Source organism: Pseudoalteromonas sp. PS5, from assembly GCF_004103255.1.
Lineage (GTDB): Bacteria > Pseudomonadota > Gammaproteobacteria > Enterobacterales > Alteromonadaceae > Pseudoalteromonas > Pseudoalteromonas peptidolytica.
Map to the genome: position 1 here is coordinate 1 of NZ_RCSQ01000056.1, position 57,671 is coordinate 57,671.

Consider the following 57,671-nt stretch of genomic DNA (forward strand, 5'->3'; position numbering starts at 1 on the left):
AATTAAGCAAATTGGTATTAAAACAAATTTCACCCTAAGGGATAACAGCGGCTAGAGAACAAGTTATCACCTACTTATACAATGCTCTCCATGCACAGGTGCGGTAACCGTTTTTCTCAAAGTAGAAGCGGCTGCAATTATCGTCATAGTTGTAGTTACCAACGTCTATGCGATAGCCACTGATGTACCAATTATGAAGTGAAATATGCCCGCCATTATAGAGTAAAGAGAAGTGCACATGAGGGCCTGTTGATTGACCTCCTTGGCATAATGCTGTTGATTTGTCGTCGGCATAGCGGCCGAGCCACGCGCCTGCGGATACCACATCACCAGTATTATATTGGAGGCTTTCCATATGGTAGTACTGAGTTGAGTAGCCACTTGAGTGTGTTACTCGAATATTACATTGTGAGTAGCGCGTGACGGTACCGCCGTGTGCGGCTTGTACCCAAGGTGTATTACTACCCCAACCACCAGACCCATTATTAAAGTCCAATGAAGAGTATGGGTATCCAGATCCGGTATTCGAGTGTGCGCCACCACTATACCAAGCGTAACCTGAAGGCCAAGGAAAGTTGAGAGTGAAACTGGCGAGTGTGCCTACTTGTGAGTCTTTTGAGGCCGTAAAGTGTGAAGCGCTATCTTCCTTGAGTGCCAAAGATTCACCATTAAATAATGTCTGATAAACATTAAATAGTTGATTGACTGGCATACTAGTCAGATCAGCAAGGGCAACGGTGGCTTCATTTACTGCTGGAAAGGCTTGTAAGCCCATTTCAGTTTGAAGTTTTTGGAACGCGTAGTATCGACCACTTAAATTTAGCGCGATATCTTTAAGCTGCGCATCGAAGCCTGTTTCATGCGAGAGTTTTCCAAACGGTGCTAAATATGCCTCTGGCGTTGGCGTGCTAATGATGCCAGATGACATTTCCATTAAAGCGAGCAATAGCTTTGGATTGATACTGGCATAGCCTGCGTAATGCAAGATGACCTCAAGTTTATCGTTGAGATGGGGCGCAGTTGTATCAAGAGTTTGTTGCCAGTCAACATACTGCAGCGCGTTACTAAATAGAAATAGATCTGGGTTCACGGCCATCAGGCTGGTGATTGGTAAGCTACGAACATGCTCTGCAGTAAAATCAGGTAGCGAGATTGAGTCGTGTTGACCTGCTGCTGTAGCTTGGTGCGAAAGCAATGCGAGTATACATGCTGATAGGTAGTGGTGTTTCATGTTGTATCCTTTTTGTTTGTTTTTTGTTCAAGCTAAGTTATAACCAAGTGTAATTATTTTGTAAAATAAAAGTTTTTGACTGGGGTTTAACAAAGGGGGGGGGTTTGGCTCGAAGTGTTCGGACGAAACAAAAAGAATACATATATAACCGCTGGGGTTTGGGGTACCCAGTAGCGAGCGGATAGTCGTTTTATTACTGCCGTTAGTATCAGGCTCTTGCCGTCATTTCATGCGAGTATAGAGACCCAGGGTGTTTTTGAGGCGCGCACTGGTTGAAAAGAGAAAGTGAAGCCTTTAGGCTTCACGGATTTGGTTCAGTAAGGCGAAGATACTTTTCAGCCAGTTGATCTAGGCTTTCCTTATAATTTGGATCCGGCTTGATACAGTCTATTGGGCATACACTCACACAAGTTGGTGTATCGTAATGCCCCACGCATTCTGTGCACTTATCTGGGTCAATTTGATAAATTTTATCGCCCATATAAATGGCTTGATTTGGACATTCAGGGTCACACATATCACAGTTGATACATTTATCATTGATCAAAAGTGCCATGACTAAGCCTTTTTAAATGGGTTTCGTGTGTCCTCATCCTGACCTAAATTACGCATTAAAATCGCATGGTCTAAGTCAATATCTTCCGGCAATGGGATCTTTACAACATGGCCTGAGCCTTTAGCGTCATCAATGGTCTCACCTTTTTTATTTTCCATGTGTTCAAGGTTAAAGTGAATATTCCCTTTTGGTGTCATCAACTCAAGGCTGTGTCCTGTGCAGAACTTGTTCTTTACGTCGATTTCAACTAAGCCATTGTTTGTGCGACCTAGCACTTCACCGACAAATTGTTGTTTATCTGAGATAGAGTGGCCGTAGTCGTAGTTTTGGTAGTCCTGATGTACATGACGCTTTAAGAAGCCTTCGGTGTAGCCTCGGTGAGCAAGATTCTCTAGAGTTTTCATTAAGCTGGGATCAAATGGCTTACCCGCCACTGCATCATCTATGGCTTTACGATAAACTTGAGCGGTACGTGCAACGTAATAGAAAGATTTGGTACGACCTTCAATTTTAAGGCTATGTACGCCCATACGAGTCAGCTGGTCAACATACTGTACAGCACGTAAGTCTTTGGAGTTCATGATGTATGTGCCGTGTTCATCCTCAAACGCTGGCATATATTCACCTGGACGGCCTTGCTCTTCGAGCATAAAGACTTGGTCGGTTGGCTGGCCTTCACCCAAAGTAGGAATAATGGCCTTTGGATCCACTTTATGCACTACGTCACCGGTTTCGTCTTCTTGACCTGGCTTTACGTCGTAACTCCAGCGACAGGCATTGGTACACGTTCCTTGGTTTGGATCGCGCTTATTGATGTAACCAGATAACAAACAGCGCCCAGAGTATGCCATGCACAGTGCCCCATGGACAAACACCTCAAGTTCTGTTTCTGGGCAAAGCGCACGGATCTCTTCTATTTCTTGTAGTGATAGTTCACGAGAAAGAATTACGCGCTCAATTCCTTGTTTGGCCCAAAATTGTACCGCAGCATAGTTGACTGCATTAGCCTGTACAGAAAGGTGAATAGGCATATCAGGCCACTTGTCACGTACGAGCATAATTAGCCCAGGATCGGACATGATAAGCGCATCTGGTTTCATCGCGATGACGGGTTCAATATCACGTAAGTAGGTCTTTACTTTGCCATTATGCGGCGCAATATTTGACACCACATAAAGCTTTTTATTCTGCTGGTGGGCTTCATTGATACCTATCTCAAGGTTCTCAAGGTCAAATTCGTTATTACGCACTCGCAAACTATATCTAGGTTGTCCGGCGTAGACGGCGTCGGCACCGTACGCAAAAGCGTAACGCATATTCTTTAAACTGCCGGCTGGAGAGAGAAGTTCTGGTACAAACATGGTTTACCTCATACATTGAACTGATTACGGGTCAGCTGTTGAGTGATTTCGTGCGCTGATTCTAAAAAGCGGCGCAGTATAGAAGAAAGCCTGTAAAATAATTTTGATGTAGATCAGGTTTTTCGATGTTGTCTGTGAAGCAAATAGATTTCCCTGTCAGCTGGGCTGTAGCGGTGAATTATGGACGTTTATTGATATTAAATTGACTAAACTTCTTTATCTTCTCAAAGAAAGCGGTGTGAGATAGTAGGTTTTTTCTACCAAACAACGTATAATTCGCGCCCGTTAATATTCACAACAATATTTTGGAGCAAAAGATGGCTTTAGAGCGTACTTTTTCAATCATCAAGCCTGATGCGGTAGCTAAAAACCACATCGGTGCTATCTACAACCGTTTTGAGTCTGCTGGTCTTAAAATCGTTGCATCAAAAATGGTTCACCTTTCTCAAGAGAAAGCTGAAGGTTTCTACGCAGAGCACAAAGAGCGTCCTTTCTTTGGTGCACTAGTTTCTTTCATGACTTCAGGCCCTGTAATGGTTCAGGTTCTTGAAGGTGAAGATGCAGTTCGTAAAAACCGTGAAATCATGGGTGCTACTAACCCTGCAGAAGCGTTAGCTGGTACACTACGTGCTGACTACGCAGACAGCATCGACGAGAACGCTGTACACGGTTCTGACGCACCAGAGTCTGCTGCTCGCGAAATCGCTTACTTCTTCGCTGAAGAAGAAATCTGCCCACGTACTCGTTAATTCGAGACTTGGTGCCAAAAAAGGGCTTTCGAGCCCTTTTTTTGTCCCGCAGCTAAGCTGCGGAATAAGCGTGCTTTGTAAAGTAATCACACTACTTCACAAAACACGTTTCATTATTTGTGATGTTTGCTGCTTTTTTGTACAATGCTCAGTTGGCAATTAAGCTGTTTTTACCGTCTATAACCGAGGTTGTTCATGACCACTATTGAGAAAAAAATTAACTTACTTGATTTAAATCGCGAGGGGATGCGCGAGTTATTTGCATCATATGGCGAAAAGCCGTTTCGCGCGGATCAGGTGATGAAATGGATTTATCATTTTGGTATCGATAATTTCGATGAGATGAGTAACTTAAATAAAAAGCTTCGTGCACGTTTGCAGGCTGAGTGTGAGATTAAAGCGCCTGAAATATCAGTAAAGCAAGAGGCTTCAGATGGCACCATCAAATATGCACTGTTACTCGAAGGCGGCCAAGAAGTTGAAACCGTGTGGATCCCAGAAAAAGATAGAGCCACACTGTGTGTATCTTCTCAGGTTGGCTGTGCGTTGGAATGTACTTTTTGCTCAACGGCGCAGCAGGGCTTTAACCGTAACTTAAAAGTGTCTGAGATCATAGGCCAAGTTTGGCGCGTGGCAACCGACATTGGTCTACATAAAGGTGATAGCACTAAGCGCCCAATTACTAACATCGTGATGATGGGTATGGGTGAGCCTCTGTTAAACCTCAATAACGTTGTACCAGCGATGGAGCTGATGATGGACGATTGGGCGTTTGGCCTATCCAAGCGCCGCGTCACGCTCAGTACATCAGGCGTGGTACCTGCGCTTGACATCTTGAAAGAAAAAATAGATGTGGCACTTGCAATTTCACTACATGCACCAAATAACCCACTTCGCGATGTGCTTGTACCAATCAATAAAAAGTATCCAATTGAAGAGTTCTTAGCGGCATGTCGCCGTTATATTGATGGCTCAAAGGCGAATAAAGATGTCACCATTGAGTATGTAATGCTGCAAGATGTTAATGACAGCACGGATCATGCCCATGAGTTAGTAAAAGTGCTTAAAGGCACGCCATCAAAGATTAACTTGATCCCGTTCAACCCGTTCCCTGGTAACGAATATGGCCGCTCTAGTAATAGCCGTATCGATAGATTCTCGAAAGTGTTACAAGCGGCTGGACTGACTTGTATTGTGCGTCGTACTCGTGGCGATGATATTGATGCTGCATGTGGTCAGTTGGTTGGTGATGTTGTGGATAGAACCAAGCGTCTAGCCAAGAAAAAGCAACGTGATGACAACGCCATTACTGTCAATGTGAGTGCACAATAACAAATAATGAGCTGGCTTGGGTCAGCTCATTTCATCTGAGTCTCAGATAAGTTCTGGTTATCTTACAAAAAATGGGTGAATCTCGTAGCCTTTTGGGTAATATAGTGCAGATATAAAACCCAGTGGCATTCAAAGGTGAGTGATGCAATCGCGAAATTATCGCAAAACAGGATTGGCTGCATCCATTCTCGCAGGTGCGAGTTTAGTTTTGTCAGGTTGTGTGACGGAGCGCAGCTATCGTGCTGATGGCCGTCCAGTAGCCGAGCAGCAAGTCAATAACACCAATGCTGCTAGAACTCGTATCGCGCTTGCACTTCAATATCTCAATTCAGGTAATACTACATCAGCGAAGTTTAATCTTGAGCGCGCGTTGCAACTCGCGCCAAAGCTGGCAGAAGCACATTATACACTGGCCTATTACTATGAGCAGGTGGGAGAGCAACAGCGTGCCGACAATGCGTACCAAGCGGCATTGGATATTGAACCTGATAATCCCGATACGCTAAATAACTATGGCACGTTTTTGTGCCGAGTAGGGCAGTACGATAAAGCTAATGCGTACTTTTTTAAGGCAATTGAAGTGCCAAGTTATCTTAGAGTAGCAGCCAGTTACGAAAACTTAGCATTATGTGCTTTGAAGCAAAATGAATATTTACTTGCTGAGGACTATTTGCAAAGCGCTATTAAGCATAATGCGCAGCAGATCTCTTCACAGCTGGCTTTAGCCGGTCTGTATTATGCGCGCAGTGACTTTTTGCGAGTCGAAGATATTCTAGAAAGTATTGAAAAGCGCGGTTTTGTTTCTCCCAGAAGCCTGATGCTTGGCCACCTTGTTCACATGCAAATGGGACATTTACAAAAAGCGCAGGACTTAGCAACCACGTTAGTGCAAAGCTATCCAAAGTCAGCGCAGGCGGCCTTGATATTAACTGACAATACTGTGGCGAGTGAGTTTGAACGACTGAGGAATCGATACCGAGAAGCGCAGCTTAACAAGTTGGCTGGTGCGTCACCCAGTCATATCGTTGCAAATCCAAAGATAAAAATTAAACGTAAAAAAACGCAACGCAAATCAACGCCTATATTCACTGCTGATTCACCTGTAGAGACTAATAATTTTGCGCCAGTAGCAAAACCTGAGGTAGTTAAAAATTCTCCAGCGATAACTACGTCATTGCGCTCTGATGAGCAAGTTGAGTTTTACCAACCAAATCCTGCAGATGTCACCTTTAGTGAAATGCCAAAGGAACGTCATGTAACGACAGCAGCGGCAACTAACATTTCCATACCGCTGCTAAACAGTGAAATAACACCACCAAAGGTAGCGTTTCACACGGTTATAGCAGGTGAAAACCTATTTAGTATTTCTGTAAAATACGACATTAAAATGGTCGATTTGATGCAGTATAATCAAGTGCGTGAATCTGCAAGGTTAGTTGCGGGTCAAAAGGTGTATCTAAATAATCCCAATGTGATCCATAAAATCGCTGTGGGAGATACTTTGCTCAGCGTAGCCGATCGATATGGTGTGTTGATCGATGAAATTATGCGATGGAATAAGCTAACTCCTGACGTGGCGCTGCAAGCAGGCCACGGATTATTAATAGTAGACCCAACAAATTACGTTTTATGAACCAAAATATGAAAGAGCAAGAAGCACCTGAACAAGAGCAGCCTTCAATCGGGCAAACTTTGGCGACTGCAAGACAAAACGCTGGGATCAGTTTTGCTGAGATTGAATCACGTCTAAAGATGACTCATGCCCAACTCACCAAGCTCGAGCAGGACGATTATCAAGATTTAGGGCCTGAAACATTTGTGCGTGGTTATATTAAAAACTATGCCGCATTGCTCGGACTAAATCCGGTAGAGGTACTGGCTATGTACCAATCCCCAGTGGTACCGCCGCAGAAAAAACGAATGCAAAGCTTTTCGCGTCGTACGCACAAAGAGGCACACGATAGCCGTTTAATGATGGTGAGTTATATCGTGCTTGCTATTGTGTTGGGATCCTCAGCGTTGTGGTTTTGGCAGACCAATACTTCGGAGCCTGAAAGCGCTCAAGAAAGCGCGATCACCACAATTGAAGCACCAGAGCTTGAAGTAACAAGCGATCAAGAAGAGATACAAAACGACGAGCCAGAACAGTCTGAGAGTACAGGTGCGCTAGAAGAGCAGCCAACAAGTACGCTTGAGGTGGCGACATCAACGCCTGCCCAGAGCAACCCGAAAGAGCAGACTAAACGCGCGCCAGGGATCAGCACGGTGGTGATGTACTTTAATGAAGAAAGTTGGGTTGAAATGTTTGATGCAACCCAAGAGCGCGTGGCATTTGGGGTTAAAAAAGCAGGATATACCATGACAGTTGAAGGGAAAGCCCCTTTTTCTGTTATACTCGGCAAGCATCGGGCCGTAGAGGTCACACTTGATGGTAAACCTGTGACCTTGCCAGAGTTCACTAAAAACCGTCTAGCCAAATTTAATTTACCGTTAGCAGAGTAGTCAGCATGTTTTCAGAACCACCTATTAAGCGTAGAAAGTCAACGAGGATCTATGTCGGTAATGTGCCTATTGGTGATGGCGCACCGATAGCGGTGCAATCGATGACGAATACTAACACCCTAGATGTCGATGCAACGGTGGCGCAGATAAGAGCTATCCAAGATGCGGGCGCTGATATCGTTCGCGTTTCTGTGCCGACCATGGATGCCGCTGAAGCATTCAAAAGCATTAAAGCACAAGTAGACATTCCACTGGTGACAGACATTCATTTCGACTACCGCATCGCTTTACAAGTTGCCAAGTATGGCGCGGACTGTCTGCGGATCAACCCTGGCAATATCGGTAGTGAAGACAGGATCCGCGCTGTGATTGACGCCGCTGGTGAACACAATATTCCTATTCGAATTGGGGTCAATGGCGGGTCACTTGAGCGAGACTTGCAAGAGAAGTACGGTGAGCCAACACCTGAGGCTTTACTTGAGTCCGCGATGCGTCACGTTGAGATTCTTCAGCGTCATAACTTCGATCAGTTTAAGGTATCGGTAAAAGCGTCAGATGTGTTTCTGGCGGTGGGCGCTTATCGTCTACTCGCTAAAGAAATCGATCAGCCACTACATTTAGGGATCACAGAAGCTGGTGGCTTTAGAGCCGGTTCAGTGAAGTCGGCAGTGGGTCTTGGCATGTTGTTGGCTGAGGGGATAGGTGACACCCTGCGCGTTTCTCTTGCTGCTGATCCAGTACAAGAGATAAAAGTTGGCTTCGATATCCTTAAATCGCTGCGTATCCGTTCGCGTGGTATTAACTTTATCGCTTGCCCAAGCTGTTCAAGACAAGAGTTTGATGTGGTCAACACCATGAATCAACTTGAAGAACGTCTAGAAGATATCACTACGCCAATTTCGGTGTCGGTGATAGGGTGTGTGGTAAATGGCCCTGGTGAAGCATTAGTGAGTGATTTAGGTCTTGCAGGTGCAAATCGCCGCTCAGGGCTTTACATTAATGGTGAACGTCAAAAAACACGTATTGATAATGATGATATTGTTGCTCAGCTTGAATCTCAAATTAGAGAGTATGTAGAGAAAAAAGAGAGCGAAGAAAAAATCGATGTAAAAATCATCGACTGATACGGATGTAATCGTTAAGATAAGCGAATTTTCAAGCTTTATACAGGTACGCAAACAATGCTACCTGAGCATGTGTTTAAGCAATAGCATCAACCAACACATATTGGCTGATGGCAAAGAATAATTAGGGTTTTCAGTGACAAAACAACTTCAGGCAATCCGTGGAATGAATGATTGTCTGCCAGGCGATACACAAATCTGGCAGAAAGTAGAATCGGTATTAAAAGAAACTGTGGCTGCGTTTGGCTACCAAGAGATCCGTTTTCCAATCGTTGAATCGACTGATCTATTCAAACGCTCTATTGGTGAAGTGACCGATATTGTTGAAAAAGAAATGTATACCTTTGATGATCGTAACGGCGACAGCTTAACGCTACGTCCTGAAGGGACGGCTGTGTGCGTACGTGCTGGTAATCAACATGGTTTACTGTATAACCAAGAGCAGCGTCTTTGGTATATGGGGCCAATGTTCCGCCATGAGCGGCCGCAGAAAGGTCGTTATCGTCAATTTCACCAATTTGGTGTTGAAACTTATGGGGTCGCAACGCCTGATATTGATGCTGAAGTGATCTTAATGACGGCGCGCCTATGGCAGCAATTTGGTATTCAAGAGCACGTCAAGCTTGAGCTTAATTCATTGGGCTCTAACGAAGCCCGAGCTGAATATCGAGATGCTTTGATAGCTTATTTAGAACAGCATAAAGCGGTACTTGATGAAGACAGTTTGCGTCGTATGTACACTAACCCGCTTCGAGTACTTGATAGCAAAAACCCAGACATTCAGGCAGTTTTAGTCGATGCGCCAAAGCTCTCTGAGTATTTAGACCAAGAGTCGCGTGAACATTTTGCGAATTTATGTGAACGTTTAGACGCAGCTGGCGTCGAATACCAGGTTAATGAAAAGCTGGTACGTGGCCTAGACTACTACAACCGTACTGTATTTGAGTGGGTAACAACCAGTCTTGGTGCTCAAGGTACTGTGTGTGCCGGTGGACGTTACGATGGCTTGGTTGAACAGCTAGGTGGAAAAGCGACACCGGCTGTCGGTTTTGCGATGGGTATCGAGCGTCTTGTGTTAATGTTACAAACATTAGAGTGTGTTGGTGAAATCCGCCGTAATGCTGATGTTTATGTAGTTGCTATGGGTGACAAAGCGGCAATCCAAGCTCCAGTAGTAGCGCAGCAGCTACGAGATGAGGTTGCAGGACTTCGCGTGATGGTACATTGCGGTGGGGGCAACTTCAAAAAGCAATTTAAACGTGCAGACAAAAGTGATGCAGTCGTGGCATTAGTGCTAGGCGAAGATGAACTGGCGCAAGGCAAAGTGACTGTAAAATATTTGCGTGAAGAGAAAGAACAAATCACCTTACCGCTTGCAGAAGTAAAAGCACTGCTTGCAGAGTTGGTAAGCTAAGAGGTTAGAATGGAAATTTATTCAACAGAAGAGCAACAAGAAGAAGCAATAAAGCGATTTTTCCGCGAGAATGGTACAACCCTAGTGATAGGGGCTGTATTGGGGTTAGGCGGATTATACGGTTGGAAAGCCTATAATCAGAGTCAGATTGACACCGCAGAAGCGACATCTGAAGCCTACAGCCAAATCGTGGAAAGTGATGACATACTTGCAAAAAGCGAAGCATTTGTTGCAGATAATGCTGATTCTAACTATGCCGTATTAGCCGCATTTGTTGCTGCAAAAGAGGCAATTGAAAAGAATGACTTAACATTAGCCGCAGACAAATTAACTTGGGCTGCTGAAAATGTAAATAATGCTGAGCTCAAAGCAACGGCATTACTTCGATTAGCACGTGTTCAGGCTTCTCAAAAGCAGTACGAGCAGGCGCTAGCAACGTTAGCAAAACCGATGCCTGAGGCATTCAAAGCACAGCAATCAGAAATCCAAGGCGATATTTACCTAGCGCAAGGTGAGCAAGATAAGGCACGTGACGCTTATCAGTCAGCACTAGAAGCGGCAACAGGTAATAATAACCCCATGCTGCAAATTAAACTGGATGATTTAGCACAAAAGACAACGGTTTAAGGAGTTGCCATGAAGAAGTTAACTATGGCCTCTTTGGCTCTATGTGTGGCAGCACTTACGGCTGGGTGCTCATCAAATGATGACGAAGAAGAACTGATACTGCCTGAAATCAATAACCAGTTTGAAGCGAATATTGTGTGGCAAGAGGGCGTTGGTGACGGTGTAGAGCATTATTTCTCTCATCTTGCCCCTGTGAGCTACCAAACAACGGTCTTTGCTGCTGCTCGAGAGGGTATAGTCACCGCGTTTGACGTCGAGACAGGTAAAGAAAAATGGCAAGTTGATGTGCGTAAAAATACCAGCTTTTGGCCATGGGAAGACAGTGACAGTGCTAAGTTGTCAGGCGGTATTACCCAAGCATATGGTAAGCTGTACATCGGCTCTGAGCATGGACAGGTTTTTGCCTTAGACCGTGAAACCGGTGAAGTGGTGTGGCGTAAATCAGTACCTGGCGAAGCGCTTTCTGCCCCTTCTGCTGGGGATGGCCTGCTATATGTTAACTTAGGTTCAGGTAAACTCGTTGCTTTACACCCTGATACAGGTGAAGAACGTTGGCACTACGAACAAGAAGTGCCAGCACTGACCTTGCGTGGTTTAAGTTCGCCAACCAGCGCCAATGGCGGTGTACTTGTTGGTGAAGAAAGTGGCAAACTGACGGCATTAATCGCCGAGAATGGCTTTACGGCTTGGAGTGCTGATGTTGCGATAGCAAAAGGTGCTTCAGAGTTTGAGCGTTTGGTTGATGTAGACACTAAGCCTGTCGTGAGTGGCGCATATGTGTATTCTATCGCCTATAATGGTAAACTAGTGGCTATTGATGTTCGCAGCGGTAACGTAGTATGGGATCGTGAGTACAGTAGTTATCGCGACTTAACGCTAGACCTAGATGTTATTTATTTGGTTGACAGTGACGGGGTGTTATACGCCCTAGACAAAAACTCAGGTATTGAACGTTGGACACAAGCTGCTTTGCGTGGCTGGTATCTTACTGCCCCAACAGTTGCAGGCAATTATATCGTGGTCGGTGACCAAGAAGGTAATTTACATTGGTTGGATAAAAACTCAGGAGAGCTAGTATCTCGTACTGAGTTTGATGATTCTGGGTTTTATATTGAGCCAATCGTCGTTGATGACAAGGTATTTGTATATACGCGAGATGGTGAACTTAGCGCAGTTCAAATTCCAAAATAACCTTCTGAATTTTGAATATTTTATGGGGCTTCGCTTTCGCGAAGCCTTTTGTTGTTTATAAAAGAGGTAGTCTATGCTTCCTGTGATCGCTCTGGTTGGGCGACCTAATGTGGGTAAATCCACACTATTTAATCGTTTAACACGTACTCGAGACGCGTTAGTTGCTGATTTCCCAGGCCTCACTCGTGACCGCAAGTATGGCCAAGCAAATTACGAAGGCTATGAGTTTATCGTGGTGGACACGGGTGGTATTGATGGCTCAGAAGAAGGCATTGAAACTGAAATGGCTGAACAATCTCTGCTGGCAATTGAAGAGGCGGATATTGTGCTATTTTTGGTTGATGCACGAGCAGGCATGACTGTTGCTGATCAAGCAATTGCACAGCACCTTCGTAAACAGCAGAAAAAGTGCTTTGTCGTGGCTAACAAGACGGATGGTATTGATGCAGACTCCAATTGTGCAGAGTTTTATCAATTAGCATTAGGCGATGTACAGCAAATAGCAGCAGCACATGGCCGTGGTGTCACTCAACTACTCGAGTTAACCTTGCAGCCAGTCATTGCAGAGCTTTCTTTACAAGAAGAAGCCGTGGCGCAAGATGATGAAGACATTGCGGAACTTTATCTTGAAGATGAGGAAGTTGAAGCTGGCAAAACTGGCTTTGAAGACAAGCCTGTAAAACTTGCGATTATTGGACGCCCAAATGTTGGTAAGTCGACACTGACAAATCGGATTCTAGGCGAAGACCGAGTGATAGTGTACGACATGCCAGGTACGACACGAGACTCAATTTACATCCCAATGACTCGCAACGACAAAGAATACGTACTGATTGATACCGCAGGTGTACGTAAACGCAAGAAAGTCAGCGATGTTGTTGAGAAGTTTTCTGTGATAAAAACATTACAGGCAATTGAAGACGCAAATGTAGTTTTGCTAGTTGTTGATGCTCGTGAAGGGATCTCTGATCAAGACTTAAGCTTGCTTGGCTTTGCTCTGAATGCGGGTCGTTCATTGGTGATTGCAGTGAACAAGTGGGATGGTCTTGATGACTACGTAAAAGAGCGGATCAAAACAGAGCTAGACCGAAGACTGGGTTTTGTTGATTTTGCACGATTACACTTTATTAGCGCGTTGCATGGCACCGGTGTTGGTCACTTGTTTGAGTCTATCGATGAAGCCTACGAGTCGGCAACTAAACGTGTGAGTACAGCAATGTTGCGTCGCATTATGGATATGGCGCAGGCTGATCACCAGCCACCGTTGGTGCGTGGTCGTCGTGTGAAGCTGAAGTACGCACACGCAGGTGGTTATAACCCTCCGCGTATTGTTATCCACGGTAACATGGTGCACGAACTGCCAGATAGTTATAAACGTTACCTAATGAACTATTATCGCAAGGCTTTAAATGTGATGGGAACGCCAATTAAAATTGAGTTCCGCGAAGGGGACAACCCGTACGCAGGCCGTTCAAATAAAATGACGTTATCACAAAAACGCAAGTTACGTGCGTTTGCAAAAGAAAATCGTAACAAGTCTTAAACTATTTGGGCCGAACGATTGTTCGGCCCAACCTTTCTGTATAACCTCAATCTTGCAGCCCTCAGCAAGACCAGAATAATACTGGTGCAATAGATTCAACAATAAAGTCAGCCACCGATAAGCTGAGTATGTTAATCTAGCTAAAAATGAAAAATAAAGAATGCGAATGCTATGCACGTACATATTTTAGGGATATGCGGCACCTTTATGGGTGGTATTGCCGCTATAGCGAAGTCTTTAGGTCACAAAGTTACTGGCTCAGATCTCAACGTTTATCCACCAATGAGCACCCAGCTCGAAGCACTTGGCATTGAGCTTACTCAAGGCTATGACCCACAGCAATTAGTTGATGCTCAGCCTGATGTGGTGGTCATCGGCAATGCCATGAGTCGCGGTAACCCCTGTGTTGAATATGTGCTGGAAAAAGGGCTTTATTATACGTCAGGCCCTGAATGGCTTCGAGAAAATGTACTAAGAGAGTCTTGGGTACTCGCTGTTGCTGGTACACACGGAAAAACGACTACCGCAAGTATGCTGGCTTGGGTGCTCGAATATGCTGGGTTACGTCCAGGGTTTTTAATCGGCGGGGTGGTTCAAAACTTTGGGGTGTCTGCGCGTACTTCGGACACACCATTTTTTGTCATCGAAGCAGACGAATATGACACCGCATTTTTTGATAAGCGGAGTAAGTTTGTTCATTATTTACCGCGTACACTAATCTTGAATAATCTAGAATATGATCATGCGGATATTTTTCCCGATTTAAACGCCATTCAGACGCAATTCCATCATCTTATTCGTACGCTACCGAGCCAAGGTAAAGCCATCTATCCTGCCGACGATAAGGCATTGCAAGAGGTGATAAATAGAGGATTTTGGAGCTTGCAGGAATCCCTTGGCAAAGAATGGTCGTATAACCTCATCAAAGCAGATGGCTCTAGTTTTACGGTACTGTTTGAAGGAGAAGAAAAGGGTGTAGTTAACTGGCAGGCCATCGGTGAACACAATGTCAAGAATGCCATGGTGACGATTGCAGCCGCAAGACATGTTGGGATCCCAATAGAAGTAAGTATTGAAGCGCTAGGCCAGTTTATCTCACCTAAACGACGCATGGAGTGTAAAGGAGAAGTCAACGGAGTGACGGTTTATGATGATTTTGCTCATCACCCCACCGCTATCGCAACGACACTTGCAGGGCTTCGAGCAAAAGTAGGTGATGCACCCATCATTGCGATTTTAGAGCCGCGCTCAAACACCATGAAGCTTGGGGTGCACCAAGAGACTTTAATGCAGTCATTAGCAGTAGCAAATGAGGTGTATTTGTTTGAGCCTGAAGGCTTGTCTTGGTCGTTAAAAGTACAGGCTGAAAGTGCTGGACGGCGGTGCTTTGCTAGTGTCGATGAAATTGTTACACAGGTTGTTGCAAATCAAGCGCCGAATCAACATGTTTTAGTAATGAGCAACGGCGGCTTTGGTGGTATTCACGATAAATTATTAACTGCATTAAAAAAGTAATTTGTATGTCAGAACAAACATTTAAAGGGCCAATTACATTGGCATTCAGTGGTGCCTCAGGTGCACCTTACGGACTGCGGTTGTTAGAAGTATTAGTGTCGTTAAACTATCAAGTTTATGTGTTAATCTCTAGCGCAGCTCGAGTGGTTTTGGACACCGAGTCAAATGTAAAGCTATCTGGTAATGAGCAAAAAGCGAGCGAGCAGCTACAAACGCTATTCGCAGCCAAACAACAGCAAATACAAGTGTTTGGCAAAGATAATTGGTTTAGCCCTGTGGCATCTGGCTCGGCGGCACCAAAACAAATGGTGGTATGCCCATGTAGTGCAGGAAGTGTTTCAGCCATTGCGTTGGGAGCATCTGATAATTTATTGGAGCGTGCCGCTGATGTTGTGATCAAAGAGCGAGGACAGTTGATTTTAGTGCCTCGTGAGACGCCTTTTAGCCCAATCCATCTTGAAAACATGCTTAAATTAAGCCGTTTGGGCGTGACGATTATGCCAGCCGCGCCAGGGTTCTATCACCAGCCACAAAGTATTGAGGATTTAGTCGACTTTATGGTGGCGCGAATTCTAGATCATCTGAACATCGAACATACTTTAGCAAAACGCTGGGGTTATGGAGAATAACAAAATATGACAATAGCACTGAACATCGAAGGATTAAAAAAGGTCTATAGTAACGGCGTCGAAGCAGTGAAAGGAATAGACTTACAAGTACAAGAGGGTGACTTTTTTGCTTTGCTTGGCCCTAATGGCGCCGGAAAATCAACAACAATTGGCGTTATCGCTTCACTGGTAAATAAAACCCAGGGCCGTGTTGAGGTATTTGGCCACAGTATTGATACCCATTTAGAAGACGCAAAATCTAACTTAGGGCTTGTGCCGCAAGAGTTTAACTTCAGTCAATTTGAGACGCTAAATCAGATTTTAGTGACACAAGCAGGCTACTATGGTGTGCCAAGAGATGTTGCACATCAACGAGCAGAAAAGTACCTCAAGCAGCTTGGACTGTTTGACAAAAAAGATAAGCAAGCTCGTACCTTGTCTGGTGGCATGAAACGTCGCTTGATGATTGCCAGAGCGTTGATGCACGAACCAAAGCTACTTATTTTAGATGAACCAACAGCTGGTGTTGATATTGAACTACGTCGCTCAATGTGGGATTTCTTACGTGAAATAAACCAACAAGGGGTGACGATTATCTTAACTACCCACTATTTAGAAGAAGCTGAGTTACTGTGCCGCAATATTGCGATTATCGATAAAGGCACCATAGTAGAGCATACAACTATTAAGGCATTACTTGCTAAGTTAGATAAAGAAACCTTTGTACTAGACCTCAAGTCTCCCATCAAGCCGGTGACGTTAGATGGTTATCAGTTTACTCGTGTTGATGATCATACGATTGAAGTCGAAGTTGCTAAGTCACAGGGGCTCAATGGGGTCTTTTCACAGTTAACGCAGCAGGGGAATCAAGTATTGAGTATGCGCAACAAGGCTAACCGATTAGAGGAGTTGTTTGTGGGTCTATTAGAGCAGGGCAGAGGGGTATAATCGTGCTGAAATACGGCGTCGCGTTAAAAAGTATCTGGATAAAAGAGTGTATTCGCTTTTTGCGAATTTGGGTGCAAACTTTAGTACCTCCTGCGATCACAATGACGCTTTATTTTGTGATTTTTGGTAGCTTGATAGGTTCTAGGATCGGCGAGATGGGCGGCTTTAGCTACATGGAGTTTATTGTGCCTGGCCTTATTATGATGTCGGTTATTACCAACTCTTACTCTAACGTAGCTTCTAGTTTTTATTCTACTAAGTTTCAAAAAAGTATAGAGGAATTATTGGTTGCCCCAGTACCTAATTATATTATCGTGCTCGGCTACATGGGAGGTGGAATGGCCAGAGGCATGCTGGTCGGGTTAATCGTCACCATTGTGAGCTTATTTTTTGTTGATATCCAGATACACAATCTTGCGGTGATTATTATCACAGTGATCTTAACCTCTGCGGTGTTTGCCTTGGGAGGGCTTATCAATGCGGTATTCGCCAATAGCTTTGATGACATCAGTATAATTCCCACTTTTGTACTTACTCCGCTTACCTATCTGGGAGGAGTGTTCTACTCCATCACCTTGCTACCTGAGTTTTGGCAAGGCGTATCGCAGATAAACCCAATAATCTACATGGTTAATGCATTTCGCTTTGGCTTTTTAGGAGTCTCTGATGTAAATATCGGGGTGGCCTTTACAGTACTTGGCATCTTTATCTGTGGTTTATTCCTATTAGCGCTTAATTTGATTAAACGTGGTGTTGGGCTTAGGCACTAAGTGCGCTTGCGCTTAAATGGAGTGCTGTAAATGGTGGCAGCACTCTTGACTAATTTCAGGTAAAATCACCACAATTTCTTCCAAATTATCGATAGGTTATGACAGAAGCAAACTCTCGTAGTATTACCACTAATCAGCAAGGGCTGCATGAAAAGCTCGATGAAATCGTCACAAAACATTTAAAAGCTGAATTCAAAAAGCCGATAGCAGTGCACACTCAACGTGCTTTTGATGAGGTAAATAAACGAGTTCAGGTATTTGATGGACCCATTATTTTGGATTCGTGCTGTGGAGTAGGAGAAAGTACCGCGAACCTTGCTAAGCGCCACCCTGAAGCGCTTATAATTGGAATTGATAAGTCTTCCCATCGCCTTGAAAAGCATGACGTAGAATATAAACAATCCGACGAAGGACAATATATTCTGGTACAAGCTGACTTAAATGATTTTTGGCGACTTGCGCTGCAAGCTAAATGGCAACCTAGCCACCATTACTTGCTCTATCCAAATCCTTGGCCAAAGGCTAAGCATATTCAAAGGCGTTGGCATGGCAGCGCTGTATTTCCCTATATTGTAAAATTAGGTGGCCAGTTAGAGCTACGTAGTAATTGGGATATCTATGTTAAAGAGTTCGCCAGAGCGCTTGAATTAAGCGGTGTTTCTGCACATGTTGAAGCTTACGAAAACGAGCAACCAATCACGCCTTTTGAGCGTAAGTATTGGGCAAGTGGGCAGTCGAGTACGCGCTTGTTGGCACAGGTTTAATGTCCAGCAATGCGATTAAATCAACATAATTCAACCTAGGCTTGGTTGTTTTGTGAGGCAAGAAAATTTTGGCGATGATAACGCCGCTTTCGTGTCCTGTTATCGTCAAGATTTACTCAGTCAAATTGAGAAGTATTAAGATTAATGGTATTCATATCAAAGGTGGCCACTTGCCTTGCCTACCCAGCTTCCCTCTAATCGCGCCACTCCAGCTTCTTCTAGTTGTTTAGCCTGGCGACTCGTGGTCACACATGGGACAATCAGGTCAATGCGACGAGTGTTGCAGTGGTCAGCCAAGTAGGCGACGGAGCTCATTAGCATCTCGTCATCACTGAGCTGTTCACAAATACTTTTCTCGAGGCAAATTGCGTCGAGTGGTAATTTCAATATTCTGTTTATTGTAAGAAAGCCGCTATTCACGCCGCTGACAGCAACATTGGCACCTTTAGCTTTTAGGGACTGCATCATTAAGTTCATGTCGCTAAAATTCTTTAGTACATCACTCTCATCAAACTCAAACGTGATAAGTTGAGGTTGCGGGTATCGTCGCAATATTTGACTGATATACTCAAAATATTCAGGATCAGCTATTTCTGCATGACTGAGTTGAATGCTCCAGGCATGGTTTGATTTTCTAAATCGAGTAACACATAGCTCAAGTAATTTCATACTAATTTGCGCGCGTAACTTGGGTTGCTTCATTACCGGATAAAAGTGCTCTGCATCAATAATTGCACCTCGCTCATTGAGAATACGAGCGCTGCACTGATATTGAATATTGTTGTGATCATGACAGGCCTTTCTGGGAGTAAAAAAGGGTATGATCCGATCTGATTCACACGCGCTTTGCAATAATCTTGTTAGGTGTAAGTTCTTTGATTGTTGCTGTGGGTTTATTTGTAACTGCGAGTCAAAATAACAAATCTGAATATTTTGTTGTTGTGCTTGTCTAAGCGCTAAAAAGGCATTCTCTAGCAACAAGGCACAGTTGCCTTTGGCAACGCCTGCGCACAAATTTACATACAGATGCGGCGCATCATAGATAGGTTTGGCGCAAGGAAAGGACTCAGTTAAATTGGCAAGGTAATGCTCGCTATTCTCAATACTCGTCACCAAGGCTATTTTAGATGTTGTTAGGCGATACACTTCAAATGGATGAGTAAATTCTGAGAAGTAACTCATTACTTTAGCCATTACATTATCCCCAACCTCTGTACCATAAAAGCTTATGATATCCTCCAGCTCTTTGACCCAGACAACACTTAAGCACAAATGTTGAGATTTAGAATGTTTGAGTGCTTGCTCCAAGGCAATTCGATTGCCAAACCCTGTTCGGTTATCACTCGTCAGAGTTTTCTTGTAGTACATAAAATATAGGCTGACGACAACCAAAAACATGATAAAGAAAAAGCTTGCATCAACTGCTGCATCTATCACACTCTCATTGAGCCTACTCTCAAGGTCATGAATAGTAATATCTGCGCCTGCAATATAAGTTGTACCATCTGGAAGCACAAAAGGAATGAATACACTTTTAAAATGACCCCATTTATCTTTCGCTACTTCAAAGACCGGCTCCGTTGAGTGAAAGGCACTTTTTAACGTTACAGAAGCTTCAGAGTAGATGTCTTGATAACGAGTGAGGCGTTTTAATTTGAGGTCTTCGCGAGTATAGCTTGATGCCGTAAAATGGACGTTAGGCGCTTTTAGCACCATAGTGTAAACATATTCTACGTTCAATGCGTTTGCAAGCTCAGTCAGGGCATGGCTTTTTTGTTTGAATTCAGCAGCTGTAATGCTATCGAGAGAGCTGTGATAACCTTTGCCAACCATCACGTTTGCGCTGGTGGCTGCGTTGATAAGTTGCGCATCAATACTAGCCATAATGTCACGTCGTGTATCATAGTAGTTTGCAACAACGTAAATGGATAAAGCAGCTAAGAAGATCAACGATGCTAAAGCGAGCCACGCAACTGGTAATCTTGGGGTATAACTGGTCAGTCCCAATAATTGCGAGATTTTGGTCGACTCTCGCACTTTATTAGCTTTGAGTGGCTGAGCGATACTCCGAGTATTCATGATAATCCTTTATCCACCGATTCACTTGGTGTAAACGACGAAATACCGTTTCGGATTCAGGTGGTGTTGCCTTGTTACATAATATAAACAATACATCATAAGTTAATCACATGAAAAGAAATTGAGCAAAAAAGTTCCGCATTGATATTCTGCAAAATGTATTGTTGTCGAATAGGAGCTGGTCTACTCATAAAAGCTGAATGAGCATGACATTTTATACCTTATTTGTACCTGAAAAGTAAAATGAAAACGACAAATTTGAGCTCTAGCCTTCATTGAACTTTCGCTGGTTTTTCATAAAATTGTCAATGTTTCATGAATTTTGGCGCGACAATAGAAGACAATTCCTTTTCTTTACAGTAAAGTTAGCCATTTCATAGATCACAATCTCTTGTGTTATTGGCATTGCTCTAGTCTATTTTGATGGGAGAGTGTTAGTACACCTTTTGATGTTAGGTAGTATTGATGGGTCCAAAGCGTTGCGCCGTTGCCTCTGAAGAAAGCTTAATGCGTATATTTACAGTGCCTGAGGCACCTGATTCAACTTTGAGCAGAATCGAGCAAGAAATCTCGAGTAACTTGGCTGGTTTTTTGAATGAAAACATAGCTGCAATCGAGAAGCCACTTCATGAAGTTGAAAAAGACTTTCAGTCCGCACAGATCCCTGAAGTGCCAATGTTTGTCTCCGATTATGCTCAAGATATTATGGAGCAGCTAGTTGCGCATTCTGTGCATACTGCAGCGCCTAGTTTTATCGGGCACATGACCTCCGCGTTACCACACTTTGTACTGCCACTGTCCAAGTTAATGGTAGGGCTGAATCAAAACTTGGTAAAAATAGAAACCTCAAAAGCATTTACGCCACTTGAGCGCCAAGTACTTGGGATGGTTCACCATCTTGTCTATGGCAATAACGATACTTTCTACAATAAATGGATGCATAGTGCCAAAACCTCCTTAGGTGCCTTTTGCTCAGGAGGCACTATTGCAAATATCACTGCGCTTTGGATTGCACGCAACCGCTTATTAAAAGCGGACGGTGATTTTAAGGGGATTGGCGCATCCGGTATAGTTGCCGCGATGCTGCACTATGGCTACAAAGGATTAGCCGTACTGGTGTCTGAGCGTGGTCATTATTCATTAGGGAAAGCGGCTGATGTGCTAGGTATTGGGCGCGATAACTTCGTTTCCATCAAAACATCAGCTGATAACAAAGTTGATGTCAGTGCGATGCGACAAAAAGCACATGAATTGGAATCCCAAGGCATTAAAGTATTAGCGCTTGTAGGGGTCGCTGGCACAACAGAAACTGGTAATATTGACCCGCTAGAGGATATGGCTGATCTAGCTGAAGAGCTAGGTTGCCACTTTCATGTGGATGCCGCATGGGGAGGGGCAACATTACTTTCTAATAATTATCGTCACCTTCTCAAAGGGGTGGAGCGTGCTGACTCGATCACCATTGATGCGCATAAGCAGATGTACGTGCCTATGGGGGCTGGGATGGTGATTTTTAAAGACCCCGCAGCATCTGATGCGATTGAACATCATGCTGAATATATATTGCGAAAAGGCTCAAAAGACTTAGGAAGTCATACGTTAGAGGGGAGCCGGCCCGGTATGGCGATGCTTGTGCACGCATGTTTACGAGTGATTGGCCGTCAAGGTTATGAAATGCTCATTGACAAAGGCATTGAAAAAGCACGCTATTTTGCTGAATTGATCAAACAGACACCTGATTTTGAGCTCATCTCAGAACCAGAGCTTTGCTTGCTTACTTACCGATATGTTCCGGAAGCAATTAAATTGGCAATAGAGCAAGCGGATGAGCAAGAGAAGATAGACATTTATGCAGCCTTAAACAGATTCACTGCAAGTATGCAAAAGCGGCAACGTGAAGCCGGGCGCTCGTTTGTATCACGGACACGTTTGACTCCAGAGCAATATGAGCGTCAACCTACGGTTGTATTTAGGGTGGTATTAGCGAACCCGCTAACCTCCGAAGCCATGTTGACCGATATTATGGAAGAGCAGCGACAATTAGCTAAAACGGATCCGGTTTTCAAAAAATACCTCGCGAAATATATTAATTAACTTGAGGTTTGGATAGGGAATGGGCTAACAAATTGTTTTAAAGTTACGCTAAATTACTTCCCTATCTAATCAACACCTTTCGGCGACAGAATTGCGCTTGCGTCCTGTGATTAGCATAGTAACTATACCTGGTTGGCAACGTGAATTTACATACAGGTAGTTATTCAGAGTCAATTCAACACGGTTTACGCTTAAATATCTCTTTTAAAAGTATATAACTATCAGGGTTTTAGGTTGAATAGTCTGAACTTAAATTCTATGACTGACCAAAAAATATGGCTTACCCGAGCACACTGAAGGTGATTGGGTTGTATTACCACCAAGTTACTACAATTTGATTGGCTATTTGACTTGATTGGTATTAATCTAACTAAAAAGAGTCTACTCTTCGTATTATGTTGAAGAACTTTAGCAATGTAACCCAACGCCTCAGACGACTTAGCTCACAGGAGTTAGATGTATCTGGCACTTTTCAGAGCTTTCTGCTCGATTTACTTGATGAAGGTAAGCAGACCTTGAAGGTCGCTCGTGTGTCAGTATGGTTGTTTGATGACCTTGATAAGCCTTCAGAGTTAATCAATGTTGCTAATACTGATTGGTCTGGTAAAACACTTCCAGAACAGCTTCCAACACTTCAATATGAAGACTTTGCTGCTTATTTTACAGCGATTAACAGTGGTCGCTCTATTGATGCGAATGATGCAACAACAGATCCAAGAACCTGCGAATTTCACGATATTTATTTAGTCCCTCACAACATAAAAACGATGCTGGATACCGTTATTTTTAAAAATGGAATACCTCATGGTGTAGTGTGTTGTGAAGGGGATAAGATCCGTACCTGGCACAAAGATGAAATTGCATTTGCAGAAATGATTGCAGATTGCTGTAGCCGCCGCTTGTTAGTTAAAGCGCTATGGCAACTGCAATCACAACTAACAGAGCTGGCATTTAAAGACCCACTCACGGGGCTGAGCAATCGACGCTTTTTGATGGATAGTGCAAAGCGAGAAATGAGCCGTCACGCCCGCTTTGAGCACCCTTTTAGTCTGATGATGCTGGATATTGATCATTTTAAAAAGATAAATGACAACTATGGCCATGAAACAGGGGATTTAGTATTAAAACATTTTGCTGAAATTTGTGTTAACACGCTAAGACTAGAAGATTGTATGTGTCGCTTAGGCGGTGAAGAGTTTGTGGTACTATTGCCAAACACATCGATAAACTCAGCAATGATTATCGCTGAACGCCTAAGAAATGAAATAGAGCAAGCCCGAATAGCGACGCCAGCAGGAGAGATTAGCGTTACCTCAAGTTTTGGTGTTGCACAAGTCAATACCAGCTTACCGTTTAGCCATGCGCTGAAAGCAGCTGATCATGCCGTGTATCAAGCCAAAGCGGAAGGCCGAAATTGCGTGGTTCCAGTATAATAATCCCTGCTCTTTTTTGATACTTATTTTAAACAGGTCGACTAGGTGATTCCTGCGTTAAAGTTTTTATCCAATCTGTTTTTGCTTAGGTCGCCCTGTTAATAGCATACGATCATGTAAATCTTGCACAAAATTTTCTTACCTCAAAATAGACCACTTAATTAAGATAATTGGTATTAAACTGATTTTACCTTGCCCAATATTTGTGCTTAAGTTATAAAAGGTTACGATTTTGTGTATAGCGGAGTGGGGAATCTGTGTTTGTTAAAACGGTGATATACGTAGATAGCGTTGAAGAAGTGCTAGACTTTTACTATCAAGCGTTTGGTCTGAGCACTTGTGACATGACCGATGATGGCGACTACGGCGAATTAGACACAGGTGAAGTTAAATTAGCATTTGCAAGCCACCCTTTAGCACAATCTCAATTCAAACAAGACTACATTCGTTGTCACCCAAAGCAACCCGCACTGGGCTTTGAAATTACCTTAAGCTGCGTTAATGTACCTGAATGCTATGACAAAGCTGTGGAGGCTGGTGCAGAGCCATTAAGTGCTCCAAGCCAAAAAGGGAGTGTGACACAAGCTTATGTTAGAGCAATAGAAGGGACGCTGGTCGCTCTGGTATCAAAAACATCTACCAATGAGTAATACTAATTAATTCTAATACAGACTCAATTTGAAGGAGTAAATCTGAGTTTACCTGCGTTAACAATCTATTATTTAGAAATAATAACCTGATAGAGATGGTAACTTGTTCTCTAGCAGCTGTTATCGACAAGATGTTCTCGTCTCAAATCAAAACAGCAAGCTAAATTAAGCGAATTGGTATAAAAAGCGTGGTGTAAATTGACGAGGCGCATATCAAGCTAGTACTAATACCAATTTGACTTAACACTTACTCAATTTGAAGGAGTAAACCTGACGCTAACAGCGTTAAAAATTTCTTATTTAGAACAACTAAATAGCAAAATTTTTGTCTGGTTATCGACAAGATTTTCTCGCCTCAAAATAGACCACTTAATTAAGCAAATTGGTATAATGCGCCCATGGCTATAGCTGCGTGAATCGTTATTTTATTCAATATCAACTAATAAGCGTGCAAGACCAACTGGTTCAATTTCAATACAGACATTGTCATCATTCCAGTTAAGGCCAACCAAAGCATCATCTTCTTTTAAATCTAGCACCCATTCGTCTAGGAAACTTTCAATATCTATGCTCATTGGTGAAAATTCGCTCCACTCATCACGGCACTGTGCTTGCGCTTTTTCTTCACTATCCCACAAAAGCAATACATCGGTTTCGTCGAACTGGTTAGAGTCAACTACAACCATGCCACCATCGCTTGAGCTGAGTGCCCAAACACTTTCAGTATTTTTTACTTGTCCAATAAAATCACTGACTTCTGAGCCAATTTCTTCTTCATTCATTATCGTCGTTCTCAATTTCGTGGATCTGTTTTCTGGGCAATAGGCTGATGTTGTAAGCGGTCATGAAAAGCCACTAGATTATCATAATCACTCAGGTCGATAAGTTCTCTAAAGAGAACCCAGTCAAGTAGGCAGTATAAACTTATTTGCAGATAATCACAGTGTAAAAACGTATCGCTTGTACATGCTTCGTTTAATGTGTGAAGTGTGTGACCAATTCGTTCACGTTGCAGATTAAAAAAGAGTTTATCTTGTTCAATATCGAAGCCGGAGCGTTTGCTAAGTAACAGTTCAATCAGTGAGTCACTGCACGCATTGATTAGTATTAACCAGTTCTCTTGATCCCAGCTAGGCACTGGAAGCTGGTACTTTTCACGTAGATAACGGATGATAAGATTGGAGTCGCAGACAAGTTGTGTATCGTCTAGTAGAAATGGTATTTTTCTGGCTGGGTTGTATTGTACTAACTCGTTGTGACCTTCTGGCGAAAAAATATCTATATGATGATAGCTTAATTCTATTTGCTTAGTCGCCGCCCACATTCTGATCCGACGGGCGTAAGGGCTGGTATTTGAGCCTATGAGTTTCATGCCATTATTCCTTAAACTGACGTTCTGTTGCTATTGCAACAAGCGGTGTGAGGAATAATGGCGAAACTCATATGATTTCGCAAGTGTATTAGTCGTTACGGCTGGTCACTTCTAATAAGTGATATCCAAACTGGGTTTGCACAGGGCCTTGTACCTGGTTAATTGGCGCTGAAAAAACGACCTTGTCAAACTCAGGTACCATCATGCCGGGGCCAAACTCTCCCAACGCACCACCATCTTGACCTGAAGGGCAGTTGGAGTACTGTTTAGCTATTTCTGCAAAATCCTCCCCTGCGGCGATTCGTTCTTTTAGCTCCAAGCATTGCGCTTCACTATCGACTAGGATATGCCTTGCACTAGCGATTGCCATAATTTCTCCAATGATTAATTGTTATTCATACTTTATTCTAATCTAGGCAGATAGAAAAATCAGCTTATCTTGGTAATAGTTTTTCAATTTCGCTGGTAAGTTCTTCAGACATTGGCTTGGTGCGGCTATTAAAACGCTTGATAGTTTTACGGTCAGCTGAAACCAAATACTTGTAAAAGTTCCAGTTTGGTGAGCTAGTAACTTCATTCAAATGCTCAAATAGTGGGTTTGCATCTGAACCTCTAACCGCGGTGGTGGCAAACATATCAAAGGTTACACCATAATTAATAAAGCACACCTTTGCGGTTTCTTTCTCATCGTCTTCTTCTTGAAAAAAGTCATCAGATGGAAACCCAAGCACAACTAACCCTTGATCTTTGTACTTTTGATGAAGCTTTTCTAGCCCTTCAAATTGGCCAGTGTAGCCGCAGTTACTCGCTGTATTTACGATAAGCAGTGGTTTGTCTTTAAACTGGCAAAAGTTGATAGATTCATCGGAACGTAGTTTGCGCATTTCAACATTGGTGAAATCGTCGCAGCTTGGCGACTGTGCATTTGCAGCGCCACTTAATAATAAGCTAAGCGCTAGGCTCAGCGTGGAAATACTTTTTAGCATCAACACTTTCCTTTTAACGAAATTATCTCTTATCATACGGACACATCCATTTAAATGATCAGCTAAATGAATATACGACTTGCTAACTCACAAGATCTCAGTGTTATTGTCGACATTTACAACGAGACAATTCCAAGTCGCCAAGTAACAGCTGATACAGAGCCTGTCAGCATAGCACAAAAACAAGACTGGTTTGATGCACATACTAAATGTCGACCAATTTACGTTGTTGAGTTAGATAATACAGTGGTTGCTTGGCTGAGCTTTAGCAACTTTTACGGCCGTCCTGCGTATGCTGGTACCGCAGAAATAAGTATTTATCTGGCAAAGTCCGAGCAAGGTAAGGGGCTTGGCAGCCAGTTAATGATGTTTGCTGAAGCACAGGCACCAAAGCTTAATATCACTACTTTATTAGGGTTTATTTTTTCTCATAATGCGCCTAGCATTCGCTTGTTCGAAAAACATGGCTTCCAAAAGTGGGGAGAGTTACCCCATATTGCGGAGATGGACAGAACTCAATATAGCTTAACTATATTAGGTAAATCTTTACGATAATCTTTTAGGTGTTTGTCTCTGTTGATTTTTGATGGCGGCTAAATCGCCGCTATTTTTTAGCGTCTCGCTATTCTTCAACTAAACTAAAATTCAGGTTTTTGGTTGAAGGATCAGGGTATGACGAGTCAGGTACTGATTATTGACAGCAGCAGTGTTCAAGCAATGCGAGTCAAGGTGTTGTTTGAGTTACTCGGTGGTGACGTTGAGCATGTTCATTATCGCAGTCTTGAAGCTGACCTAGACCTAGATAGGTTTGATGTTGTGGTGGTTGCACATGGTGTTCCCGCAAGTAAATTGTCTCCAATTCAACAGCTTAGGCATCATGATAAGCTCGTTTTGCTAGCTCCAAAACCCGATAATGCAGAGCATTTGAAGTCATTTAGTGAAATAAATCGTGCGTTACCAAATGGTATTGTGATCTATCCGTTTTTTGCCAATAAAGATATTACCGGGTTATTGGAGCGCTTGCTTGAGGTCGGTGCAACCAATTCTCTGGTTTTGCCGAAAGTCTTGTTGGTTGACCACCATACCCCCCGTTTGGAGATGCTTGCAAATAGTCTTCGAGGCGCTCAGCTTGCAGTGATAACTGCAACTACCTTGCCCGAAGCACTTCATGCTGCAGAGCAGCACCCTGTCGATTTATTGATCTGTGACTTTAATTTAGAAAAAGACACAGGTCTTGATGTATTTAATAAAGTGCGCCAAGTGCACCATAATTGCCGTTGCTTACTGATGACGTCTCGTGTCAATCAGGTAGATATGTTAGAAGCTGTGCGACAGGGGGTTGAGGATGTGCTTATCAAACCGTTTGATGAAAGCGATCTGTTGCAAAGCTTACATAAACTTTGGCAAACAGAGCTGCTGAGACGCCATAATCAAGAGCTGGTGGAGCGGTTGCAGGACACCGTAGATGCGCTTATCGAAAGAGACAGCTTGTTACGAGTTATTTATAAGCACACGCCTGATCCTATCATGCTGTTTAATCGCCAAGGGCACATTATTGAAGCGAATGACTCGTGCTGTGAATTATTTGAACTCACAGAGGAGGAGCTACAACCTTTATCTATTTTTGAGCTATTTGATGAAGTGTCAGTTTTACAATTGCGCGACTTAATGAAGCATATCGGTATGCTAAAACATTTTGACTGTGAGCTAAGCCTTCCTAAAGTCGGAGAGCGCAGCATTCCACTTATGGGTACTTTTAACGAGATAGATCATCACGGTGAAATGGCCTTGCGGTCATTTTTAAAAATGTGTCTAAGCTCAAAGAGCAGCAAGAAATGTTAGAAGAGACCAAAGAGCTGTTAGAGTTTGAGGTACAGGCGAGAACCTCACAATTGCTAAAAGCGAAGGAAGCGGCTGAGGCAGCTAACTTATCGAAGTCAGAATTTTTAGCCAATATGTCTCATGAACTTCGTACGCCGATGCACTCGATATTAAGTTTTGCGCGATTTGGGCTAGATAAGTTGATGAGCCCAGAGGTACCCATCGATAAATTAAAAAAATATTTGTCACGTATTGAAACCAGCGGAGAGCGCTTGTTAGTGCTGCTTAATAATCTATTAGATTTATCAAAACTAGACGCTGGTCGTTTTCCTTTTAATCCCAGTTTTCATAACTTAGTAAACATTATTCAAAGTGGTATTGAAGATGTTTCAGGGACTGCGCTTGAGAAGCGCATTAAGATCCGCTTTGAGAAGCCAAACCGAGGAGTAATGACATTCTGTGATCCAGAGCAAATAAATCAAGTGATAAGAAACTTGCTAGGTAATGCTTTGAAATTTAGCCCCGAAGGAAGTGAAGTGAGTATTGTGCTTAGCTGCGAAGGGCAGGATATTCATATCAAAATCATTGATCAAGGAGTTGGGATCCCAGAGGATGAACTAGAACAGATTTTTGCTAAATTTGTTCAAAGTAGTAAAACCGATAGCGGTGCAGGGGGTACTGGTTTAGGGCTTGCTATTTGCAAAGAGTTCATCTTGCTGCATAAAGGGCAAGTCTATGCACAGAATAACCCTGATGGCGGAGCCAGTATTCACATAAGCTTACCATTGGTTGAGTATACTGAAGGAGTTATCTAGTGTAATGATGCTAGCTGGCAAGCTTCACGGTATCGGTCTATAACTAAGAAGACTATGTTTTTATACTTATGGTATTGAGTATGTGTCCTATTTAAAGTTAGAAATTGTGCAGTAACAAACGCAGACTTCGTTACTTGCTTATTCATAAGTGTTTAACATGTGAATGGCGTACTTTTCCACTGGATTAAGTTATAAATTGAGATAATGGTGATAACTGGACTCAGTTGGATACGGAGAGTGTGATGTGTACTTAATACTGTCATATACCAGTAAAGGATAGCACCTATGGCGTTACAAAGAATCTTGGCGGTGGATGACGAGCCGTTTAATTTAGAAATCATTGAAGAAATTCTTGAAGATTTAGACTTTGAGCTTAAAACGGTTGAGAGTGGAAAGGCGTGTCTTGGCGTTGTTGAGGAGTTTGACCCTCAGGTTATTTTACTGGACGTGAGCATGCCGAAGATGAATGGCTATGAGGTGTGTAAAGCAATAAAAGCCAACCCGAACACCCAGCACATTATCGTCATGTTTGTCTCTGCAAGAGGATCAGTTGAAGAGCGTATGGAAGGGTATTCAGTAGGTGCTGAGGATTATATTGTTAAACCATTTGGGCAAGGGGAATTAAAAGCCAAGTTACAACATTTAAGTCAGATGCTCAAAGAAAAAGATGTGCTCGCACAGCAGGTTGAAGACGCTACTTCTACCGCGTTTAGCGCCATGGCAAATAGTAGCGAGATGGGTCAAATCGTCAATTATATTGAGCAAATAGGGGAAATTGACTCGATCCCAAGGCTTGCTGCTGCACTGTGCCAATGTTTGAAAGGACTAGGGCTAAATTGCAATGTAGAGGTAAGGCTTGAAGGACAAAAACATCATTTTGCAACAACCGGAATATGTTCACCTATCGTGATTGAATTATTTGAAATTCTTCATACCAAGGGGAGATTACATGAATTCACAAATCGTATTTTGGTAAATTACCCTTGGCTGAGTATCTTGATTTTGAATATGCCCAGTGACGACCAAGAAAAACATGGTCGCTTACGAGATCATATCTGTTTTATAGCCAGTGTTACTGAGCAGCAGCTTCTTGCGATACTTACAAAAAGAAAACTAACGCAGCAACGAGAAGACTTAGAAGCGGCAATCACAATGGTGCAGGGCAAGTTCAAAAGTATGATTTCGCTACTTGATAAAAATCGTCAAGAAAATGAAAAAGTGTTTAGAGTGCTACAAGAGCTGTTCGAAGCGCGGATCCCTACAATGGGGCTAGACGAGGATCAGGAGCAGTTTATATATCAAAATGTAGATAAAGCAATTCAAAGCTCTGTTGCCCGAGAAGCCAGCGTTCATGAAGTGAGAGCTGCCTTTCATGATATTGAAGAAGACTTAAAAGTACTCTCGCGTCGGGCTGAGCGATAAAAGAAAGACGTAAATTGCGAAGCGGAGCTTAGGTTACGCATCACGTGGCAGTCCTTTTTCTATGATACGGATTAATCTTTCATTTTTACGTGTAGATTGAGCACATTTGTCCCTTTGTTGTTGCAGTGCCCAATCTATATGCTCGATCACCAGCGCGGTGGTGCTTTGACGCTTGTCTTCTAATGCTCGAACTATTTCCTCGTTATACGGAGCATTACCAAGGCCTACGGCTAAATTGCGTAGCCATCGCTCGTGTCCAATTCGACGTATTGGGCTGCCTTCTGTATTTTTTAAAAATGTTTCTTCACTCCAAGCAAACAATGACAATAGATCTTTATCTTTAAGGTGCTGCCGAGGAAGAAAGTCGTCTTCTTGGGTCAGTTGCCCGTAGCGGTTCCAAGGGCAAACCAATTGGCAGTCGTCGCAGCCATAAACTCGGTTGCCTATTTTTGCACGAAATTGCTCAGGAATAGCCCCTTGTAGCTCTATCGTTAGGTATGAAATACAACGTCTAGCATCGACAACATAAGGAGCGACAATAGCACCGGTTGGACATAGAGTCAGACAAGCTGTACATCGACCACATCCTTCATCTTCATGAGGTTTGTCGATTGGCAGTGGAATATCAACAAAAAGCTCACCAAGAAAAAACCAAGAGCCTGCTTGCTTATTGATGACTAAGCTATTTTTCCCTTGCCAGCCCAACCCCGCTTTTTGTGCTATTTGACGCTCTAGAACAGGTGCTGAATCGACAAATGGCCTAAAGCCTAGAGACCCAACTTGCTGCTCTATCATTTTACCAAGCTGTTTTAGTTTATTACGCATCACTTTATGATAGTCTCTACCTAGTGCATAGCGTGAAATATAAGCCGTTGTTTTATTTCCCAATGCCTTGGCAAAACTGGCATCGGGAGGGAGGTAATTCATTTTTACTGAAATAATACGTTGTGTTCCTTGAACCAGCTCCTGAGGGCGAGCTCGTTTCATTCCATGTGCAGCCATATAAGCCATTTCACCATGGTAGCCGGCATCCAACCACCGTTGTAACTGCGCCTCGTGCTGGCTCAGATCAATGTCTGTGATACCCACTTCTGCAAAGCCAAGTGCTTGGCCCCATTGCTTAATTTGTTCGGCAAGTTCACTATAATTAATGTTATTGGTTGTCACAGGAAGAAATAATGGCTAATGAATACTCGGATAATTTACCACAAGTTGCCTACACATCCCAGCAAGTACAGCAATACGAAGGTCAAGCCGCTAAATTATCTGGTACTAACTTAACCACGCTGATGCGTCGTGCAGGTCATGCCGCATTTTCTTATGTGAATGACACAATGTCATCCCATGAAAAGGTGCTCGTTATCACTGGTAAGGGAAATAATGCTGGCGACGGTTTTATAGTTGCGCAGCTGTGTTGGGAGGCTGGTATTGCCGTAACTGTACTGACATTGTTTGAACCTAAACGCTTAGCTGGAGATGCCCAGCAGGCATACCGTCAATACCATGGGAAGTTGGTGTCTACATATAATGAAATAGACCTGAGCCAATTTACGACCGTGGTCGATGCTGTATTTGGAACTGGATTTCGCGGTGAGCTACCGGAGCATGTACGTACTTGCTTTGACTGCATTAATAATCTCCCTATCAGGAAAGTAGCACTCGACGTGCCTAGCGGTGTAAATGCAACAACTGGAGAAGTTGCGCCATCGGCACTGATGGCATCTACAACGGTTACTTTTATCGCCCTCAAACAAGGTTTGTTAAGTGGCACAGCTAAACGTTTTGTGGGTAATTTATTACTCGCAGGTCTGGGTGTTGATAAAGCATTTAATTCACAGGTTACAGCAACCTCGAATTTCTTAAATCATGAAACTTTGATGGCAACAAGGCCGCAAAGAGCACTTGATAGTTATAAAAATTCACATGGCCATGTGTTAGTGATAGGTGGTAATCATGGCATGGCTGGAGCGGTTCGGTTAGCCGCAGAAGCCGCATTGAGAGCCGGAGCTGGGTTAGTTTCGGTGGCAACACACCCAGATAATACCGCCGCGGTGTTATATGGTCGTTATGAATTGATGGTGCATGCCGTGGCAACGGCTGAAGCATTATTACCGCTGCTTAACAAGGCAAGTGTGGTGGTACTAGGCCCAGGGCTTGGGCAAGATCTGTGGGCGCAAAGTTTGTTTCGAAAAGTAATACAAACCAAATTACCATTAGTGCTCGATGCTGATGGCCTAAATTTGCTAGCTAAAGAGCCTGTTGCAAGGTCAAACTGGGTATTAACGCCTCATCTTGGCGAAGCAAGGCGGTTATTGAAAAATGTAAACGCAAAAGTAGATGAAGCTGATAGATTTGCAGTGGTATCAAATATTAGCAAGCAATACCAAGCAACTACTGTGTTAAAAGGGCCAGGTAGTCTAGTGGCACAACAGCAAAGCATAAATATCAACCGTTCAGGTTGCGCCGCAATGGCAAGTGCTGGGATGGGGGATGTATTATCTGGTATTATAGGCGGCTTATTAGCGCAAGGAATGGAAGCATTTGCGGCCACAAACCTGGCCGTGTATATTCATGGTTTAGCTGCTGAACAGGCCGCTGATGATGGTGCAAAAGGTATGCTAGCCGGGGATTTATTCGAACATATTCGAGGTATTTTAGGGTGACAACAGGACATATTAAATTCGATTTGGCTGATGAGCCAGCAACAGTTGCGATGGGTAATAAAATTGCCCAAGTTGTCCGCCAAGGTGCCGTGTTGTTTTTACATGGTGATTTGGGCGCAGGAAAGACCACACTTACCCGTGGAATAGTGCAAAGCCTTGGTCATTCAGGTAAGGTAAAAAGTCCTACCTATACCTTGGTTGAACCTTATGAATTAGAAGATGTCTCAATATATCATTTTGATTTGTATCGACTAGGTTCTCCAGAAGAGCTGGAATATATGGGGATCCGAGACTACTTCGCAAACCATGCTATTTGTGTTGTTGAATGGCCAGAAAAAGGGGAAGGGTTCATACCAAGCCCTGATATCGACATTACGATGCAATACGCAGGTGAAGGTCGTCAGGCTATTCTTCAGGCGAAGTCTAGTCGCGGTGAGGCGTTACTAAAACAATTACAAGACTATGCGTAATCATCTCAACAGTAAGTATTTTTTTATTTTTTTGTGCATGCTGGTTATAAGCATGCACAGCGTTGCTCAAAATGCCATTGAGAGTGTACGTGTGTGGCCTTCGCCAGAAAGTACTCGTATCGTTTTCGATATGAGTAAAAAGCCGGATTACAGCTACTTTGTGTTAAAAAATCCCTTACGCTTGGTGATTGATCTCGAAGGCACTAAACAGAAAAAAAACTTCCCAAATATTGCCGATGAGCACCGGGTGATTAACAAAATTCGCCATAGTAAACCTAAAAACAGTCAATCAGCGAGAATTGTGGTTGAATTAAGTCGCAGTGCCACTCCAAAGGTATTTGCACTCGCACCAACAGGGCCATATAAAAACCGTCTGGTGGTAGATTTATATGGCAAACAAACAAGTGCCTATAGCGATAACAAAACAGCTGCTCCGCGAAAAACGCTAGTACAGGATAGAGATATTGTGATTGCCATTGATGCAGGCCATGGGGGGGAAGACCCTGGCTCCATTGGGCCATCAGGTATTTATGAAAAGCTAGTGACGTTACAAATTGCAAAACGTTTAGCGAGATTAATTGACAGCCAACCGGGCATGAGTGCGAAACTCATTCGTACAGGAGACTACTACTTAAAGTTAAATACCCGAACGGCAAGAGCAAGAGAGAGAAAAGCCGACTTTTTTGTTTCCATTCATGCTGATGCTTTTACCAGTCCACAACCGAGTGGGGCATCGGTATGGGTACTGTCGCTACGAAGAGCTAACTCTGAAATCGGTAAATGGTTGGAAGATAAAGAAAAGCACTCTCAACTTTTAGGAGGAGCCGCGGATCTAATCAAAGATACAGCAAATGAGAAATACCTTGCCAAAGCACTGCTTGATATGTCGATGGAGCACTCGATGAAAACCGGATTTCAGGTTGCTGAAGAAGTTGTGAAGGAGCTAAAAAAGGTCGCAAAAATGCATAAAAGCCGCCCTCAAGCTGCAAATTTTGGCGTGCTAAAGTCCCCTGATATTCCGTCGATTTTAGTGGAAACCGGGTTTATCTCGAATCCAAGAGAGGAAAAGTTATTAACTTCACCTCATTATCAAGAACGCCTAGCCCGCGCTATTTTTAGTTCTATCAAGGGGTATTATGAGAAAAACCCACCTGACAACTCGCTGTTTGCTCGTATGCAGTCTAACAAGCCGGTAACCCATAAGGTAAAAAGTGGTGAATCTCTGAGTGTGTTAGCCAGCCGTTATGGCATAACAGTCGGAGCTCTTAAAAAAGCAAACAACTTAAAAAACAATACCTTGTTTATCGGCCAAGTATTAACTATCCCAAAAGCGTAAACCATGACAATAGAAGTGCTTCCAGCTCGGCTGGCTAACCAAATTGCCGCAGGTGAAGTGGTAGAACGTCCGGCTTCAGTGGTAAAAGAGCTGGTGGAAAACAGTATCGACGCTGGGGCAACCAGAATTCAAATAGACATTGAACGTGGTGGTCACAAGCTGATCCGCATCCGTGATAATGGCAAAGGGATCGTTAAAGATGAACTTATGCTGGCACTGTCGCGTCATGCCACCAGTAAACTGAAAAGTTTAGATGACCTTGAGTGTATTGCATCGCTTGGTTTTAGAGGTGAAGCCTTGGCATCTATTAGCTCAGTGTCACGCCTGACACTAAGCTCTAAGCCGAGCACTCAGGAAACGGCTTGGCAGGCTTTTGCTGAAGGCAGAGATATGGCCGTTCAGATCCAGCCAACGGCGCACCCAGACGGTACTACAATCGAGGTAAAGGACTTATTCTTCAATACACCAGCGCGGAGGAAGTTTTTACGAACCGAGAAAACGGAGTTTAGCCACATTGATGAATTGGTAAAGCGGATCGCACTGAGCCGTTTTGATATTGCAATAACCTTAACTCATAATCAAAAAGTGGTTCGCCAATACCGACCGCGCGCGATGGAGCATGGAGTGCAACGGGTAGCACAAGTTGGTGGCAAGGTGTTTTCACAGCACGCCAGCTTCATCGAATCAGGCCACGAAGGTCTAAGACTATTTGGTTGGGTGTTACCAGCAGGCGTTACTAACTCGACCCAATATACTTACGTAAATGGTCGTATGATGCGAGATAAGCTTATCCTCCACGCGATCCGCCAAGCATTTGATGAATCAATTGGTCATGAAGAACTTCCTGGGTTTGTTGTCTATCTAGAGCTTGACCCTCGGCAAGTCGATGTAAATGTCCACCCAGCTAAACACGAAGTGCGCTTTCATCAAGCACGTTTAGTACATGATTTTATTGTTCAAGCGATTAAGCAAGTTGCAACAGCGCAAACGGAGTTATCTTGCGATAATGATACCGTATCGCTGCCCAGACCTAGCTCTGAGACGCCTTTATTTACACCTCAAGAGCAACAAGATGAGACTTATCATCAAAGCTATCGCTCAACACTCCAACCTAAAGCGCCATCTCATAGACATGAAAGCACTAGTCAGTACCCGAGTCTCGCCACACAAACACCAAAAGCAAGCCGTGGTCGTACAGATAGCGCCGCGAGTAAAAAGAAACAGGTAAATGTTAATCAGCTTTATCAAGGCCTGTCACATCAACAGATGCAGCACTTTGATACGATAGCTGAGTCGACAATACCTACTGAGCAACTGACCAAAGCGCCAAGCTTGGCTGCTAAATCCAGTTGGATGTCGTTGCCTCATGGCAAAGTAATACTCGAACAAGATAATCAGCTGCGGTTTGGGGACTGTAAGCATGGCCTGTTGCCTTACTGGCAAGCGCAAATTGAGCAAGACGGCACGCTGCAAGGTAAAGCATTGTTGTTACCTGTGCGAATTAAACTGGATAAAACCGCACTTGCTGCTCTTCAGCAACGGCAAACTTGGCTCGCGATTTTAGGCTTTTCTATCGAGCTATTCGATACTCACATTTTAGTTAAAAAACTTCCTGTATCGCTATACAGCATCGATGTGGGGGAAATCTCAAAAGCGATGTTGGAGCCGGAACCGGAAGCTGAGCTCACTATCTGGTTACAATGGCTTGAGACAACCACGCCTAGCGCTTATTTTGATAGTCAGCACTTTGATTTAGTTAAAGATAAAATGCTTTCAAACACGGCATGTTTGGCTCGCATTCATGAAAATGCTGCTACAATAGATGGCCATAAGTTAGTACGCTTTTTGAGTGTTGATTAATTTGCCTAAGAAGTAGGTATTAATTCCGATGCACAATCAGCTATAATATAAGATTAGTGTAGTTTATTAGTAGGTTAGATGTGAACAAGTTACCTGTCATCACCCTAATGGGGCCGACAGCTGCGGGGAAAACTGCGTTAGCGATAGAATTATGCCAAACGCTTAACACCGAAATCATCAGTGTAGACTCTGCGTTAGTGTATCGTGGCATGGACATTGGTACGGCTAAGCCTTGCGCGCAAGAGCAAGCAATGGCACCACATCACCTCATTGATATTATTGACCCTGCGCAAAGTTATTCGGTGGCAGAGTTTCGTGCTGACGCTATCAGACTGATTGATGATCTGCATCAACGTGGAAAGGTGCCCATCTTGGTTGGTGGCACTATGATGTATTTTAAAGGGTTGATAGAGGGGCTTTCGCCATTACCTGAGGCCAACGCTGAGGTAAGAGCTGCACTTGAACTTGAGGCGCAACAGATTGGGTGGCCGGGTCTACATCAGCAATTAACAGAGATTGACCCTGAAGCGGCACTAAAAATTAGTGAAAATGACTCACAACGGATAAATCGAGCGCTAGAAGTCTATCGTATTTGTGGTAAAACGATGACCGAACTACAGCAAACGAAACAAGCGGTATTACCGTATCAATTTCATCAATTTGCGATAGCGCCAAGTGACCGAAAAGTCTTGCACCAACGTATAGAAAAAAGATTTAAAATAATGTTGGAACAAGGCTTTAAAAATGAAGTTTTGACCCTATATAATCGAAAAGATTTACATCCTGATTTGCCGTCAATTCGATGTGTTGGATATCGGCAAATGTGGGAGTATTTAGCTGGCGAATGCGATTATGAAGAAATGGTTTTCAAAGGCATCGCAGCTACCAGACAACTGGCGAAACGGCAATTAACTTGGCTGAGGGGGTGGCAAGATGTAACTTGGCTTGACACCGATGGTCAAGAAAACTTGCAACGTGTTCTAACTTCGCTAAGCTAATAGTAGTTGTTAAATCAGCGTGTTCTGATTAAATCAACGACCTGACATAATAACACCTAAAACGAAGGATAAGAAAATGGCAAAAGGCCAATCTTTACAAGACCCATTTTTGAATGTCTTGCGTCGTGAGCGCATTCCTGTCTCAATTTTTTTAGTAAATGGTATTAAATTGCAGGGTAAGATCCAGTCATTTGACCAGTTTGTGATCTTACTTGAAAACACGGTAAACCAAATGGTTTATAAACATGCCATCTCCACTGTGGTTCCTGCTCGTGCGGTAAATTTCCAAAATGCAACTGGAAGTGACGCGAGTGACCAGAATGAAGAAGGTAATTATTGATTTTAATTAGTAGGAGCTTAATGCTTGTTTGACCGTTACGAAGCCGGCGAACAGGCAGTCTTGGTTCATATAGAATTTCCACATGAGGGTGATCGAGAAGATCTACGTGAATTGGAAATGCTAGTTTCTTCTGCTGGTGTTAGTAGTGTGGCGGTTGTGCAAGGCAGCCGTCAAGCACCTCATGCGAAGTTGTTCGTCGGAACGGGTAAAGCTGAAGAAATTGCCGAGATTGTCAATATCCACAACGCAGATGTCATCATATTTAACCACCAACTCAGTCCCTCACAAGAGCGCAATTTAGAACGCATTTGTAAGTGTCGGGTGTTAGATAGGACTACACTGATCTTAGACATTTTTGCCCAAAGGGCGCGAACCCATGAAGGTAAATTACAAGTTGAGCTTGCTCAGCTTAGGCATATCTCAACACGCTTAATACGCGGGTGGACGCACTTAGAAAGGCAAAAAGGGGGGATCGGCTTAAGAGGCCCCGGTGAAACACAGCTTGAAACTGATAGGCGTTTACTACGAGAGCGGATAAAAAGTATTCGCAAGCGACTAGAAAAAGTGGCTATTGTTCGAGAGCAGGGGCGTCGAGCGCGAAGTCGCAATGAAATTCCAACCGTTTCGCTTGTTGGTTACACCAACGCTGGCAAATCGAGCTTATTTAACCACATTACGGATGCAGAGGTGTATGCTGCAGATCAGCTGTTTGCAACACTAGACCCGACACTACGAAAGATTGAAATTGACGATGTTGGTGCTGTTATTTTAGCGGATACCGTGGGGTTTATTCGCCACTTACCGCATGACCTAGTCGCGGCGTTCAAGGCAACACTAACAGAAACACGAGAAGCAGATTTACAGCTCCATGTGATTGATGTTGCAGATCCAAGAAGAAAAGAAAATATAGAACAGGTACAATTGGTTCTAGAGGAAATTGAAGCAAATGACATTCCTCAGCTTTTGGTCTACAACAAAATTGATCTAATGGACGATGTTGCGCCTAGAATAGATAGGGATGACGAGGGAAAACCTGTCCGAGTGTGGCTCAGTGCACATACGGGGGCTGGAGTTTCGCTGTTGTTCGATGCGATTAAAGAGCTGTTAGCTAAAACAGTTTTTACCGCCGAGCTGGCTGTGCCTCCTGCACTTGGGCGTTTGCGTGGCGCTTTGTTTGAGCTTAATGCGGTCAACGAAAAAGGCTATGATGAGCAAGGCAATTGGCTTGTTTCAGTAAGAATGCCACAGATTGAATGGGAAAAGCTCAATAAAGAATTTGGGCAAAATCTCAATGATTTAGTCACTGGCAGTTAAAAATCGTTAATTTCGAGCGTATTTTTATATGAGAGTCGCTCGATTTTTGTTAGATTTAACCTAATTCATTTAAATAACAATGGAGTATAGCTATGGCCTGGAACGAACCGGGTAATAATGGCAATGATAACGATCCGTGGAAAAACCGCGGAGGGCGGGATCAAGGCCCACCTGATCTAGATGAAGTATTCCGTAAATTTGGCAATAAGTTCGGTGGTATCTTCGGTGGAAAACCGGGAAAAGGTGGTAACGGCGGACTAGGCGGAGCGGGCTTCGTCTTTATTTTAATTATTGCTGTTATTGTATGGGCATTAAGCGGTATTTATACCGTCAAAGAAGCCGAACGTGGGATCGTATTGCAGTTCGGGAAATTTGATCGTATTGCAGAACCCGGTCTGCGGTGGAAGGCCACGTTTATTGAACGTGTTATTCCTGTAGATATCGAAGCCGTGCGGTCACTTTCAGCATCAGGTTTTATGCTGACAGAAGACGAAAACGTAGTCAGCGTGGAGTTTGAAGTGCAATACCGTGTTGTCGATCCAACACTATATCGTTTTAGTGTGACAGATGCGGATCATAGTTTGCAACAAGCGCTAGATAGTGCTCTACGTTACGTTGTTGGTCACTCGCGCATGGATCAAGTACTTACTACTGGTCGTGAAGTAGTGCGTCAGCGTACATGGGATGAGCTGAACAGCATTATCGAACCTTACAATCTAGGCTTGATTGTGACTGACGTTAACTTTAAAGATTCTCGTCCTCCTGCGGAAGTAAAAGACGCGTTTGACGATGCCATTGCAGCACAGGAAGATGAAGAGCGCTTTATTCGCGAAGCGGAAGCATACGCAAGAGAGATTGAGCCTCGTGCTCGTGGTCAAGTGACTCGTATGACTCAGGAAGCTGAAGCATACAGAGAACGGATCATTCTAGAATCTCAAGGTGAAGTTGAGCGTTTCGAAAAGCTTTTACCAGAATATCAAGCGGCAAAAGAAGTAACACGTAAGCGTTTATATATTGATGCTATGGAGCAAATTTTAGGTCAAAGTTCTAAAGTTTTGGTTGATGTTGAAGGCGGCAATAACATGTTGTATCTGCCACTAGATAAAATCATGCAATCACATGCTAGCGGCTCTTCTCCAGTACGCTTGCCGAGTCAAAGTGACATCGAACAACTGCGCAGAACGATAGAAGGTAATCAGCAGCAAAACAGCTCTGTGAACTCCAGCAATGATAGATTTAATCGCGATAGATTCGGTAACGGGAGATAATGAATATGAAGAATTTTAGTCTCATTCTATTAATCACTGCCGTGATCATGTCTTTCTCTGGTATTTTCGTTGTAAACGAAGGACAAAGAGCGATTGTCTTGCTATTCAGTAAGGTACAAAAAGACGCAAATGGAGATGCTTTGGTGTATGAGCCAGGGCTTCACCTTAAAGTGCCATTTTTTAGCCAAGTTCGTAAACTCGATGCGCGTATACAAACATTGGATGGACAACCTGACCGTTTTGTTACCAGCGAGAAAAAAGACCTTATTGTTGATTCATACGTAAAATGGCGCGTAAATGACTTCAGCGCTTATTATCTTCGTGCTCGTGGTGACAAGCAATATGCTGAAACGCTACTGAAGCAAAAGGTGAACAATGGACTTAGAACAAACTTTGGTTCTCGTACAATTAAAGAGATTGTGTCGGGCGAGCGAAGCGAGCTGATGGAAGAAGCCCTTGTTCAAGCATCCGAAAGTGCAACTGAGCTAGGTATTGAAGTGCTAGACGTCCGTGTTAAGCAAATCAACCTTCCTAATGAAGTAAGTAATTCAATTTTCCAGCGTATGCGTGCGGAGCGTCAGGCTGTAGCAAAAGAGCACCGCTCTGAAGGTCAAGAACAGGCAGAGAAAATTCGCGCAGATGTAGACCGCAGGGTAACTGTAATGCTTGCAGATGCCGAGCGTAATGCTCGTGCTGTTCGTGGTCTTGGTGATGCAACAGCTGCTAACATTTATGCTAAAGCATACAATAAAGACCCTGAGTTTTTTGGCTTTGTACGTTCACTCGAGGCGTATAAAAATACCTTCAAAAATAAGAATGACGTAATGGTGCTATCGCCAGACAGTAAATTCTTTGATTATATGAAGGATGCAAAAGCGCAGTAGTAACGTGCTTCACTATACTGAAAAACCCCGCCAGCGTGTGGGGTTTTTTATATTTGGCAAAAATTCAGGTGAACACTGCGTTTAGTTCACTTTTAGTAGCGCATAATAACTATGCCAAACCGGGTATTAACAGAGCATGGTCTCTAATACCATATATGGACTCTCTCCGATTACAAGATAGTAATTGATAGAATTTCAAAGTTCTAATAAAGCAAGCTGGTATAACAACAAAAAAGCGGCATATTAGCCGCTTACAGTTGGATCAATACAGTTTATTGTAAAATTAGAACACGTATTTTACAGAAAGCTGTAGTCTGTCTAAATCGCCTTCTAAGCCACTTTCAGTCTCACGAGTACCGATTTTATATTCAGCACCAAAAGTCAGCTTCTTCACTGGAGAATAAAGTAAATTAGCACTGTAACTTATGCTTGATTTTGTAGGATCTCCCGTTACCGCCAGTAGATTACTTTCGTTGTCAGCATTAAAAAATGAGTATAAAAATGTAGAGCGGAATTGATCATTCCAATTGTGTTGATATGCAACAAAACCAGATGTTGAGTCAATTGCATGCAATGAATTGCCATCGTACACAGCACCATTAGCAACATTTAGTCCTATGTAGCGGCCAAGTCCTTGACCTTGAGTGAGCATAAACTTCAGGTTATTTTTGCCAAAATTGACACGGCCAGATGCACTGATCCCAAATGAGCTTTCAGATTCATCAGCTCCACCCACTTTATAAGTGATCTGCCGAGCAAGGGCAGCTACCGCGATATGCCCCCAGTCTGCATTATGTGTGTAGCGAGCCGTAAAATCAGGCATGCTCGCATCATCCGTTACTACTCGACCGCTATCGGCTGTAGTTACTGTGCTTTCAGGGTTTTCGATTGAAAAAGACCAGTTGCCTGTGGTGTATTTTGCCATTGCTTGACGTACAAACACGGTACCTTCTGCAGGGCCTACAAAGTCCAAAGTTTCTGGTAGTGCACTTACATTTTGGAAGTTTGACCAAGCTTGACCAAATAAAAAGCCTTTATAGGTAACAAAAGCTTGTCGAATACGAGGGGAGTAGGAGTTACTGACACGCTCATTACCGCCGACAGAAGCAATAAAATCTAATTCAATTCTAGTTTTGATACTACTGCCATCATCAAGCTTGGTATCGGTGGCCAAATTGAAGCGAGATTGACGAGCATGCATATCAAAAACAGCGTCGCTGCTTGAGTTTGTGCCAACAGGAATGGTGCCTGGGACATAAAAATCTCGACCTATATGTTGTGCACCTAACGAGCCATCAGAAAAGTCACTCCAAATTGCATCAAGTTTTATATAACCACCGTAATTTACTTTCGTGTCGCCAATCTCAGCTGCTGTGGCAGGAAGCGCACAAAGACTGCTGATAGCAACCGCAAGCAGTTTTTTATTAATGTTATTCGTTGTCATAATCCTGTTCCTCAATTGCTGTGCCTGACAGTCAGCATCAGCTGATATTCATTTAAATCAACACTAACTGTTGTGGAAGGTGGGTTTTTACTCAATTATCTATTGGTCTATTAGACTAAGGTGGTAGATGGTTTGCGACCCGAGAATTTGGGCTTTGCTGTAAATTTTAAATTGGTAACAAAGCATTTGTTGCGATGAAACTTATTCGTTTTCATAGGTTCTACAACTAAGGTCTAATACTTAAACACCCAAGGCTGGGTGATCCTTATGAAAAGCGTGTCTAGCAGACCTAGACCTCTAAATATAATGGAGATGACTATGTCACAGAGCATTTATTCAGTTCCTGAAAAAATCAAGAACGCCGCATTAATCAACGACGAACAATACCAAGAACTATATCAAAAGTCGGTTGATGACCCCGCAGAGTTTTGGAAAGAGCACGGTCAACGTTTAGATTGGTTCAAACCCTATAGCAAAGTTAAAAATACCTCATTCGACAAAGGCCATATCAATATTAAATGGTATGAAGACGGCGTACTAAATGCCTCTTATAACTGTATCGATAGACACCTCGAAAAGCGCGCCGATAAGGTTGCATTGATTTGGGAAGGTGATAACCCGGAACAAACAGAAAATATTACCTACCAGCAACTTCATGACGAAGTCGCCAAATTGGCAAATGGTTTGAAGCACTTGGGTGTACAAAAAGGCGATCGTGTCGCTATTTATATGCCTATGACACCTCAAGCAATCTACGCAATGCAAGCTTGTGCTAGGATTGGTGCCATCCATTCGGTGGTTTTTGGAGGGTTTTCGCCTTCAGCAATTGCAGATCGCATTAAAGACTCTGGTGCTAAAGTGGTCATCACCTCCGATGAAGGACGCCGTGGTGGGAACTGTGTTCCATTAAAAGCAAATGTCGATGAGGCGGTAGCGCAAGCTGGTGTAACCAGCATAGAGCATGTTGTGGTACATCAACTGACCGGTGGTGATGTTGAATGGAATGCGCATGATGTATGGTGGCATGAATTAGTTGCTGATAAACCTGCGGAATGTGAACCTGAAATGATGAATGCGGAAGATCCGCTATTTATTCTTTATACCTCGGGTTCAACGGGTCAACCAAAAGGGGTTGTTCATACTACGGGTGGATACCTAGTGTATGCTTCTATGACACATGAGTATGTATTTGACCTTCAAGAAGACGATATCTACTGGTGTAGTGCTGATGTCGGTTGGATCACCGGACACAGTTATATTGCCTATGGTCCACTTGTGAATGGTTGTACTCAAGTTGTATTCGAAGGCGTGCCAACCTATCCAACGTCTGGGCGTATGGGTGAGATTGTTGATAAACATGGCGTTACTATTCTTTACACCGCGCCTACCGCTATCCGTGCTTTGATGGCTAAAGGTGACGAGCCGACTGCAAGTTCAAAGCGCGATAGTTTACGTATCTTGGGTTCGGTTGGTGAACCAATTAATCCAGAGGCTTGGTCTTGGTATTACGAACAAATTGGTAATAGTGAGTGTCCAATCGTAGATACTTGGTGGCAAACCGAAACGGGCGGCATCATGATCACGCCATTACCTGGTGCAACGGCACTTAAGCCGGGTTCTGCGACCCGTCCATTCTTTGGTATTGCTCCTGCACTATTTGATGCAGAAGGTAATACGCTTACAGGTGCAACGGAAGGTAATCTGGTAATTTTGGATAGCTGGCCCTCTCAAGCGCGTACCGTGTATGGCGATCATGAACGTTTTGAACAAACCTATTTCTCTGCTTATCCGGGCGTATATTTTACGGGCGATGGTTGCCGTCGGGACGAGGATGGTTACTATTGGATCACAGGTCGTGTTGATGATGTACTTAACGTTTCAGGTCATCGTTTGGGAACTGCTGAAATCGAAAGTGCGTTAGTTGCCCATGAGGCGGTTGCTGAAGCGGCCGTGGTAGGATACCCACATGACATCAAAGGCCAAGGTATTTATGTTTACATCACACCAAACGAAGGCGTTATGGTGTCTGATGAGTTAACCAAGGAAGTGAGAAGTTGGGTTAGGAAAGAGTTAAGCCCAATAGCAACCCCAGATATGATCCAGTGGTCTCCAGGTCTGCCTAAAACGCGCTCCGGTAAAATTATGCGCCGCATTTTACGTAAAATAGCTGCGAATGAATATCAGCAATTAGGTGATACTTCTACCCTTGCTGATCCAAGTGTTGTTGATGAATTAATCGAGAATAGATTAAATCGTTAACAGAATGACTTGAATTGCGACCTAATATAAACATACTATAACGGCTGTTATCTTTACGATAACAGCCGATTTTTTAGGAGCATAGCATGTATCAGTTTTTAATCGCGGATGATCATCCTCTATTTCGAGAGGCGCTTAAGGGGGCTCTAAAAGCGCAATTTGAAGGGCTAGAGGTATTCGAATCTGAAAACTTTGACACTACGCTCTCGGTCTTACAACAACAAGAAGAACTAGACCTATTGCTGCTCGACTTACATATGCCGGGCAATGGTGATTTATATGGACTAATTCGGATCCGAGAGGATCACCCAAGCCTCCCTGTTGTTGTCGTGTCGGGAAGCGAAGATCTTTCAATCATCTCAAAGGTGATGGGTTATGGTGCGATGGGGTTTATCCCAAAAGCAGCATCGGTCGAGCAAATTACAGAAGCTATCGAACAAGTGCTTGATGGAGAAAGTTGGTTACCAGAAGGGATGAAAGACAAAGTCGCAGAGCTAGAGGGGGAAGATAAAGAGCTTGCGCAGCAGGTTGCGTCATTAACACCGCAGCAATATAAAGTATTGCAATACCTTCATGAAGGCCTGTTAAATAAACAAATTGCCTATGAATTAAATATCTCAGAAGCGACGGTAAAGGCACACATTACTGCTATTTTCAGAAAGCTAGGGGTCTATAATCGTACCCAAGCCGTATTGATTGCTTCAAAACTACAATTAGAACCTATTGAAGCGAATGAGTAACCTCGCATCATTGCTTGCAAGACGCTTTCCTTGCAAGCAAGACTCTTTTAGCTTAACTCTTTAAACGCCTGACTTAATCCCTCAATTGTTAGCGGATACATTCGGTCTTGCATTAATTGATTTATTAGCTCGATTGAATGGTAGTAAGACCAATAACTTTGCGGCTGAGGATTAAGCCAACCCACCTTACTAAAGTGATTGGTTAAACGGTTCAGCCACGTGGCTCCAGCCTCTTGATTCCAATGCTCTACGCTACCGCCGGGATAGGTGATTTCATAGGGGCCCATTGTCGCGTCACCAACAAATATTAGCCGATAGTCTGAGCCATAACGGTTAATTAGCTGATAAGTGTCAAGCAATTCGCTGTCACGACGGTCATTATCGTGCCAAACATGTTCGTATACACAATTATGGAAGTAAAAAAATTCAAGATGCTTAAACTCACCGTGTGCGGCACTAAAAAGTTGCTCACATAGCTGGATATGGTCATCCATGGAGCCACCAATATCAAACAGCATCAAGACTTTAACTGAGTTATGTCGCTCTGGTGCCATTTTTACATCTAACATGCCGCCTTGTCTTGCGGTGGCACGAATGGTCTCATTCAGATCAAGCTGATCACTTGCCCCGCTGCGTGCAAATTTACGCAACTGCTTAAGAGCCAATTTGATATTGCGGCTGCTAATATCAGTATTACAATCGAGGTTGCGGTATTGCCGTTTGTCCCAAACTTTTACTGCTCTGCGATGGCGATTTCCATCTTGGCCAATGCGGATCCCCTCAGGATTATAGCCGTAAGCCCCAAAAGGCGAAGTGCCCCCTGTACCAACCCACTTATTGCCGCCAGCGTGACGTTTTTGTTGCTCTGCCAAGCGTGCTTTCAACGTTTCAATGAGCTTATCGAGTCCACCCATTGCGTTGAGTTTGGCTTTTTCTTCTTCAGACAGTGATTTCTCAAACTCTTTACGCAGCCAGTCCTCAGGTAATTGCTGCTGTTGAAGTTTTGAGAAGAGGTCTATTGAGTCTATTCCCTCAAAGTAATCAGCAAACGCACGATCGAATTTATCAAACAAAGTTTCATCTTTCACGAAGATGATTTTTGCCAAAAAGTAAAAGCCGTCCAGATCGGCAAAGCACACCTCTTTATCAAGTGCTTCTAGACAGTCCAGTAATTCTCGCAAACTTGCTTTAATACCGTAACGTCTAAGTGTGAGTACAAAATCAATAAGCATGATCAGCGTCGGCTCATAAAGGCGAGTTTTTCAACCAAAGAAACATCTTGTTCATTTTTAAGTAGTGCGCCGAATAATGGCATCAAGCCACCTTGATTGGATTTATCGTGTAATGTCTCAGGGGAAATATCTTCTGCGAGCAATAGTTTTAACCAGTCAAGCAGCTCACTCGTACTGGGCTTTTTCTTTAAGTTTGGTGTGTCGCGTAATTGGAAAAAGCTTTCAAGAGCACGTTGTACCAAGCTCGATTTAATATGTGGAAAATGCACATCCACAATTTGCTGCATCTCTTCTTTGCTTGGGAAGTCGATATAATGGAAAAAGCAGCGGCGTAAAAAGGCATCTGGCAGCTCTTTTTCATTATTTGAAGTAATAATAACGATGGGGCGCACCTTTGCCTTTATTTGCTCGTTAGTTTCGTAAACGTGAAATTCCATTTTATCGAGTTCTAACAGTAGATCATTGGGAAATTCAATATCAGCTTTATCGATTTCATCTATGAGTAAAACAGGGCGTTTTGTGGCGGTAAACGCCTGCCATAATTTTCCTTTGATGATGTAGTTACTAACATCGTTAACGCGAGGGTCGCCAAGTTGGCTGTCGCGCAAACGCGAGACCGCATCGTATTCGTACAAGCCTTGCTGGGCCTTGGTGGTTGACTTTATATGCCATTGGATTAACTCTGTGTCTAAACTTTTAGCAAGTTCTTCAGCGAGTAAGGTTTTGCCTGTACCAGGTTCGCCTTTAATTAAGAGTGGTTTTTCTAATACGATGGCCGCATTCACGGCCTGTTGTAGTGCAGAGGTAGCAATATATTGATCAGTACCTTTAAACATAATTCAACTTCTTGTGGTCAGATGAGATAACCGCATCTTGCCACAATCAGCTTTTCGCTGCCAACCCTGCTTCGGTTTCAATTAAGGTAAAGCGAGGTACCGCCTCGCCTTCGACCATAACGTTTTCTAAAAACATTTCAAGTGGCCTAACCCAAAAGCTCATATCTCCATATAGGGTTTGATAAACCACTTGTTTTTCCTGCGTTTCACTGTGTGTTGCTAAAGCATGCACACGATAAAGTTTTCCTTTGTAGTGGCGGTAAATTCCAGGTGTGATATCCACTAATTCAAGCTCCAAAAAATAAAAGCCGTACGTGACGGACTGAAATGTTATAATCCGTGCCATTAAGACTGAAGGTGTTTAAAGATGAATTATATTGCGCTGGACGATTATAAGAAAGCTTGGGTTTTCAAACATAAAGATCTTCCAATCGAAGCTGCCGATTTGGCATTGATAAAACCAATGTCTGCGGCGCGTGCTGCGGTGCTTTGGAGCACCATGGTGAGCAACGAAAAAGATCACCCAGATTTTTTTGATAAAACAGATTGGGTTGGCAAAGCTGAGTCATGGCAAGAAACCCTTAGTTGGGAACAGCCCTGGGAGGCTGGTGAGCAATTTCCAGAAGCGATTGAGCAATTTCTTGATTGGCAAGCCAATACCACGGTGTATTTTTGTCTCTCTCGAGATGATGTAATTGAGACCCGCTTTGATGTGTTCAAACGGTGTTGGCAAAACTTTATGTTTTTGACGGATGGAAGTTTCCTAATTGGTAAAAAACGTAGTTCGGTAGTCCAGTTTATGGCTGAAGGAGAAGCTAAACTAGGAACTAAACCATAAGGCTTATTCAGCTGCGCACTTTGCTTTGATTTGAAACATGGCTAGTGTATAAAGGATGTACACCGGTCTACGTTGATAGATTGTACCGATAGGAGGCGTTTTGGAGCAGCAGCAAAATACAATTTGGTATGATGAAGCATCACGCCTGATGTTTGCAGAACTTGTAAATGTATTTTATGCCAGAGAACTGCCAAAACTTGCTGAATTATCTGATCATCAACGTCTTCAGCGTTTGTTAAACAGCCTACCGTATTATGTGGAGCGTGCTGCTACTCACATTATTCATGGTGATGTACCGCTTGAACTAGACAGCTTTAATGGCTGTTGGCTGGCAAAACAAAAAACTCAGCCAAAAAGTGATAAAGTAGCCAATGAGGCATTTTTTTTAAACAAAGTAAAAGTTGGGTTAGTGGCTCCAGTTCTTTGTGCTGAACTTTCGGGTGTTACTGTGCGATTAGATAGTGTTGATCAAATTTGCGCTTCAGGAAAAGTCCATTGTAATCAGTTTGGCTGGTTTGCGATGAACGGTGACAGCTTAACGCCACCGGAGATGCAATCTATTGAGCTGTTAAAACCCACAAAAGCCTTGATGGTTGCTGCGTGCTGCGGTCACACTTGGCATTACGGTAAAGCGGCACCACCGCGCAGGCTAACATTAAGAGAAATGTTATTAGCCAGTGCGATTAATTGGTCACACGTACAAAAAATAAAGACGAGTCAATAATCCAAAAGTGGCTCAATGGTAGAAGTTTGGAATAAACGATGCGATTTTTTCAATTAGCGCTGTTCGTGTTAGCGCTATTTATTCAATATAGACTCTGGTTCGGCCACAACGGCGTGGAGGATTACACGCGGATTAAATCTGTAGTTAAATCGCACCAAGAAACTAACACCAACCTAAGCAAAAGAAATAAACTACTCAAAGCGGATATTGAAGATCTCAAGCTGGGCCTCGAAGGGGTTGAAGAGCGGGCTCGTCATGAGCTTGGCATGATCAAGCCTGGCGAAACCTTCATCCGCGTATTACCTAAAGTACCCCATGAAAAGAAACGATAAATTAGCGGTTATTATTCCAGCTGCCGGTGTCGGCAGTAGAATGCAGGCACAGGTGCCTAAGCAGTATATCCCTTTATTGGGCAAACCTATTTTAGTGCACACATTAGAGAAATTAGCGAAACTGGATGGCGTTGAGCAGTTCATGGTGGCCGTATCGAAAGAAGATAGCTATTTTACTACGAGCTTGCTGCCGGACAGTCGCTTTGGTCACTGTGACGGTGGTAAGGAGCGTGCTGATTCTGTGTTGCTCGCTCTACGAGCGTTAGCTTCGAGTAAGCCTGATTGGGTACTCGTGCATGATGCTGCTCGACCTCTCGTCGCGCTTGAAGACATTCATCACTTGATAGCAAAGTGTGTTAATGAGGGACAAGGTGGCATACTGGCTGCCAGAGTTAAAGATACGATTAAATGTGGTGCTGAATTGGTGCAAAAAACGGTGCCGAGAGAGTCTTTATGGCAGGCTTTCACACCGCAAATGTTTAAGTATGAAGAGTTATTGGCGGCACTGGAGCTTGGGTTAGCGCAAGGCGCTAATATTACAGATGAAGCGTCAGCGATGGAATTACAAAAAAAACCAGTTCAGTTGATAGCCGCACGCACAGATAATATTAAGATCACCACTCCGGAGGATTTACCTCTGGCGGAGTTTATTATTCAACAACAAGGTAAGCAGCATGATTAGAATTGGCCACGGATTTGATGTTCATAAATTTGGTGGTGCTGGACCGCTGACAATTTGTGGCGAAAAAATTCCTTATGAACAGGGGTTTATCGCTCACTCTGATGGAGATGTGGCGATTCATGCGTTATGTGATGCTTTATTAGGTGCGCTCGCACTTGGAGACATTGGTAAACACTTTCCTGACACCGCGAGTGAATTTGAAAATATAGACAGTCGTATTTTGTTGCGCCGTGTTATGGAACAAGTGAAGGCTCGAGGTTATCAAATTGGGAATATTGACGTCACCATTGTAGCTCAAGCGCCGAAAATGCGACCTCATATCGATGCGATGCGCGGTAATATTGCGACGGACTGTGAAACCCAACTAGACCAAGTTAATGTGAAAGCAACTACCACAGAAAAACTGGGGTTTGAGGGGCGCAAAGAAGGGATCTCAAGTCACGCAGTCGTGCTGCTGGTTAAAACATGAAGACATTAAATTATCTATATGGTAAACCCCTCTCTGATGGTGACTTCAAGTCACAACCAGAGGACTTTCGGGTTGAAGAGATCTTAGACATACCTTTTACTGGTGAAGGTGAGCATGTTTGCTTACAAATCGTTAAAAAGGGCGAAAATACCGCATATGTGGCGAAGAAATTAGCAGAGTTTGCGCAGCTCCCTCCTCGTGAGGTGAGTTATGCTGGTATTAAAGATAGGCATGGTGTTTGTACCCAATGGTTTAGTGTACCGGTGCCAATAAAAAAACCTTTGGACTTTAGCGCGCTCAATAGTGACTCAATCTTTATTGTAAAACAGGTAAGACATAACCGAAAACTGAAAACAGGCTGCCATAAAGGTAATCGTTTCGCCATTACGTTACGTAACGTCACTGAGCCACTCGATATTTTGTCTCGTATTAACGCAGTGCGTCAGGGAGTCCCAAATTACTTTGGTGAGCAGCGTTTTGGTCATGATGGTCACAACCTTGATATGGCACAGAGATTGTTTGATGGTGAAAAAATTCGAGATAAAAAGCTCAGAGGCCTGGTTTTGTCCGCGGCGAGGTCACACCTTTTTAATGAAGTAGTAAGCCGTCGAGTTGCTGAACATGGCTTGGCAACCACCTGGCATCGTGAAATATTCCTTTTAAATGGCAGTAATGCTTTTTTTGAATCAGATATTGATTGCGAATTAATAGAACGACTGTTAGGTAACGATATTCTGCTTTCTGCGCCATTAGTTGGTAAAGGTGAAAAAGGGTTACTACCACAAGAGCGAGAGTGGTTGAGTCCATTTTCACAGTGGCATAATGGGTTGGCTGAGTTTGGTATGAAGAATGAGCGTAGAGCACTCAGATTAGTGCCACAAGAGTTCAAAGTTAGTATGACCGAACAAAGTTCTATGGTACTTGAATTTAGTTTGCCAAAAGGTACTTTTGCAACAGCTGTGCTCAGAGAGCTTGTCAATCACCGTGATGCTAGTAAGAAATAGTCAAAGTTCCAGGTGAGTAATATTAATTTGCTTAATTGAGTGTAAGCGGACTAGGTTAAGAGAAAATGGTGTGGCAGCGCTACTACCTAAGCTTGCTATTGCCAAGGTACCTACAGTGCTATAGGCAGACTAAAAGTTTGTAACTTCGACGTTTTAAGGATGAGGTATTTATTGCAGCGAACGTTAAACTTACGCCTGCAAATTGAGTAGGTATTAAAGCAAAACGATATTAACTGGTGCTAGCAGTCATTGTGAAGAGTGCTAATATTAAGTCAACAGCTGGTTCGGCTTGCTTGCAACCTATTGACTAATCAAAATAAAAAAATCAGATGGCAACAAGCTACGCATTGCCTGCCAAAGAAGAGGTAAAAATGAAGATCCTATTAAGTAATGATGATGGTGTTCACGCCAAAGGGATTGCTATTTTGTATCAAGCATTGTCTCAGATAGCTGATGTTACGGTGATTGGTCCAGACCGAAACTGTAGTGGTGCTAGCAACTCATTAACGCTTTTAAATCCTTTACGAGCAACGACATTAGATAATGGCTTTATTTCGGTGAATGGCACGCCAACGGACTGTGTTCACTTAGGTGTCAGCAAACTTACTGATGAATTGCCTGATTTAGTGGTTGCAGGTATTAATAATGGCGCCAATCTTGGTGATGATACGCTATATTCAGGAACCGTTGCTGCTGCGACTGAGGGACGGCATTTAGGGCTACCTGCCATTGCGGTATCACTGTGTTCAAAAAATGAAGCGCACTATGAAACCGCAGCACATGTGACAATAGAGATCATTAAAAAGTTGGCAAATCACCCACTGCCAAAAGACCAAATCATTAATATCAATGTACCAGATATTCCCCTTGATGAACTCAAGGGAATAAAAGTAACGCGTTTGGGGGCGCGTCACAAAGCTGACACGATGACAGAGCAAATAGACCCTTGGGGTAGAAGCGTATATTGGTACGGGACTCTTGGGCGTGAAAGTGATGCTGGAGAAGGGACTGATTTTCATGCAGTGAATAATGGTTATGCTGCAATTACTCCGTTAAAAGTTGATATGACCGCCCACGAAAGCTTAGATGCAGTGGCTAGCTGGTTATTGTAGAGGCGCGTGTGCTGAATAATTATCAGGGCAGCGCCAATGCGCTAGTGGCGCTGTTAAAACAACAAGGAGTCGTAGACAAACAAATACTTGAGGTAATGGCAAGTACCCCAAGGCACATGTTTGTCGACGAAGTGTTGAAGCATAAATCTTATGAAAACACAGCGCTTCCTATTGGACAAGGACAAACTATTTCTCAGCCTTTTATTGTCGCAAAAATGACTGAAGTATTGAAACAAGTTGGCGTAAAGGGAAGTATATTAGAGGTTGGTACTGGCTCTGGATATCAAACAGCCATTCTTGCACAGGTTTTTGAGCAGGTATTTAGCATAGAGCGAATTAAATCATTACAGTGGCAAGCTAGAAGACGGCTTCACTTATTAGATTTATACAATGTCACAATGAAGCATGGGGATGGGTGGAAAGGTTGGCCATCAAAAGCCCCGTTTGCTGGCATTATTGTCACCGCAGCTGCACAATCGGTGCCTGATGACTTACTTGCTCAGCTACAAGACGGAGGTGCAATGATCATCCCAATCGGTGTTGAGACACAAACGTTGACTTTATTTGTTAAAAAGGGAGAGCAATATATTCGTCATGCCTTAGCGCCAGTACGCTTTGTACCTTTGGTTGCCGGTGAAGTGAGTTAGACAATAATATACAGCCGATGTCAAAAACTCTAGCTACTTATCCGAAGCTCAGGCTGTTTACTACTCAACTGAGCTTAAATTAATTTAAGCAAATAGCGTAAAGGCGGCCTTCAAATTAGATAATCTGGACTCGAGATATTGATACCAATTAGCCTTAATACTTGCACAATTTGAAGGGGGAAATCTGACGCTAACAACGTTAAAAAATTTTTATTTAGAACAACTAAATAGCAAAATTTTTGTCTGGCTTCCACGGAGGTAGCTATCGCAGCGTTAGTAGAATGCGGGAGTAGTGTTATTGACAAGATTTCCTTGCCTTAAAAAAGCAAACTTTACTAAGATAATTGATATAAATTGTTCTCTAGTAGCTGCAATCCCATACTACTGCGTTTAGCTTGTTTTCAATAGGCTAGCTATTGACGCAAAAGCTTGCCTTAGATTAAGAAGTAGTCTCAAGCCAGAGTAATAGTATACCTGTTGAGCTTAGGTCTTTAGTTGACTCGAGTCCAAGTTAAATTAAGGACAAGTTGTAGCTTTGACTTTTAGATGCTGTGAAGCTGAACTCACATAGCAACTACATAAAATATCTCTATTTTTTCCAGTAAAGTGTGAAAATACAATAAATTTAAGTTAGATTAATATGAAAGTAGTCCTTATTCATACTGGAAAATATAAGTAATGCGCAAGCCTAGGGTCATTATATCGATTTGTTTAAGCGGCTTGCTTGTTGCTTGTTCATCAAATCATACCCCAGCACCTGTTACTACATTGCATTCTGGTAAGACCACTTCGACACATAAAATTAATATAAACGGAAGTAGTTACAAAGTTAAAAAAGGCGATACTTTATTTGCAATTGCATTTAGTGCTAACAAAGATGTAAGAACGCTTGCGAAAATCAATAAAATTAAGCCTCCGTACACTATCTATCCGAATCAAATTATACGCTTAGAGTATCCAGTAAATAAGAATAAAAAGAACAATAAATATACAAAAGTAAACCGCAAGTCTCAGTCTTTAAAACAAAAAAGTAACAAAATCGCTAAAAAAGAGCTTGATAAGCCAAAACAACGAGAGTATGTTCAAAGACAAGCCACACAAAAATCTAATAGTGCCAAGGCTTTGTATAATAATAAGGTACTATGGAAATGGCCGACTGAAGGAAAGGTAACACGTCAGTTTTCAGTTAAAGAAAACGGTTACAAGGGGTTAGAAATCTCTAATAAACCTGGTACTTCAGTAAGGGCTGCTGCTGGCGGTGTAGTTGTATATGCAGGGAGCGCACTGCGAGGATACGGTAATTTAATCATTTTGAAACATACAGATGATTATCTAAGCGCCTATGCTCATAACGCTAAGTTACTCGTCAGGGAACAGCAAAAAGTTAAAGTTGGGGAAAAAATTGCCGAAATGGGTAGTACAGACGCTTCTAAGACGGCACTGAGGTTTGAGATCCGTTTTAAAGGCCAAGCTGTAAACCCGGCAAAATACTTGCCATAAAGTATGTGAGTACATCGATTAGGTCGAGTACCCGTACTTTTATTCGCTTGGGGAGAATACTTATGGCTCACACTGCAAAATTACCTACAAAATCAACTCCAGAGTTAGATAAGTTTGACGATGACAACATCGACGAACCAAAAGATGAATTGCTCGAAGATCTCGAAGATGACGAAGATGTTTTTGCCAAAGAAGAAGTGGTTAAAAACTTGGACGCTACTCAGCTTTATTTAGGTGAAATTGGATTTTCCCCTCTGCTCAGTGCAGAAGAAGAAGTGTATTTTGCACGCAAGGCACTCAGAGGCTGTGAAGCTTCACGCAAACGGATGATTGAGAGCAATTTAAGGCTAGTTGTGAAAATAGCGCGCCGTTACAACAACCGCGGCTTAGCTTTACTTGACCTGATTGAAGAGGGGAACCTGGGACTCATAAGAGCCGTAGAGAAATTTGACCCGGAACGCGGGTTTAGATTTTCTACCTATGCAACTTGGTGGATCCGCCAAACCATCGAGCGAGCGATAATGAATCAGACTCGCACTATTCGTTTACCAATCCATGTCGTAAAAGAGCTCAATGTGTATCTGCGTACAGCTCGAGAGTTGACGCAAAAGTTAGATCATGAACCCACTGCGGAAGAAATCGCTGAGTGCCTCGATAAACCAGTCGAAGAAGTCAGTAAGATGCTACGTTTGAATGAGAAGATCACCTCAGTAGATACGCCTATTGGTGGTGAAAATGACAAAGCACTGCTCGATATTATCGCGGACGAAAAGGGTGGTGGTCCAGAAACTGAAGTACAAAGCAATGATATTAATAAGCATATCGTTGACTGGCTTGGTGAACTTAATCCAAAGCAGCGAGAAGTGTTGGCAAGACGCTTTGGTCTACTTGGCTATGAACCGTCTACGCTTGAAGATGTTGGCCGCGAAATAGGCTTAACTAGAGAGCGTGTAAGACAAATCCAAGTAGAAGCACTGAGACGTTTAAAAGACATTTTACAGCACGAAGGGCTGAGCACAGACAGCTTATTTGAACAACAGTAAAATTAATTAGTATTATGAAAAAAGCCGCAATTTTGCGGCTTTTTCGATTTTATAGCTAAAAAGCTGGACAATAAAAAGCGATTATAAGCTTTCTATCTTAGCTTTTTGTTCAAGTAGCTTTGTTTTCGCATCGCTAAACTCAGCTAATTTCGCTTTTTCTTTAGCAAGTACTGCTTCAGGTGCATTGCTTACAAACTTTTCGTTTGCAAGTTTTTTCTCAACCTGAGCTAGGCCTTTTTCTGCTTTTTCAAGCTGCTTAGCAATACGCGCAAGCTCTGCTTCAACATCAATCAGGCCTGCCATTGGGATCATAATCTCAAGGTCGCCAATAAATGCAGTTGCACAAGCTGGTGCTTCGTCTTTGCTTGTGAGTAAGTCTACTGTTTCCAGTTTCGCTAATGCGCTTAAGAAAGCTTGATTTTCTTCTAGACGACGCTTGTCATCGTCGCTTGCACCAGCAAGTAACACGTTTAACGGCTTACTTGGGCTGATATCCATTTCACCACGAATATTACGGATAGCGATAATAAATTGCTTCACCCACTCAAGGTCTGCCATCGCTTGCGCATCAACTTTGCTTTCGTCAAATACAGGGAAGGCTTCAAGCATAATTGTCTTTGCTTCGACCCCAGCGATTGGTGCTACACGTTGCCAAATGGTCTCTGTGATATAAGGCATTAGTGGGTGCATCAAACGAAGTAAGCCTTCCAACACGGTAATAAGCGTATGGCGTGTACCACGCTGCTGTGCTTCATTTCCTTTAAACAGA

Annotated in this window: 54 protein-coding genes and 1 pseudogene (1 of these 55 running past the window's edge); 41 read left to right on the forward strand and 14 right to left on the reverse strand. The window is 43.2% G+C overall.

The genetic code is table 11. The features are described from left to right. Nucleotides 1-70 precede the first annotated feature (70 nt). The 3 genes from D9603_RS07670 to yegQ all read right to left on the reverse strand — a co-directional run bounded on the left by D9603_RS07670 (nucleotide 71) and on the right by yegQ (nucleotide 3,148). Complete coding sequence (locus tag D9603_RS07670) at nucleotides 71-1,231, reverse strand: M23 family metallopeptidase (RefSeq protein ID WP_128730855.1); 1,161 nt, start codon at nucleotides 1,229-1,231, stop codon at nucleotides 71-73. 301 nt (nucleotides 1,232-1,532) lie between these two features. After that, nucleotides 1,533-1,787, reverse strand: coding sequence for a YfhL family 4Fe-4S dicluster ferredoxin (locus D9603_RS07675; protein ID WP_125250620.1), 255 nt, complete (start codon nucleotides 1,785-1,787; stop codon nucleotides 1,533-1,535). Between the two features lie 2 nt (nucleotides 1,788-1,789). After that, nucleotides 1,790-3,148 (reverse strand): tRNA 5-hydroxyuridine modification protein YegQ, encoded by a 1,359-nt coding sequence (gene yegQ, locus D9603_RS07680; RefSeq protein ID WP_128730856.1) that lies wholly within the window; start codon nucleotides 3,146-3,148, stop codon nucleotides 1,790-1,792. Nucleotides 3,149-3,465: 317 nt separating this feature from the next. Between yegQ and ndk the strand changes: the two genes are divergently transcribed. The 14 genes from ndk to D9603_RS07750 all read left to right on the forward strand — a co-directional run bounded on the left by ndk (nucleotide 3,466) and on the right by D9603_RS07750 (nucleotide 18,235). Further along, the gene (gene ndk / locus D9603_RS07685; protein WP_010377338.1) at nucleotides 3,466-3,897 is read left to right on the forward strand and encodes a nucleoside-diphosphate kinase; all 432 of its coding nucleotides are present in this window, start codon (nucleotides 3,466-3,468) and stop codon (nucleotides 3,895-3,897) included. Between the two features lie 195 nt (nucleotides 3,898-4,092). Beyond that, the gene (locus tag D9603_RS07690) at nucleotides 4,093-5,229 is read left to right on the forward strand and encodes a bifunctional tRNA (adenosine(37)-C2)-methyltransferase TrmG/ribosomal RNA large subunit methyltransferase RlmN (RefSeq protein ID WP_128730857.1); all 1,137 of its coding nucleotides are present in this window, start codon (nucleotides 4,093-4,095) and stop codon (nucleotides 5,227-5,229) included. Between the two features lie 142 nt (nucleotides 5,230-5,371). Beyond that, a complete protein-coding gene (gene pilW, locus D9603_RS07695) occupies nucleotides 5,372-6,862 on the forward strand; it encodes a type IV pilus biogenesis/stability protein PilW (RefSeq protein ID WP_128730858.1) in 1,491 nt (496 codons plus the stop codon). An 8-nt stretch (nucleotides 6,863-6,870) separates the two neighbouring features. Then, nucleotides 6,871-7,731 carry a RodZ domain-containing protein gene (locus tag D9603_RS07700; protein ID WP_194086959.1) on the forward strand — a complete coding sequence of 287 codons (861 nt, stop codon included), beginning with the start codon at nucleotides 6,871-6,873 and terminating at the stop codon, nucleotides 7,729-7,731. Nucleotides 7,732-7,736: 5 nt separating this feature from the next. Continuing rightward, nucleotides 7,737-8,855, forward strand: a complete 1,119-nt coding sequence (gene ispG, locus D9603_RS07705; protein ID WP_125250615.1) for a flavodoxin-dependent (E)-4-hydroxy-3-methylbut-2-enyl-diphosphate synthase — start codon at nucleotides 7,737-7,739, stop codon at nucleotides 8,853-8,855. 136 nt (nucleotides 8,856-8,991) lie between these two features. After that, nucleotides 8,992-10,269 (forward strand): histidine--tRNA ligase, encoded by a 1,278-nt coding sequence (hisS, locus tag D9603_RS07710; protein WP_128730860.1) that lies wholly within the window; start codon nucleotides 8,992-8,994, stop codon nucleotides 10,267-10,269. 9 nt (nucleotides 10,270-10,278) lie between these two features. Continuing rightward, complete coding sequence (locus tag D9603_RS07715; RefSeq protein ID WP_128730861.1) at nucleotides 10,279-10,896, forward strand: tetratricopeptide repeat protein; 618 nt, start codon at nucleotides 10,279-10,281, stop codon at nucleotides 10,894-10,896. Between the two features lie 9 nt (nucleotides 10,897-10,905). Beyond that, nucleotides 10,906-12,087, forward strand: coding sequence for an outer membrane protein assembly factor BamB (gene bamB, locus D9603_RS07720; RefSeq protein ID WP_128730862.1), 1,182 nt, complete (start codon nucleotides 10,906-10,908; stop codon nucleotides 12,085-12,087). A 73-nt stretch (nucleotides 12,088-12,160) separates the two neighbouring features. Continuing rightward, the gene (der, locus tag D9603_RS07725) at nucleotides 12,161-13,630 is read left to right on the forward strand and encodes a ribosome biogenesis GTPase Der (protein ID WP_125250611.1); all 1,470 of its coding nucleotides are present in this window, start codon (nucleotides 12,161-12,163) and stop codon (nucleotides 13,628-13,630) included. Between the two features lie 171 nt (nucleotides 13,631-13,801). Next, nucleotides 13,802-15,145, forward strand: a complete 1,344-nt coding sequence (mpl, locus tag D9603_RS07730) for a UDP-N-acetylmuramate:L-alanyl-gamma-D-glutamyl-meso-diaminopimelate ligase (protein WP_128730863.1) — start codon at nucleotides 13,802-13,804, stop codon at nucleotides 15,143-15,145. 5 nt (nucleotides 15,146-15,150) lie between these two features. Further along, nucleotides 15,151-15,774 (forward strand): flavin prenyltransferase UbiX, encoded by a 624-nt coding sequence (locus D9603_RS07735; protein ID WP_128730864.1) that lies wholly within the window; start codon nucleotides 15,151-15,153, stop codon nucleotides 15,772-15,774. Nucleotides 15,775-15,780: 6 nt separating this feature from the next. Next, nucleotides 15,781-16,701, forward strand: coding sequence for an ABC transporter ATP-binding protein (locus D9603_RS07740; protein WP_125250608.1), 921 nt, complete (start codon nucleotides 15,781-15,783; stop codon nucleotides 16,699-16,701). Nucleotides 16,702-16,703: 2 nt separating this feature from the next. Continuing rightward, complete coding sequence (locus tag D9603_RS07745) at nucleotides 16,704-17,471, forward strand: ABC transporter permease (RefSeq protein ID WP_125250607.1); 768 nt, start codon at nucleotides 16,704-16,706, stop codon at nucleotides 17,469-17,471. A gap of 98 nt (nucleotides 17,472-17,569) precedes the next feature. Further along, complete coding sequence (locus tag D9603_RS07750; protein ID WP_128730865.1) at nucleotides 17,570-18,235, forward strand: SAM-dependent methyltransferase; 666 nt, start codon at nucleotides 17,570-17,572, stop codon at nucleotides 18,233-18,235. 156 nt (nucleotides 18,236-18,391) lie between these two features. On the opposite strand, the gene D9603_RS07755 is transcribed toward D9603_RS07750, so the two are convergent. Next, nucleotides 18,392-20,314, reverse strand: a complete 1,923-nt coding sequence (locus D9603_RS07755) for an EAL domain-containing protein (RefSeq protein ID WP_128730866.1) — start codon at nucleotides 20,312-20,314, stop codon at nucleotides 18,392-18,394. Nucleotides 20,315-20,779: 465 nt separating this feature from the next. Between D9603_RS07755 and panP the strand changes: the two genes are divergently transcribed. The 3 genes from panP to D9603_RS07770 all read left to right on the forward strand — a co-directional run bounded on the left by panP (nucleotide 20,780) and on the right by D9603_RS07770 (nucleotide 24,491). Beyond that, on the forward strand, nucleotides 20,780-22,408 hold the full coding sequence (gene panP / locus D9603_RS07760; RefSeq protein WP_128730867.1) for a pyridoxal-dependent aspartate 1-decarboxylase PanP: 1,629 nt from the start codon (nucleotides 20,780-20,782) through the stop codon (nucleotides 22,406-22,408). Between the two features lie 395 nt (nucleotides 22,409-22,803). Next, nucleotides 22,804-23,841 carry a sensor domain-containing diguanylate cyclase gene (locus D9603_RS07765; RefSeq protein WP_128730868.1) on the forward strand — a complete coding sequence of 346 codons (1,038 nt, stop codon included), beginning with the start codon at nucleotides 22,804-22,806 and terminating at the stop codon, nucleotides 23,839-23,841. A gap of 257 nt (nucleotides 23,842-24,098) precedes the next feature. Further along, nucleotides 24,099-24,491, forward strand: a complete 393-nt coding sequence (locus D9603_RS07770; RefSeq protein ID WP_128730869.1) for a VOC family protein — start codon at nucleotides 24,099-24,101, stop codon at nucleotides 24,489-24,491. 425 nt (nucleotides 24,492-24,916) lie between these two features. On the opposite strand, the gene D9603_RS07775 is transcribed toward D9603_RS07770, so the two are convergent. The 4 genes from D9603_RS07775 to D9603_RS07790 all read right to left on the reverse strand — a co-directional run bounded on the left by D9603_RS07775 (nucleotide 24,917) and on the right by D9603_RS07790 (nucleotide 26,849). After that, entirely contained in the window at nucleotides 24,917-25,273 is a 357-nt protein-coding gene (locus D9603_RS07775; protein ID WP_170178637.1) for a DUF2750 domain-containing protein, read from the reverse strand. An 11-nt stretch (nucleotides 25,274-25,284) separates the two neighbouring features. Then, complete coding sequence (locus tag D9603_RS07780; RefSeq protein WP_125250600.1) at nucleotides 25,285-25,863, reverse strand: glutathione S-transferase family protein; 579 nt, start codon at nucleotides 25,861-25,863, stop codon at nucleotides 25,285-25,287. Between the two features lie 88 nt (nucleotides 25,864-25,951). Further along, nucleotides 25,952-26,233, reverse strand: coding sequence for a peptidylprolyl isomerase (locus tag D9603_RS07785; RefSeq protein ID WP_125250599.1), 282 nt, complete (start codon nucleotides 26,231-26,233; stop codon nucleotides 25,952-25,954). Nucleotides 26,234-26,297: 64 nt separating this feature from the next. Further along, complete coding sequence (locus D9603_RS07790) at nucleotides 26,298-26,849, reverse strand: glutathione peroxidase (RefSeq protein ID WP_125250598.1); 552 nt, start codon at nucleotides 26,847-26,849, stop codon at nucleotides 26,298-26,300. Between the two features lie 66 nt (nucleotides 26,850-26,915). Here D9603_RS07790 and D9603_RS07795 point away from each other — a divergent pair, with 66 nt between their 5' ends. The 3 genes and pseudogenes from D9603_RS07795 to D9603_RS07805 all read left to right on the forward strand — a co-directional run bounded on the left by D9603_RS07795 (nucleotide 26,916) and on the right by D9603_RS07805 (nucleotide 30,907). Continuing rightward, nucleotides 26,916-27,404 (forward strand): GNAT family N-acetyltransferase, encoded by a 489-nt coding sequence (locus D9603_RS07795; protein ID WP_128730870.1) that lies wholly within the window; start codon nucleotides 26,916-26,918, stop codon nucleotides 27,402-27,404. A 117-nt stretch (nucleotides 27,405-27,521) separates the two neighbouring features. Beyond that, nucleotides 27,522-29,485, forward strand: a pseudogene (locus tag D9603_RS07800) (hybrid sensor histidine kinase/response regulator). 285 nt (nucleotides 29,486-29,770) lie between these two features. After that, nucleotides 29,771-30,907 carry a response regulator gene (locus D9603_RS07805; RefSeq protein WP_128730871.1) on the forward strand — a complete coding sequence of 379 codons (1,137 nt, stop codon included), beginning with the start codon at nucleotides 29,771-29,773 and terminating at the stop codon, nucleotides 30,905-30,907. 33 nt (nucleotides 30,908-30,940) lie between these two features. On the opposite strand, the gene queG is transcribed toward D9603_RS07805, so the two are convergent. After that, nucleotides 30,941-32,074: a tRNA epoxyqueuosine(34) reductase QueG gene (gene queG / locus D9603_RS07810; protein ID WP_128730872.1), complete on the reverse strand. Its 1,134-nt coding sequence runs from the start codon at nucleotides 32,072-32,074 to the stop codon at nucleotides 30,941-30,943. An 11-nt stretch (nucleotides 32,075-32,085) separates the two neighbouring features. Here queG and D9603_RS07815 point away from each other — a divergent pair, with 11 nt between their 5' ends. The 9 genes from D9603_RS07815 to hflC all read left to right on the forward strand — a co-directional run bounded on the left by D9603_RS07815 (nucleotide 32,086) and on the right by hflC (nucleotide 42,040). Beyond that, nucleotides 32,086-33,570 (forward strand): NAD(P)H-hydrate dehydratase, encoded by a 1,485-nt coding sequence (locus D9603_RS07815; RefSeq protein ID WP_128730873.1) that lies wholly within the window; start codon nucleotides 32,086-32,088, stop codon nucleotides 33,568-33,570. Next, nucleotides 33,567-34,040 (forward strand): tRNA (adenosine(37)-N6)-threonylcarbamoyltransferase complex ATPase subunit type 1 TsaE, encoded by a 474-nt coding sequence (gene tsaE / locus D9603_RS07820; RefSeq protein WP_128730874.1) that lies wholly within the window; start codon nucleotides 33,567-33,569, stop codon nucleotides 34,038-34,040. Before D9603_RS07815 ends, tsaE begins: the two co-directional genes overlap by 4 nt. Further along, nucleotides 34,033-35,376, forward strand: coding sequence for an N-acetylmuramoyl-L-alanine amidase (locus D9603_RS07825; RefSeq protein ID WP_128730875.1), 1,344 nt, complete (start codon nucleotides 34,033-34,035; stop codon nucleotides 35,374-35,376). The genes tsaE and D9603_RS07825 overlap by 8 nt, the downstream gene beginning before the upstream one ends. 3 nt (nucleotides 35,377-35,379) lie before the next feature. Further along, nucleotides 35,380-37,236 (forward strand): DNA mismatch repair endonuclease MutL, encoded by a 1,857-nt coding sequence (gene mutL, locus D9603_RS07830; RefSeq protein ID WP_128730876.1) that lies wholly within the window; start codon nucleotides 35,380-35,382, stop codon nucleotides 37,234-37,236. Nucleotides 37,237-37,343: 107 nt separating this feature from the next. Continuing rightward, nucleotides 37,344-38,234: a tRNA (adenosine(37)-N6)-dimethylallyltransferase MiaA gene (gene miaA, locus D9603_RS07835; protein ID WP_217704621.1), complete on the forward strand. Its 891-nt coding sequence runs from the start codon at nucleotides 37,344-37,346 to the stop codon at nucleotides 38,232-38,234. A gap of 76 nt (nucleotides 38,235-38,310) precedes the next feature. Further along, on the forward strand, nucleotides 38,311-38,574 hold the full coding sequence (gene hfq / locus D9603_RS07840; protein WP_125250588.1) for an RNA chaperone Hfq: 264 nt from the start codon (nucleotides 38,311-38,313) through the stop codon (nucleotides 38,572-38,574). Between the two features lie 24 nt (nucleotides 38,575-38,598). Continuing rightward, complete coding sequence (gene hflX, locus D9603_RS07845) at nucleotides 38,599-39,888, forward strand: ribosome rescue GTPase HflX (RefSeq protein WP_125250587.1); 1,290 nt, start codon at nucleotides 38,599-38,601, stop codon at nucleotides 39,886-39,888. A 92-nt stretch (nucleotides 39,889-39,980) separates the two neighbouring features. Further along, nucleotides 39,981-41,156, forward strand: coding sequence for an FtsH protease activity modulator HflK (hflK, locus tag D9603_RS07850; protein WP_128730878.1), 1,176 nt, complete (start codon nucleotides 39,981-39,983; stop codon nucleotides 41,154-41,156). 5 nt (nucleotides 41,157-41,161) lie between these two features. After that, nucleotides 41,162-42,040: a protease modulator HflC gene (hflC, locus tag D9603_RS07855; RefSeq protein ID WP_128730879.1), complete on the forward strand. Its 879-nt coding sequence runs from the start codon at nucleotides 41,162-41,164 to the stop codon at nucleotides 42,038-42,040. Nucleotides 42,041-42,323: 283 nt separating this feature from the next. Here the strand turns inward: hflC and D9603_RS07860 are convergent, their stop codons facing one another. After that, nucleotides 42,324-43,484, reverse strand: coding sequence for a DcaP family trimeric outer membrane transporter (locus tag D9603_RS07860; protein ID WP_128730880.1), 1,161 nt, complete (start codon nucleotides 43,482-43,484; stop codon nucleotides 42,324-42,326). A gap of 318 nt (nucleotides 43,485-43,802) precedes the next feature. On the opposite strand from D9603_RS07860, the gene acs reads away from it, so the two are divergent. Further along, on the forward strand, nucleotides 43,803-45,743 hold the full coding sequence (gene acs, locus D9603_RS07865) for an acetate--CoA ligase (RefSeq protein ID WP_128730881.1): 1,941 nt from the start codon (nucleotides 43,803-43,805) through the stop codon (nucleotides 45,741-45,743). Between the two features lie 86 nt (nucleotides 45,744-45,829). Further along, nucleotides 45,830-46,483 carry a response regulator transcription factor gene (locus tag D9603_RS07870; protein ID WP_125250582.1) on the forward strand — a complete coding sequence of 218 codons (654 nt, stop codon included), beginning with the start codon at nucleotides 45,830-45,832 and terminating at the stop codon, nucleotides 46,481-46,483. A gap of 47 nt (nucleotides 46,484-46,530) precedes the next feature. Here D9603_RS07870 and D9603_RS07875 read toward each other — a convergent pair whose 3' ends face one another. Genes D9603_RS07875 through D9603_RS07885 form a run of 3 tightly spaced genes read right to left on the reverse strand, consistent with a single transcriptional unit; the run spans nucleotide 46,531 to nucleotide 48,834 of the window. Continuing rightward, nucleotides 46,531-47,715, reverse strand: coding sequence for a VWA domain-containing protein (locus D9603_RS07875; protein ID WP_128730882.1), 1,185 nt, complete (start codon nucleotides 47,713-47,715; stop codon nucleotides 46,531-46,533). Between the two features lie 2 nt (nucleotides 47,716-47,717). Further along, a complete protein-coding gene (locus D9603_RS07880; RefSeq protein ID WP_125250580.1) occupies nucleotides 47,718-48,554 on the reverse strand; it encodes a MoxR family ATPase in 837 nt (278 codons plus the stop codon). A 43-nt stretch (nucleotides 48,555-48,597) separates the two neighbouring features. Next, nucleotides 48,598-48,834, reverse strand: a complete 237-nt coding sequence (locus D9603_RS07885) for a DUF1653 domain-containing protein (protein ID WP_128730883.1) — start codon at nucleotides 48,832-48,834, stop codon at nucleotides 48,598-48,600. An 84-nt stretch (nucleotides 48,835-48,918) separates the two neighbouring features. On the opposite strand from D9603_RS07885, the gene D9603_RS07890 reads away from it, so the two are divergent. From D9603_RS07890 to rpoS, 10 genes are all read left to right on the forward strand, one after another. Beyond that, complete coding sequence (locus tag D9603_RS07890) at nucleotides 48,919-49,389, forward strand: DUF2947 domain-containing protein (protein ID WP_125250579.1); 471 nt, start codon at nucleotides 48,919-48,921, stop codon at nucleotides 49,387-49,389. 100 nt (nucleotides 49,390-49,489) lie between these two features. Beyond that, nucleotides 49,490-50,113: a hypothetical protein gene (locus D9603_RS07895; protein WP_128730884.1), complete on the forward strand. Its 624-nt coding sequence runs from the start codon at nucleotides 49,490-49,492 to the stop codon at nucleotides 50,111-50,113. Between the two features lie 38 nt (nucleotides 50,114-50,151). Beyond that, nucleotides 50,152-50,445, forward strand: coding sequence for a cell division protein FtsB (gene ftsB, locus D9603_RS07900; protein WP_125250577.1), 294 nt, complete (start codon nucleotides 50,152-50,154; stop codon nucleotides 50,443-50,445). Next, nucleotides 50,429-51,127, forward strand: coding sequence for a 2-C-methyl-D-erythritol 4-phosphate cytidylyltransferase (gene ispD, locus D9603_RS07905; protein WP_128730885.1), 699 nt, complete (start codon nucleotides 50,429-50,431; stop codon nucleotides 51,125-51,127). Before ftsB ends, ispD begins: the two co-directional genes overlap by 17 nt. Beyond that, entirely contained in the window at nucleotides 51,120-51,596 is a 477-nt protein-coding gene (gene ispF / locus D9603_RS07910; RefSeq protein WP_125250575.1) for a 2-C-methyl-D-erythritol 2,4-cyclodiphosphate synthase, read from the forward strand. The genes ispD and ispF overlap by 8 nt, the downstream gene beginning before the upstream one ends. Beyond that, complete coding sequence (locus tag D9603_RS07915; protein ID WP_128730886.1) at nucleotides 51,593-52,600, forward strand: tRNA pseudouridine(13) synthase TruD; 1,008 nt, start codon at nucleotides 51,593-51,595, stop codon at nucleotides 52,598-52,600. Before ispF ends, D9603_RS07915 begins: the two co-directional genes overlap by 4 nt. A 371-nt stretch (nucleotides 52,601-52,971) precedes the next feature. Continuing rightward, on the forward strand, nucleotides 52,972-53,712 hold the full coding sequence (surE, locus tag D9603_RS07920) for a 5'/3'-nucleotidase SurE (RefSeq protein ID WP_128730927.1): 741 nt from the start codon (nucleotides 52,972-52,974) through the stop codon (nucleotides 53,710-53,712). Nucleotides 53,713-53,720: 8 nt separating this feature from the next. Continuing rightward, nucleotides 53,721-54,359, forward strand: coding sequence for a protein-L-isoaspartate(D-aspartate) O-methyltransferase (locus tag D9603_RS07925; RefSeq protein ID WP_128730887.1), 639 nt, complete (start codon nucleotides 53,721-53,723; stop codon nucleotides 54,357-54,359). Nucleotides 54,360-55,037: 678 nt separating this feature from the next. After that, nucleotides 55,038-55,859 (forward strand): peptidoglycan DD-metalloendopeptidase family protein, encoded by an 822-nt coding sequence (locus tag D9603_RS07935; RefSeq protein ID WP_128730889.1) that lies wholly within the window; start codon nucleotides 55,038-55,040, stop codon nucleotides 55,857-55,859. A gap of 62 nt (nucleotides 55,860-55,921) precedes the next feature. Further along, nucleotides 55,922-56,902 carry an RNA polymerase sigma factor RpoS gene (gene rpoS / locus D9603_RS07940; RefSeq protein ID WP_125250571.1) on the forward strand — a complete coding sequence of 327 codons (981 nt, stop codon included), beginning with the start codon at nucleotides 55,922-55,924 and terminating at the stop codon, nucleotides 56,900-56,902. An 81-nt stretch (nucleotides 56,903-56,983) separates the two neighbouring features. Here the strand turns inward: rpoS and D9603_RS07945 are convergent, their stop codons facing one another. Next, nucleotides 56,984-57,671 carry the 3' end of a valine--tRNA ligase gene (locus D9603_RS07945; RefSeq protein ID WP_128730890.1) on the reverse strand. Its footprint extends 2,162 nt past the window's final position, so only the last 688 of its 2,850 coding nucleotides appear in the window; its start codon lies off the right edge, out of view; its stop codon occupies nucleotides 56,984-56,986.

Coding starts and splice junctions, on each gene's coding strand:
- D9603_RS07670 (WP_128730855.1), bottom strand. CDS start 1,231: ATGAAACACCACTACCTATCAGCATGTATACTCGCATTGCTTTCGCAC.
- D9603_RS07675 (WP_125250620.1), bottom strand. CDS start 1,787: ATGGCACTTTTGATCAATGATAAATGTATCAACTGTGATATGTGTGAC.
- yegQ (WP_128730856.1), bottom strand. CDS start 3,148: ATGTTTGTACCAGAACTTCTCTCTCCAGCCGGCAGTTTAAAGAATATG.
- ndk (WP_010377338.1), top strand. CDS start 3,466: ATGGCTTTAGAGCGTACTTTTTCAATCATCAAGCCTGATGCGGTAGCT.
- D9603_RS07690 (WP_128730857.1), top strand. CDS start 4,093: ATGACCACTATTGAGAAAAAAATTAACTTACTTGATTTAAATCGCGAG.
- pilW (WP_128730858.1), top strand. CDS start 5,372: ATGCAATCGCGAAATTATCGCAAAACAGGATTGGCTGCATCCATTCTC.
- D9603_RS07700 (WP_194086959.1), top strand. CDS start 6,871: ATGAAAGAGCAAGAAGCACCTGAACAAGAGCAGCCTTCAATCGGGCAA.
- ispG (WP_125250615.1), top strand. CDS start 7,737: ATGTTTTCAGAACCACCTATTAAGCGTAGAAAGTCAACGAGGATCTAT.
- D9603_RS07715 (WP_128730861.1), top strand. CDS start 10,279: ATGGAAATTTATTCAACAGAAGAGCAACAAGAAGAAGCAATAAAGCGA.
- bamB (WP_128730862.1), top strand. CDS start 10,906: ATGAAGAAGTTAACTATGGCCTCTTTGGCTCTATGTGTGGCAGCACTT.
- der (WP_125250611.1), top strand. CDS start 12,161: ATGCTTCCTGTGATCGCTCTGGTTGGGCGACCTAATGTGGGTAAATCC.
- mpl (WP_128730863.1), top strand. CDS start 13,802: ATGCACGTACATATTTTAGGGATATGCGGCACCTTTATGGGTGGTATT.
- D9603_RS07735 (WP_128730864.1), top strand. CDS start 15,151: ATGTCAGAACAAACATTTAAAGGGCCAATTACATTGGCATTCAGTGGT.
- D9603_RS07740 (WP_125250608.1), top strand. CDS start 15,781: ATGACAATAGCACTGAACATCGAAGGATTAAAAAAGGTCTATAGTAAC.
- D9603_RS07750 (WP_128730865.1), top strand. CDS start 17,570: ATGACAGAAGCAAACTCTCGTAGTATTACCACTAATCAGCAAGGGCTG.
- D9603_RS07755 (WP_128730866.1), bottom strand. CDS start 20,314: ATGAATACTCGGAGTATCGCTCAGCCACTCAAAGCTAATAAAGTGCGA.
- panP (WP_128730867.1), top strand. CDS start 20,780: ATGGGTCCAAAGCGTTGCGCCGTTGCCTCTGAAGAAAGCTTAATGCGT.
- D9603_RS07765 (WP_128730868.1), top strand. CDS start 22,804: ATGTTGAAGAACTTTAGCAATGTAACCCAACGCCTCAGACGACTTAGC.
- D9603_RS07775 (WP_170178637.1), bottom strand. CDS start 25,273: ATGAATGAAGAAGAAATTGGCTCAGAAGTCAGTGATTTTATTGGACAA.
- D9603_RS07780 (WP_125250600.1), bottom strand. CDS start 25,863: ATGAAACTCATAGGCTCAAATACCAGCCCTTACGCCCGTCGGATCAGA.
- D9603_RS07785 (WP_125250599.1), bottom strand. CDS start 26,233: ATGGCAATCGCTAGTGCAAGGCATATCCTAGTCGATAGTGAAGCGCAA.
- D9603_RS07790 (WP_125250598.1), bottom strand. CDS start 26,849: ATGCTAAAAAGTATTTCCACGCTGAGCCTAGCGCTTAGCTTATTATTA.
- D9603_RS07795 (WP_128730870.1), top strand. CDS start 26,916: ATGAATATACGACTTGCTAACTCACAAGATCTCAGTGTTATTGTCGAC.
- D9603_RS07805 (WP_128730871.1), top strand. CDS start 29,771: ATGGCGTTACAAAGAATCTTGGCGGTGGATGACGAGCCGTTTAATTTA.
- D9603_RS07815 (WP_128730873.1), top strand. CDS start 32,086: ATGGCTAATGAATACTCGGATAATTTACCACAAGTTGCCTACACATCC.
- D9603_RS07825 (WP_128730875.1), top strand. CDS start 34,033: ATGCGTAATCATCTCAACAGTAAGTATTTTTTTATTTTTTTGTGCATG.
- mutL (WP_128730876.1), top strand. CDS start 35,380: ATGACAATAGAAGTGCTTCCAGCTCGGCTGGCTAACCAAATTGCCGCA.
- miaA (WP_217704621.1), top strand. CDS start 37,344: ATGGGGCCGACAGCTGCGGGGAAAACTGCGTTAGCGATAGAATTATGC.
- hfq (WP_125250588.1), top strand. CDS start 38,311: ATGGCAAAAGGCCAATCTTTACAAGACCCATTTTTGAATGTCTTGCGT.
- hflK (WP_128730878.1), top strand. CDS start 39,981: ATGGCCTGGAACGAACCGGGTAATAATGGCAATGATAACGATCCGTGG.
- hflC (WP_128730879.1), top strand. CDS start 41,162: ATGAAGAATTTTAGTCTCATTCTATTAATCACTGCCGTGATCATGTCT.
- D9603_RS07860 (WP_128730880.1), bottom strand. CDS start 43,484: ATGACAACGAATAACATTAATAAAAAACTGCTTGCGGTTGCTATCAGC.
- acs (WP_128730881.1), top strand. CDS start 43,803: ATGTCACAGAGCATTTATTCAGTTCCTGAAAAAATCAAGAACGCCGCA.
- D9603_RS07870 (WP_125250582.1), top strand. CDS start 45,830: ATGTATCAGTTTTTAATCGCGGATGATCATCCTCTATTTCGAGAGGCG.
- D9603_RS07875 (WP_128730882.1), bottom strand. CDS start 47,715: ATGCTTATTGATTTTGTACTCACACTTAGACGTTACGGTATTAAAGCA.
- D9603_RS07890 (WP_125250579.1), top strand. CDS start 48,919: ATGAATTATATTGCGCTGGACGATTATAAGAAAGCTTGGGTTTTCAAA.
- ftsB (WP_125250577.1), top strand. CDS start 50,152: ATGCGATTTTTTCAATTAGCGCTGTTCGTGTTAGCGCTATTTATTCAA.
- ispD (WP_128730885.1), top strand. CDS start 50,429: ATGAAAAGAAACGATAAATTAGCGGTTATTATTCCAGCTGCCGGTGTC.
- ispF (WP_125250575.1), top strand. CDS start 51,120: ATGATTAGAATTGGCCACGGATTTGATGTTCATAAATTTGGTGGTGCT.
- D9603_RS07915 (WP_128730886.1), top strand. CDS start 51,593: ATGAAGACATTAAATTATCTATATGGTAAACCCCTCTCTGATGGTGAC.
- surE (WP_128730927.1), top strand. CDS start 52,972: ATGAAGATCCTATTAAGTAATGATGATGGTGTTCACGCCAAAGGGATT.
- D9603_RS07935 (WP_128730889.1), top strand. CDS start 55,038: ATGCGCAAGCCTAGGGTCATTATATCGATTTGTTTAAGCGGCTTGCTT.
- rpoS (WP_125250571.1), top strand. CDS start 55,922: ATGGCTCACACTGCAAAATTACCTACAAAATCAACTCCAGAGTTAGAT.